The 56290-nt window shown below is 60.3% G+C and carries 54 protein-coding genes and 7 pseudogenes (2 of these 61 running past the window's edge); 23 read left to right on the top strand and 38 right to left on the bottom strand.

The window, feature by feature from the left end:
- On the bottom strand, positions 1-105 hold the 5' portion of the coding sequence (locus tag ACVW1C_RS24905) for a hypothetical protein (RefSeq protein ID WP_456760664.1). The gene continues 45 nt to the left of window position 1, outside the view; the window shows 105 of its 150 coding nt (coding positions 1-105); it begins with the start codon at positions 103-105; its stop codon lies off the left edge, out of view.
- A 312-nt stretch (positions 106-417) separates the two neighbouring features.
- Here ACVW1C_RS24905 and ACVW1C_RS24900 point away from each other — a divergent pair, with 312 nt between their 5' ends.
- The 7 genes and pseudogenes from ACVW1C_RS24900 (at position 418) to ACVW1C_RS24870 (ending at position 5835) form a co-directional block, all read left to right on the top strand.
- Entirely contained in the window at positions 418-924 is a 507-nt protein-coding gene (locus ACVW1C_RS24900; protein WP_456760663.1) for a hypothetical protein, read from the top strand.
- Positions 925-1000: 76 nt separating this feature from the next.
- Positions 1001-2084, top strand: a pseudogene (locus ACVW1C_RS24895) (IS5 family transposase).
- 165 nt (positions 2085-2249) lie between these two features.
- Positions 2250-2444 (top strand): hypothetical protein, encoded by a 195-nt coding sequence (locus ACVW1C_RS24890; RefSeq protein ID WP_456760662.1) that lies wholly within the window; start codon positions 2250-2252, stop codon positions 2442-2444.
- Between the two features lie 389 nt (positions 2445-2833).
- Entirely contained in the window at positions 2834-3181 is a 348-nt protein-coding gene (locus ACVW1C_RS24885; RefSeq protein ID WP_456760661.1) for a hypothetical protein, read from the top strand.
- A 784-nt stretch (positions 3182-3965) separates the two neighbouring features.
- Positions 3966-4169, top strand: coding sequence for a hypothetical protein (locus ACVW1C_RS24880; RefSeq protein WP_456760660.1), 204 nt, complete (start codon positions 3966-3968; stop codon positions 4167-4169).
- A gap of 48 nt (positions 4170-4217) precedes the next feature.
- The gene (locus ACVW1C_RS24875; RefSeq protein ID WP_456760659.1) at positions 4218-4415 is read left to right on the top strand and encodes a hypothetical protein; all 198 of its coding nucleotides are present in this window, start codon (positions 4218-4220) and stop codon (positions 4413-4415) included.
- 394 nt (positions 4416-4809) lie between these two features.
- Positions 4810-5835, top strand: a complete 1026-nt coding sequence (locus ACVW1C_RS24870) for an ATP-dependent DNA ligase (RefSeq protein WP_456760658.1) — start codon at positions 4810-4812, stop codon at positions 5833-5835.
- 468 nt (positions 5836-6303) lie between these two features.
- Here ACVW1C_RS24870 and ACVW1C_RS24865 read toward each other — a convergent pair whose 3' ends face one another.
- Positions 6304-7659: an FAD-dependent oxidoreductase gene (locus tag ACVW1C_RS24865; protein ID WP_456760657.1), complete on the bottom strand. Its 1356-nt coding sequence runs from the start codon at positions 7657-7659 to the stop codon at positions 6304-6306.
- The gene (locus ACVW1C_RS24860; RefSeq protein WP_456760656.1) at positions 7578-9083 is read right to left on the bottom strand and encodes an FAD-dependent oxidoreductase; all 1506 of its coding nucleotides are present in this window, start codon (positions 9081-9083) and stop codon (positions 7578-7580) included. Before ACVW1C_RS24860 ends, ACVW1C_RS24865 begins: the two co-directional genes overlap by 82 nt.
- A gap of 192 nt (positions 9084-9275) precedes the next feature.
- On the opposite strand from ACVW1C_RS24860, the gene ACVW1C_RS24855 reads away from it, so the two are divergent.
- The gene (locus tag ACVW1C_RS24855) at positions 9276-9791 is read left to right on the top strand and encodes a YciE/YciF ferroxidase family protein (RefSeq protein ID WP_456760655.1); all 516 of its coding nucleotides are present in this window, start codon (positions 9276-9278) and stop codon (positions 9789-9791) included.
- Positions 9792-9813: 22 nt separating this feature from the next.
- Positions 9814-10383, top strand: a complete 570-nt coding sequence (locus ACVW1C_RS24850) for an inorganic diphosphatase (protein WP_456760654.1) — start codon at positions 9814-9816, stop codon at positions 10381-10383.
- 254 nt (positions 10384-10637) lie between these two features.
- Here ACVW1C_RS24850 and ACVW1C_RS24845 read toward each other — a convergent pair whose 3' ends face one another.
- The 16 genes and pseudogenes from ACVW1C_RS24845 to ACVW1C_RS24770 all read right to left on the bottom strand — a co-directional run bounded on the left by ACVW1C_RS24845 (position 10638) and on the right by ACVW1C_RS24770 (position 22035).
- A complete protein-coding gene (locus ACVW1C_RS24845) occupies positions 10638-11246 on the bottom strand; it encodes a cysteine hydrolase (RefSeq protein ID WP_456760653.1) in 609 nt (202 codons plus the stop codon).
- Between the two features lie 288 nt (positions 11247-11534).
- Positions 11535-11747, bottom strand: a complete 213-nt coding sequence (locus ACVW1C_RS24840) for a hypothetical protein (RefSeq protein WP_456760652.1) — start codon at positions 11745-11747, stop codon at positions 11535-11537.
- Between the two features lie 279 nt (positions 11748-12026).
- On the bottom strand, positions 12027-12185 hold the full coding sequence (locus ACVW1C_RS24835; RefSeq protein ID WP_456760651.1) for a hypothetical protein: 159 nt from the start codon (positions 12183-12185) through the stop codon (positions 12027-12029).
- 259 nt (positions 12186-12444) lie between these two features.
- Positions 12445-13788, bottom strand: a complete 1344-nt coding sequence (locus ACVW1C_RS24830; RefSeq protein WP_456760650.1) for a PQQ-dependent sugar dehydrogenase — start codon at positions 13786-13788, stop codon at positions 12445-12447.
- Positions 13788-14261 carry a DUF2231 domain-containing protein gene (locus tag ACVW1C_RS24825; RefSeq protein WP_456760649.1) on the bottom strand — a complete coding sequence of 158 codons (474 nt, stop codon included), beginning with the start codon at positions 14259-14261 and terminating at the stop codon, positions 13788-13790. The genes ACVW1C_RS24830 and ACVW1C_RS24825 overlap by 1 nt, the downstream gene beginning before the upstream one ends.
- Positions 14262-14579: 318 nt before the next feature.
- Positions 14580-15140: a type 1 glutamine amidotransferase domain-containing protein gene (locus ACVW1C_RS24820; RefSeq protein WP_456760648.1), complete on the bottom strand. Its 561-nt coding sequence runs from the start codon at positions 15138-15140 to the stop codon at positions 14580-14582.
- A 666-nt stretch (positions 15141-15806) separates the two neighbouring features.
- Complete coding sequence (locus tag ACVW1C_RS24815) at positions 15807-16892, bottom strand: YihY/virulence factor BrkB family protein (protein WP_456760647.1); 1086 nt, start codon at positions 16890-16892, stop codon at positions 15807-15809.
- A gap of 8 nt (positions 16893-16900) precedes the next feature.
- Positions 16901-17398: a hypothetical protein gene (locus tag ACVW1C_RS24810; RefSeq protein WP_456760646.1), complete on the bottom strand. Its 498-nt coding sequence runs from the start codon at positions 17396-17398 to the stop codon at positions 16901-16903.
- A gap of 201 nt (positions 17399-17599) precedes the next feature.
- Positions 17600-18043 (bottom strand): hypothetical protein, encoded by a 444-nt coding sequence (locus ACVW1C_RS24805; RefSeq protein WP_456760645.1) that lies wholly within the window; start codon positions 18041-18043, stop codon positions 17600-17602.
- Between the two features lie 4 nt (positions 18044-18047).
- Complete coding sequence (locus ACVW1C_RS24800) at positions 18048-18269, bottom strand: hypothetical protein (RefSeq protein ID WP_456760644.1); 222 nt, start codon at positions 18267-18269, stop codon at positions 18048-18050.
- A gap of 33 nt (positions 18270-18302) precedes the next feature.
- Complete coding sequence (locus ACVW1C_RS24795; protein WP_456760643.1) at positions 18303-19151, bottom strand: hypothetical protein; 849 nt, start codon at positions 19149-19151, stop codon at positions 18303-18305.
- Between the two features lie 397 nt (positions 19152-19548).
- Positions 19549-19728, bottom strand: a complete 180-nt coding sequence (locus ACVW1C_RS24790) for a DUF2934 domain-containing protein (RefSeq protein ID WP_456760642.1) — start codon at positions 19726-19728, stop codon at positions 19549-19551.
- Between the two features lie 2 nt (positions 19729-19730).
- On the bottom strand, positions 19731-19910 hold the full coding sequence (locus ACVW1C_RS24785; RefSeq protein WP_092117711.1) for a DUF3606 domain-containing protein: 180 nt from the start codon (positions 19908-19910) through the stop codon (positions 19731-19733).
- Between the two features lie 286 nt (positions 19911-20196).
- Positions 20197-20628 (bottom strand): annotated as a pseudogene (locus ACVW1C_RS24780) (HAD family hydrolase); the annotation flags it as partial.
- A gap of 280 nt (positions 20629-20908) precedes the next feature.
- A complete protein-coding gene (locus ACVW1C_RS24775; protein ID WP_456760641.1) occupies positions 20909-21766 on the bottom strand; it encodes a CHAD domain-containing protein in 858 nt (285 codons plus the stop codon).
- A complete protein-coding gene (locus ACVW1C_RS24770; protein WP_456763163.1) occupies positions 21751-22035 on the bottom strand; it encodes a CYTH domain-containing protein in 285 nt (94 codons plus the stop codon). The genes ACVW1C_RS24775 and ACVW1C_RS24770 overlap by 16 nt, the downstream gene beginning before the upstream one ends.
- A gap of 233 nt (positions 22036-22268) precedes the next feature.
- Between ACVW1C_RS24770 and ACVW1C_RS24765 the strand changes: the two genes are divergently transcribed.
- From ACVW1C_RS24765 to ACVW1C_RS24755, 3 genes are all read left to right on the top strand, one after another.
- Positions 22269-22571, top strand: coding sequence for a plasmid stabilization protein (locus tag ACVW1C_RS24765; protein ID WP_456760640.1), 303 nt, complete (start codon positions 22269-22271; stop codon positions 22569-22571).
- Between the two features lie 71 nt (positions 22572-22642).
- On the top strand, positions 22643-23089 hold the full coding sequence (locus ACVW1C_RS24760; protein WP_456760639.1) for an SDR family oxidoreductase: 447 nt from the start codon (positions 22643-22645) through the stop codon (positions 23087-23089).
- Positions 23090-23114: 25 nt separating this feature from the next.
- Entirely contained in the window at positions 23115-23522 is a 408-nt protein-coding gene (locus ACVW1C_RS24755) for a globin domain-containing protein (RefSeq protein WP_456760638.1), read from the top strand.
- On the opposite strand, the gene ACVW1C_RS24750 is transcribed toward ACVW1C_RS24755, so the two are convergent.
- Positions 23487-23960 carry a hypothetical protein gene (locus tag ACVW1C_RS24750; RefSeq protein WP_456760637.1) on the bottom strand — a complete coding sequence of 158 codons (474 nt, stop codon included), beginning with the start codon at positions 23958-23960 and terminating at the stop codon, positions 23487-23489. The genes ACVW1C_RS24755 and ACVW1C_RS24750 overlap by 36 nt on opposite strands.
- Before the next feature lie 141 nt (positions 23961-24101).
- On the bottom strand, positions 24102-24365 hold the full coding sequence (locus ACVW1C_RS24745; protein WP_456760636.1) for a response regulator transcription factor: 264 nt from the start codon (positions 24363-24365) through the stop codon (positions 24102-24104).
- Positions 24366-25130: 765 nt separating this feature from the next.
- Between ACVW1C_RS24745 and ACVW1C_RS24740 the strand changes: the two genes are divergently transcribed.
- A complete protein-coding gene (locus ACVW1C_RS24740; RefSeq protein ID WP_456760635.1) occupies positions 25131-25340 on the top strand; it encodes a hypothetical protein in 210 nt (69 codons plus the stop codon).
- A 66-nt stretch (positions 25341-25406) separates the two neighbouring features.
- On the opposite strand, the gene ACVW1C_RS24735 is transcribed toward ACVW1C_RS24740, so the two are convergent.
- The 8 genes from ACVW1C_RS24735 to ACVW1C_RS24700 all read right to left on the bottom strand — a co-directional run bounded on the left by ACVW1C_RS24735 (position 25407) and on the right by ACVW1C_RS24700 (position 36494).
- Positions 25407-26129 carry a hypothetical protein gene (locus ACVW1C_RS24735; protein ID WP_456760634.1) on the bottom strand — a complete coding sequence of 241 codons (723 nt, stop codon included), beginning with the start codon at positions 26127-26129 and terminating at the stop codon, positions 25407-25409.
- 239 nt (positions 26130-26368) lie between these two features.
- Entirely contained in the window at positions 26369-29410 is a 3042-nt protein-coding gene (locus ACVW1C_RS24730; protein WP_456760633.1) for an ATP-binding protein, read from the bottom strand.
- Entirely contained in the window at positions 29407-30084 is a 678-nt protein-coding gene (locus tag ACVW1C_RS24725) for an antibiotic biosynthesis monooxygenase family protein (RefSeq protein WP_456760632.1), read from the bottom strand. Before ACVW1C_RS24725 ends, ACVW1C_RS24730 begins: the two co-directional genes overlap by 4 nt.
- 58 nt (positions 30085-30142) lie before the next feature.
- On the bottom strand, positions 30143-33322 hold the full coding sequence (locus ACVW1C_RS24720; protein ID WP_456760631.1) for an efflux RND transporter permease subunit: 3180 nt from the start codon (positions 33320-33322) through the stop codon (positions 30143-30145).
- Positions 33323-33349: 27 nt separating this feature from the next.
- Positions 33350-33610, bottom strand: a complete 261-nt coding sequence (locus ACVW1C_RS24715; protein WP_456760630.1) for a hypothetical protein — start codon at positions 33608-33610, stop codon at positions 33350-33352.
- Positions 33611-33622: 12 nt separating this feature from the next.
- The gene (locus ACVW1C_RS24710) at positions 33623-34837 is read right to left on the bottom strand and encodes an efflux RND transporter periplasmic adaptor subunit (RefSeq protein ID WP_456760629.1); all 1215 of its coding nucleotides are present in this window, start codon (positions 34835-34837) and stop codon (positions 33623-33625) included.
- Between the two features lie 184 nt (positions 34838-35021).
- Complete coding sequence (locus tag ACVW1C_RS24705; RefSeq protein WP_456760628.1) at positions 35022-35582, bottom strand: helix-turn-helix domain-containing protein; 561 nt, start codon at positions 35580-35582, stop codon at positions 35022-35024.
- Positions 35583-35972: 390 nt separating this feature from the next.
- Positions 35973-36494 carry a TetR/AcrR family transcriptional regulator gene (locus ACVW1C_RS24700; protein ID WP_456760627.1) on the bottom strand — a complete coding sequence of 174 codons (522 nt, stop codon included), beginning with the start codon at positions 36492-36494 and terminating at the stop codon, positions 35973-35975.
- Positions 36495-36907: 413 nt separating this feature from the next.
- Between ACVW1C_RS24700 and ACVW1C_RS24695 the strand changes: the two genes are divergently transcribed.
- From ACVW1C_RS24695 to ACVW1C_RS24675, 5 genes and pseudogenes are all read left to right on the top strand, one after another.
- Entirely contained in the window at positions 36908-37603 is a 696-nt protein-coding gene (locus tag ACVW1C_RS24695; protein ID WP_456760626.1) for an isochorismatase family protein, read from the top strand.
- A gap of 44 nt (positions 37604-37647) precedes the next feature.
- Positions 37648-38517: an SDR family oxidoreductase gene (locus ACVW1C_RS24690; RefSeq protein WP_456760625.1), complete on the top strand. Its 870-nt coding sequence runs from the start codon at positions 37648-37650 to the stop codon at positions 38515-38517.
- Positions 38518-38585: 68 nt separating this feature from the next.
- Positions 38586-39288: pseudogene (locus tag ACVW1C_RS24685) on the top strand (SDR family NAD(P)-dependent oxidoreductase).
- Between the two features lie 130 nt (positions 39289-39418).
- Positions 39419-39928, top strand: a complete 510-nt coding sequence (locus tag ACVW1C_RS24680; RefSeq protein WP_456760624.1) for a DUF4437 domain-containing protein — start codon at positions 39419-39421, stop codon at positions 39926-39928.
- 140 nt (positions 39929-40068) lie between these two features.
- Entirely contained in the window at positions 40069-41049 is a 981-nt protein-coding gene (locus tag ACVW1C_RS24675; protein ID WP_456760623.1) for a zinc-dependent alcohol dehydrogenase family protein, read from the top strand.
- A gap of 63 nt (positions 41050-41112) precedes the next feature.
- Here ACVW1C_RS24675 and ACVW1C_RS24670 read toward each other — a convergent pair whose 3' ends face one another.
- On the bottom strand, positions 41113-41637 hold the full coding sequence (locus ACVW1C_RS24670; protein WP_456760622.1) for a TetR/AcrR family transcriptional regulator: 525 nt from the start codon (positions 41635-41637) through the stop codon (positions 41113-41115).
- Between the two features lie 262 nt (positions 41638-41899).
- Between ACVW1C_RS24670 and ACVW1C_RS24665 the strand changes: the two genes are divergently transcribed.
- On the top strand, positions 41900-43102 hold the full coding sequence (locus tag ACVW1C_RS24665) for an MFS transporter (RefSeq protein ID WP_456760621.1): 1203 nt from the start codon (positions 41900-41902) through the stop codon (positions 43100-43102).
- 25 nt (positions 43103-43127) lie between these two features.
- The gene (locus tag ACVW1C_RS24660) at positions 43128-43874 is read left to right on the top strand and encodes an isocitrate lyase/PEP mutase family protein (protein WP_456760620.1); all 747 of its coding nucleotides are present in this window, start codon (positions 43128-43130) and stop codon (positions 43872-43874) included.
- Positions 43875-44565: 691 nt separating this feature from the next.
- Here ACVW1C_RS24660 and ACVW1C_RS24655 read toward each other — a convergent pair.
- A pseudogene (locus ACVW1C_RS24655) lies at positions 44566-45014 on the bottom strand (ubiquinol-cytochrome c reductase iron-sulfur subunit N-terminal domain-containing protein).
- A 283-nt stretch (positions 45015-45297) separates the two neighbouring features.
- On the opposite strand from ACVW1C_RS24655, the gene ACVW1C_RS24650 reads away from it, so the two are divergent.
- The 3 genes from ACVW1C_RS24650 to ACVW1C_RS24640 all read left to right on the top strand — a co-directional run bounded on the left by ACVW1C_RS24650 (position 45298) and on the right by ACVW1C_RS24640 (position 49107).
- Positions 45298-45510, top strand: coding sequence for a twin-arginine translocase TatA/TatE family subunit (locus ACVW1C_RS24650; RefSeq protein ID WP_456760619.1), 213 nt, complete (start codon positions 45298-45300; stop codon positions 45508-45510).
- Positions 45511-46209: 699 nt separating this feature from the next.
- Positions 46210-48909, top strand: coding sequence for a hopanoid transporter HpnN (gene hpnN, locus ACVW1C_RS24645; protein ID WP_456760618.1), 2700 nt, complete (start codon positions 46210-46212; stop codon positions 48907-48909).
- Between the two features lie 30 nt (positions 48910-48939).
- Positions 48940-49107 (top strand): hypothetical protein, encoded by a 168-nt coding sequence (locus ACVW1C_RS24640; protein WP_456760617.1) that lies wholly within the window; start codon positions 48940-48942, stop codon positions 49105-49107.
- 145 nt (positions 49108-49252) lie between these two features.
- On the opposite strand, the pseudogene ACVW1C_RS24635 reads toward ACVW1C_RS24640, so the two are convergent.
- The 7 genes and pseudogenes from ACVW1C_RS24635 to ACVW1C_RS24605 all read right to left on the bottom strand — a co-directional run.
- Positions 49253-49692 (bottom strand): annotated as a pseudogene (locus ACVW1C_RS24635) (ATP-binding cassette domain-containing protein); the annotation flags it as partial.
- Between the two features lie 13 nt (positions 49693-49705).
- Positions 49706-50386, bottom strand: a pseudogene (locus ACVW1C_RS24630) (chloride channel protein); the annotation flags it as partial.
- A gap of 851 nt (positions 50387-51237) precedes the next feature.
- On the bottom strand, positions 51238-51876 hold the full coding sequence (locus ACVW1C_RS24625; RefSeq protein ID WP_456760616.1) for a PRC-barrel domain-containing protein: 639 nt from the start codon (positions 51874-51876) through the stop codon (positions 51238-51240).
- Positions 51877-52604: 728 nt separating this feature from the next.
- Positions 52605-54398: a glycoside hydrolase family 15 protein gene (locus ACVW1C_RS24620; RefSeq protein WP_456760615.1), complete on the bottom strand. Its 1794-nt coding sequence runs from the start codon at positions 54396-54398 to the stop codon at positions 52605-52607.
- Positions 54382-55440 (bottom strand): SDR family oxidoreductase, encoded by a 1059-nt coding sequence (locus ACVW1C_RS24615; RefSeq protein WP_456763162.1) that lies wholly within the window; start codon positions 55438-55440, stop codon positions 54382-54384. The genes ACVW1C_RS24620 and ACVW1C_RS24615 overlap by 17 nt, the downstream gene beginning before the upstream one ends.
- Positions 55441-55690: 250 nt before the next feature.
- Positions 55691-55968, bottom strand: a pseudogene (locus tag ACVW1C_RS24610) (sensory rhodopsin transducer).
- A gap of 32 nt (positions 55969-56000) precedes the next feature.
- A protein-coding gene (locus tag ACVW1C_RS24605; protein WP_456760614.1) for a PPC domain-containing DNA-binding protein crosses the window boundary here: on the bottom strand, positions 56001-56290 show its 3' portion. 154 nt of this gene lie beyond the right edge of the window; the window shows 290 of its 444 coding nt (coding positions 155-444); the start codon falls outside the window, past its right edge — the gene reads right to left on this strand; its stop codon occupies positions 56001-56003.

The raw sequence follows: 56290 nt of genomic DNA, 5'->3' as shown, positions 1-56290 counted from the left end.
GTGCTTCTCGATATAATTGTTGAACTTCTTATACTGCTCGTTCTGCTGAAAGGTAAAACCTAAGAAATCGTAATCTAGCTCCGTAAGATCAACGTCGTCGGCCATGGCAACTCTCCATATTGTGCATTCGACAACGCGATGGTCCGCCGAGAACTACGCTGAATAGTCGCAAACCAGATACCAACGGTTCGTCCGCTCACGAACACACGACCGTGATAGGTAGCGAAGCGGTTCCACGCCGGGTTGAACCGATTTGAACAAGGGCGAGACATAGATCTTAAGGACGTTGTATCGACCTTCTACGGGGGCCGCATCGTGGCGTGTACGGAACCGGAGATTACGCCTTGGCCCGAACGGGTCCGGCGCACGGGTGAGCTAAAGATATTCCCTGGGCCGAGCTTCACCCCAAGCGTTTGGGTGAATGATCTCGACACAGCGATCACGACGATCAACGAGCTTCTCAAGCAGAACGGCGTCTATCTTGCGTTCAGAAAAGCTGACGGTGCAGCTGGCAGCCTAATCGTGGCCGAAACGTATCCGGGTTCAGGCCTCCATGGCAGCGCCATACAGACCGTCGTCGACTCGCGTAGTGGCCCTTCGATGAATTCAGTGAAGCTGCGAGTGCCTGCAACTCCGAAAGTCGGCCGCGCTGACGCTGGCCAGGCAATGCGGCTCCATATCCTTGTGCATGAACTCGTCCATTGCATTGGACTCTCGAATTGCGCACATAGCAGCGATGACGTTTTCATAGGGACACTAGTCATCGATAGCAGCGGCACGGTCCCACCCCCGAAACTGGGCGGGCACACGATCTCAAGAATTAAGAAGGCGTGGCCAGAGACGTGGGTCAGCGTGCAAGGCGGCGCTTTCGCCAAACAATCGGCCGATGAGCTGAAAAAATCGATGGAAGGAATCAAGCTCTAGCAGTCTGCTGAAGAACTCCTCGCCACGGAGGGGGCTTGATGATTCACTTTATCATCTCGATTCGGTGGAGATGATGATGCGCGGCAGGTTTACGGATCAGGGCGGCCTGTTTTCGTACATTGCGCCGGATAAGCGTGTGCCAGCGAACCATCCGCTGCGGCAGGTTCGGGAACTTGTCCGGGACGTTTTGAGTGATTTGAACCGCAGCCTTGGGAGGCTCTACGCCAGCGAGGGACGCCCTTCGATCCCTCCAGAGCAATTGTTGAGCGCCTTGCTGCTGCAGGTGTTCTACGGCATCCGCTCGGAACGCCAGTTGATGGAGCAACTGGACTACAATCTTTTGTACCGCTGGTTCGTGGGACTGTCGCCGGACGATCCGGTGTGGGACCCGACCACCTTCACCAAGAACCGGGAGCGGCTGCAGAACGGCGATGTGTTCACGAAGTTCATGACCAGGCTTCTGAACCATCCGCAGGTCAAACCGCTGCTGTCGGACGAGCACTTCTCGGTGGATGGAACGCTGATCGAAGCCTGGGCTTCACAGAAGAGCTTTCGCCCCAAGGACGGCAGCGGCGACGATGAGGACGGCGCCAACTTCCACGGCCAGAAGCGCAAGAACGACACCCATGCGAGCACCAGCGATCCGGACAGCAGGCTTTATCGCAAGGCGGCCGGACGGGAGGCCAAGCTTTGCTATATGGGCCACGTCACCATGGAGAATCGGCATGGGCTGGCGGTGGCCGGCAGGGTCACACATGCCGATGGCACCGCCGAACGCCGGGCTTCGGAGACCATGCTGAGGGCGACGCAAAGCCGCAGGCCGCCGTATCACCGCCGGTGAGGACAAGGCGTACGATACCGTCGATCATGTTGCCAATCTTCGCGCCATCGGCGTGACGCCGCATGTGACGCAGAACCAGGCCGTCACCAAAACCGGCAAGACCCGCAACAGCGCCATCGACGAACGAACCACGCGGCATCCGGGATATGGCATGTCGCAATCACGCCGGGCGATGGTCGAGTGCATCTTCGGATGGGGCAAGCAGCACGGCACCATGCGCAAGACCAAACATCGTGGCATCGGCCGCGTCGCCGCCGATTTCCTGCTCAATCTGATCGCCTATAACCTGATCCGCATTCCCAAACTGCTTGCCGCCTAGCCACCCCGCGTCAGGGTACACCCAACACCAGCCTGGAAAACTATAACCAACTCCACCGCGCCGACCCAACAACGGCCGCAACAACAAGAAAGCTCTCCATTTCAAGGTTTTTCAGCAGACTGCTAGTGGCTTTCCCACCCTCGCGGATCGGCGCGATCATTGGGAATGGGATCCAAGTCTCGCGACTACATCATTTCGGGTCGACGGTCAGGCATCTGGCCGAGCGTGCTGCCGATGCTCGACGGGATGCCGACATATTGGCCTGCCAGGCAGTACGCGATCGGCCAGGCCTGGCTTGAGCACCATGAGAGCGGGACGTTCGAGCGGATGCTTCAGGCTGGCGCGGACCTGTTTGCCTGACAGAAGATCGGTCGACCATGCAGCACAAAGACCGGGCCCGGGGAGAGCGCTGAGGCTCATGGGCATCCCACTCCTCATCAGTGCGATACCATATAAGCGCGCTGGTCGCCCCTCGTTCCCGAAAAAGAAACGGCCCAGCGAGGGGACTGTGCTGTCCTACCTAGCCCAGTCAACGGAGCCACTGGTGGCGTCGAGGTCAGCGGATCCGTGGCGCTCATCCCGTTTCTCATGCAGCGCGAGCTGCAATTTGCCCGCGTCTGCGACTTCGGTGAAGCCGGCGCCGGGCCAAAGTCCGGGACGAAGCGGCCAGCGAGCCAAGATAGTCCGCAACCAAACCGGACGTGAGGTGTTTCCAAATCGGGCGATTTTCTAAGAGCTGGGAGAGTCCGATGCTTAGGAAAACCCTGATCACATTAATCGCGGTGATGGCCGTGGGCGCGTTGGCACCGACTGCTGCTTCTGCACGCGGAGGCTTCGGCGGCGGCTTTCATGGCGGCGGTTTCCACGGCGGCTTTGGTGGCGGCGGCGGCTGGCGCGGAAGCGGGTTTGGAGCAGCCGCTCTTGGACTTGGGATAGGTCTCGGCTTGGCCGGTGCCTACGGTTACCCTTACGGCTACCCCTACCCCTCCGACTACGGCTACGGCTATGGTTACCCCTATGGCTACGGCTACCCGTACCGAGCCAGTTATGGCTATTGCGTCGCAACAGCCAGCCAGCATGAATATACTTGCTATTAGCGGTGAGACGGTAGCTCATCCCGTTTGAAGCATTGGTCAACCACGAGCCGAGCACCGGGCGCGACGCTCGCTGGCCGAGCGGCGAAACAATATCAAGAAGACCATTGCCGCGCTTGAACAGCGAATCATCAGCACAGCGGCTCCCGCTTAATACGCGTGCAGGGGGCATTGGCTCTGGACCTAGGAAGGTGATGCAAAATGGCTCAAAGTCTGCACACCTTCGGTGGCCGAAGGGCTATGGCGGAAACGGACTATGCGCTGGGCGAAAGGAGTCGTTCCGGTCCCGACAACAAAAATAGTTCTGCTTGATAACGATGTTCATCGAGAACTAATCCAAAGGTGTAGCGTGGTTGGTCCCTCAGTAAGCGTTCAGGGGACCCCTATGACTACTCTGCTTGCCAAGCTGGAACGATTTCAGAGTCTCGCCGCGGAATGCGATTTGATCGCTGGCCGGGAGGCGGATGGAAGCAGGCGAGAGCTCTACTTGCGCTTGGGGGCGCACTACCGCCAACTAGCCTGCGACATGCGCAGTGTCATTGCGAGCGTCGACGCCGCCGCATGATGGCGTTTAATTCCAGCCTTGACCCGATCGCTTGTTGAGCACGCCGTCAGCCGTCGCGATCGCTAGCGGCTTCTCTCAGCGCTCGATTGGGGCGATCATGGGCACATGCCATGGCGCCGCAAGCCCCGCTCAACTTTCTTCTTCCGCTGCTGGTCCAGCCAATAGGATCAAAAGCCAGCTCTATGCGTTGACCATTATTGAGCCCGCAGAGGAGGTTCAGCAATGGTCGACTTTCGAGAACGGAGGACCGCACCGGCAGGCGTCGAAAGAGAAGCCCGCAAGGTATTCAGGCAGGCGGAAGCGAAAGAAGCTTTGAACGATTACGCAAAAGCGCAAAAGGCATTCCACGAGAATCGTGAAAGGCTAAAGGCCGAGCGCTTGGCTCGAGAGGCCAAGAGCCGCGAGCCGACCGGAAAGGCGCATTAGGAAACCCAGCAGCGCGCGACTCGTAACCCGATGTACAAAGACGCGATCATGGACGAGCTGAGACAGATCGAGCTCGATATGGTCGAAGGCGAAAGGCGGCTCGCAGAGCTTGAGGCCCGTCTAGTTGAATTGAAGAGGTCGAACGAAGACACTACCAAGGTTCGAGCCGAGTTCGATGTGATGCGTAAAAATCAGCTTGACCGGGAGCAGAACCGCCAACGGCTGCTTTCGCTTCTCCACCCCTAACAGAAGGCAATTGTCGATGATTCCTAGAGAACGCCATGACATGCCTTGGATAATCGGAGCTGCCGCTTTGGCTTTCGTCCTAGCGATCGTCACGGGAGGATTGACCTACTTCCATTAACCCGCCGGTCCCCATTCTTGGCGGCGCGTCTACCGAACGAATGATCGAGCCTCGCTTGCGAGACACTGTGCAGGTGAACCGCGGCTTTAGATCGGACAAACGCATTTCGTCCGGCCATCGCGACGCGTCCATCTGGACATTGTGGGAGCACTGATAGTCCTTGCAGAAAATACCGATAAGGAACGCTTCTGGGCAGATTTAGATACTGCCTTGGGGACTTTGCTGGTCCGCATGAGTTGCACCGTCGTTCAGCTCGCTTCGGAGGTCAAATCGAGTATGAATCTGATGGAAGCCGAATCCGTCGCTCAATTGCCGCGCGGAGCAGAGTGGCAATATGAGCCAAAGTGGGACGGATTCCGTTGTCTTTTGATCCGCGAGGGCAGCCGAATTCGCATGCAATCCAAAGGTGGCCGCGACCTTGTTCGCTACTTCCCGGAGATTGCTGCGGCCGCGGCGACCTTATCGCAGAAAACGCTCACGCTGGATGGCGAATTGATCATCGAGCTTGAGGCCGGGTATTCATTCGACGCGTTGCTCCAGCGCATCCACCCGGCCGCGAGCCGGGTTAAGCGCCTTGCCGAGGAGACGCCCGCGACCTTCATGGTTTTTGACCTGCTGCAATCGGGCACGAGAGACCTTGCGGTGCTTTCGCTTATGAAGCGTCGTGCCGCTCTTGAAAAACTTTCGCGACACACTTTCGAGCCAGGCGGCATCATTCGTCTATCACCGGCAAGCCGCAACTATGCGGATGCCAAGGCCTGGCTCAATACCGTGAATGAAGATCATGATGGCGTCGTCGCCAAACGCCTTGATCTTCCCTATCGAGCCGGCGCCAGGGATGGTATGCAGAAAATCAAGCTCCTTCGGTCGGCCGATTGCGTTGTCGGAGGGTTTCGTTACGCCGAGAAGAAGCTGGCCAATCGTAAAGTGGCCGGCTCCTTATTGCTCGGACTTTATAGCAAGGACGGCCTTTTGCACCATGTCGGCTTCACCTCCGGCATCCGATCGTCGGATCGACCGGCTCTCACCGACCGGCTGGAGAAAATTGTAACGCCGCAGAGCTTCACCGGCACGACGCCCGGCGGCCCAAGCCGGTGGACGACAAAGCGATCCCGCGAATGGAAAGCCGTTCGACCGACTTACGTCGTCGAAGTGTCCTACGATCACGTATCGGGCGACCGTTTTCGGCACGGCACGAAGATCATCCGATGGCGTCCCGATAAGAAGCCGTCGCAGTGCCGCCTGGATCAACTTCGGCAAGCGGCAACCAGGCGGCCTTTGAAAACTGTTAGCGGCGCTTGAGAAAGGCTGACGTGGACGGCGATGGTCGCGGGCGCTTTTCATAGATGTCGTGGCCGGGACATTGTGGCGACGTCACGGCCTTGCCTCATTCACAATTGGAAGTTTTCAAGATTATCCGCCCTTACACCCGGCTTCGCTGGCTTTTCGCGGTCATTGGCGAAGTTGCCCGGATTGCCCGACGAACTTCCGCGCTGCTGGCCGGCTTGCTTTGCGCGTTGCGCCTGCTGCCCCGACTGCCCGTGGCTGTGCTCGCCACCTTTCTTGCCCGTTGCCTATGCGCGCTATGGATCGTTCGCGAAATCTCGGCGCCATCGAAGACGCCATGGCGAAAGTGAAAAGAAGTGTCGGAAGGCGTGCGGGAGATTCTCGAAGAGAGTCAACCCCCGGGGCCAAGCGCTCGGCTTTCTCCGCGAGGCTCCGCTTGCCTCATGCTCTCGCTTTCATGCTTGGCTGCCTTGTCGCCCGCCGCTAGTCGGAAATATCACGGTCGATTGCAAAGTCATCGAGCAGGGGCGACGATCCTCCCGAGAGAAGCGAGCCGATCAGCTCCGCGGCTAGGAAGCTGAAGGTAATTCCGTTACCGCCATAGCCAAAGGCCGCAATGATATTCTTGCAGCCGGGCACTGCGCCGATGAGGGGCAGCCCGTCGAGGGTGGCGTCGAAGGCTCCTGACCAGGCGAATGCTACGCGGCTGGAGGCGCGCGGCCAGAGAGCTCTCAGGCGTTCCTTCAGTACCCTCGCCTTTGCCGGGGTCGCAGCATCGCGGGCGCCAGATTGAATCAGCCCATGATCATCCTCACCGCCGAAGATGATGCGGCCATCGAATGTGGTGCGGGCATAATGGTAGTTCTGGGTTGCTTCCCAGATGAGCGCCTGCTCCGGCCATAGATTATCCCCCTGCGGGGCAGTTGCGATCGCCCAACTGGAGGCCGGTTGTTGGACCGTGGATCGCACGATGTCCGGCATGACATAACCTGTCGCCAGCACCACATGCTGCGCTTCGATCGAGAACCCGTCTTCAAGGCCGACGGTCACGGTCGAGGCGGTGTCGTCATATGCGACCGCGTTGGCCCTCAGAAGGCGGGCGCCGCGCTTGAGTGACAGATCGAGCAGGCCGCGCGTGAGCAGAACGGGATCTGCGTCGGCTGCGTCACTTGACAGGATGGCGCCGGGCCGGACGAGCGTGAAGCGTTGCAGAAGTTCGGCATGGTCCAGTAGGAGGGACGGCAGATCAGTGCGGCTTCTGAGGCCATATTCGTCCTGAATGAGCTTCGGGCTCTCATCGGCCGCAAGATAGAGCGAGAGACGCGGCCGCATGTGACACGCGATTCCATAGTGCGCAATCAACGCCCGCAACCCCCGAGCGGCCTGGTGACTGGCGCGATAGGAGCGGACTGCCTTCTCGAAACCGTAAAGCTGTGTGAGTTGGAAAAGCGGACGGTCGATTTCCCAAAGCAGCATTGCGGTGCTGGCGACCGTGCTGCCGAGGCTTGGAATCTCGCGATCGATGATGATGACCTGCCGACCCTGCCGGGTCAGGCGCTCAGCCACCAGGGCACCGGTGATACCAGCGCCTATGACCAGGACTTCGCAGCGAAAGCTGTCGGGAATCGGCTCGATGGACGGTGGCGGGAGAACCGCCCATGGTGTGCGGGCGCTGCGCAGGTCGTCCTGTTCGATATCTTCGTCTTTGAAGATGGAAAAGCTCCCGAAAATAGGTGAAGTGATCTCGTCACGCAGGCTTATCGTTGAACGGGTCGCAAGGCCGAAACGGCCGGCGCATTGATCGGCTGGCCATTGGGCGCGAAGATCGAGCCGTGGCATGGACAGTCCCAGCAGGTCTCGAAGCTGTTCCAGTGCAGATGGCAGCCGATATGGGTGCAGCTTGCCGAATGCAAATGCAGCTCGCCCGATTTGTCCCTGTAGGCAGCGATCTTCTCAAGACCACGACGCAGGATGGCGCCCTCACCCGGCTTAAGCTCCTCAAGCGAGGCGATTTCACCCGGCGCCACATACTCGGCGAGGTTTTGCAGGATCGTCATGTTCTCGCGCAGGAAATTCCGTGCCGCTGCGAGAGGTTTGCGATCCGGCGCATAGACGGACCTCCAGGGGTGATCCTCGCCGAGAATGAGGGATGAGTTCAGCACCGCGCCCATCACACCATGGGTGAGCCCCTGACCGGAGTCGCCCATTCCGAGGTATATGCGCTCGCTGCCGGGCTCGCGGCCGATGAAGCCCGCATAATCAATGGTATCGAGTACCTGTCCCGACCAGCGGTGCGTGACGCTGCCAAGGGCCGGGATCAATTCACGCGCCCAACTCTCCAGCCGGGCAAAGCGCTGGTCGGCGTCATTCGCCTCGCCGCTTTTGTGGTCTTCGCCGCCGACAAGAACGAAATCATGATCGTCCGGACCCGCTTGCAGCCGCACATAGTGGTAGGGATCCTCGGTGTCCCAGTAGAGCCCGTCCGGAAGTTCACCCCGCGCGATCGCAAAAGCGACCACGTAAGTGCGATAGGGAGCGACCTTGGAATGCAGCTCGAAGCGGTCGGCAATCGAGGCGTTGGTCGCGATCACGGCGTGACCCGCGGTGATCTGCCCGTGTGGGGTTCGCAGCGTAACGCCGCCGTCCCGTTCGGCAACTTCTTCGACCGGACTGTTGGCGAAGAAGCGAACACCGTTTGTTTCGCAGACTGCGGCAATTCCGGCAAGATATTTGAGGGGATGGATTTTTGCCTGGCGCGGATAGTGAAGCACGTGGCGTTTCTCACAGCCTTTGAGCGGCACGCCGACCAGCCGATGGACCGGCGCGCCAACTTCCTGCACCGCTTCCAGTTCCTGGTCGATGATGTCGGCGGGCATGCCGTTGCCCTGAAACAGGTACCCATCCAGTCGCATAAAATCGCAGGCAATCTTCTCGCTTGCTTGAATCTGCTCGATCCGATCGACCGCGGCGGCCTGACTTTCGTAGAATAGCTTGGCGATTTCGGCGCCGCGCAGTTTCTTGAATTCGGCCATCAGATCGTCGCAGAGCGGCGCAAGGTGCGCCGAAGTCCGCGCTGTCATGCCGCGGCCGATACCCTTGCGATCGATGACGATGACCGACTGGCCGCGCTTGGAGAGTTCATAGGCGGTCGAAAGCCCAGCGATTCCGGAGCCGACGACGGCTACATCGCAATGCCCATCGCCTTTGAGCTCAGCCGCCTCTGGAAGTATCTCCGTGTCCATCCATAGCGAGGTACTGACCATCATGATCTCCGCGCAATATGGCAAAACGCCCGCTCGGTGCCGCAGTTCCTCCTGCGACGGGAAACGGCCTCCGCGCGCCTTCGCAAGGATGGTCAGAACGGCGACCCGACAGTTGCGGCCGCTGCGGCAAAGGCTGCGAGGAACAAAGTCCAATCCGCGCCGTTCCATCGGTTTGAATCAAGGAGTGAGGTCATGGGACTATTCACAAAAGACATCAAGACGATGGATGATCTTCTGCTGCACGGTCTGCAGTACATCTATTATGCCGAACAGCAGATCCTCAAGGCGCTACCGAAAATGATCGACAAGGCCACCAACCGGGATTTGGTCGCGGGCCTCAAGGGCCATCTCGAAGAAACGAACAAGCAGGTCGAGCGTCTCGAGAAGGCCTTTCAGAAACTGGGCAAGTCGGCGAGCGGCACGCAATGTCCCGCCATCGACGGCATCATCAAGGAAGCGGATGAGACGGCCGGCGAGATCGAAGACAAGACGGTACTCGATGCGGCGATCGTCGCCAATGCGCAGGCTGTCGAACATTACGAGATATGCCGCTACGGCACGCTGATCGCTTGGGCGGAAGAGCTCGGCCACGACGATATCGCGCGTTTCCTGACCACGAACCTGAACGAGGAGAAGGCGGCCAACACCAAGCTCAACACGGTTGCGCTGCGCAAGGGCGTCAACAAGAAGGGCTCCACCGCCGCCTGATCGCCGCCCACGGGTCTGGCGCATGAACTCGCGAGGCCCGTACCCATTTGTCGACGCCGAGATCGACGGTCGCGCCATGACCAATCTGACAAAACTACCAAGCTGGGCCGACGACGACAACATCTTCGCCGTTGTCGAGACGCCGCGCGGAAGCTCGTGCAAGCTCGATTTCGATCCCAAGCTCGGTGTTTTTGCCCTGGCGAAGCCGCTAATGGCGGGTCTGACCTATCCTTACGACTGGGGCTTCATCCCCTCGACCAAGGCCGAGGACGGCGATCCGCTGGATGTGCTGATCCTGCATGACGCGCAGACCTATCCGGGCGTCGTGCTGCGCTGTCGCCCGGTCGGAATTCTCGAAGTCGAACAAACGCGCAAGGACAAGACGGAGCGAAATGACCGCGTGTTTGCCGTGCCTGACCGGTCACCGCTCGAAACGGATATCAAGGATATCCGCAATCTGCCCTCCCGTGCGCGCGACGATCTCGAACAGTTCTTTCGAGCGACGAATGCGCTGGAAAATAAGGAACTGAAATTTCTCGGGTGGCACGGTCCGAACCGTGCGGCCAAGACCATCAAGCGTCTGGCCCGCTAGTCGGCCCGGTCTTAATGCACATGGCCTCATGGTTTAGGGTTCGTCCGCACCCTTTGCTTCCTGGGAAGCGCAGCCCGCCGCTCATAGTCGGCAGCCCTCGAAGCGGCTTCTCAATCATTGATGGAGGCAGCCAAACGTCCACACCTCGACGCTTCCGCAATCAAGCGGTATATTCGTTCGGCATTTCTTCTTAACAATCGGGCAGCGGCTGAGTTTCCCGACGAAAGCTACGCCGGAAAGAACTTGACCGGTTGTCAATCGTCGCCGCTCCAGCTCGCAAGGATGCTGGCAACTGGAGCCACCTCGATCTGCAAGCTGAATCGCTTGGTGTAGAGATTGATAAGCGCATCATGACTTTCATCGGACGAGCTGCAGAGCGCGTCCTCAGCGAGAATGACACGGTAGCCGATATCGACCGCAGCCAATACCGTTGCGAGCACACAGACATCGGTCTCACCGCCGGACATGATCAGCGTGTCCACCTGATGCTCATCCAGAAAGGCCTGCAGCCGCCCATTGGTGAACGCGCAGTAAGTCTGGCGGTCGAATACTGTGGCGGGCGGCACAAAGCGTGTCAGGGCCGGCATCAGCTCAAGCAACGCCGGATCGACCTGGTCGCGCGTCACGCATTCCCATTTCTCATAATAGGCTTTCCAGACGCCGCGCGCCTCGGACTTATTGCGGACCGGAATGAAGCGCGTGAAGACAGTACGTTGCGGCGCGGGTGCGATCAGCCTGACTGCCTCGGGCAGCGCACGCTCCAACCAGGGCGTTGCCCATGGGGCGCATGGCGCGAACAACCCTTGCATGTCGACACAGAGATGGACGGCACGCGGACCGGGGGGTGCAAGTAGCTGCCCCATGACTAGCCCGATCTTTCCTGACGACCAAATCCCGTCAGCCGTCTTATGACGCGCTCCACAGCGGCTCCGATCGCCAGACCCGCAAGCACATCATTTGCCCGGTGAACCGGCCGGAGCACGCGTGTTGATACAAGAACGGCACTGATGCATGCAAGATTGCGGTTGATGGATTTTGATCGCCGGGGGTCGTGACGCTCACTGTCATGGCGCTGCTCTGGCGAGCCAATTCTGTCGGCTCCGACTGGTCAGCCGGCTTACCGAGCGCGCCGGATTCCGGCTCGGGCAACATTAGCTTGGCCGCTTGGTCAGGGCCGCCTCGCCCTCCTCGCGACCGGGCACGCTGACATGGACCTCGTGCCCCATCCTGATCGCCAGAGCCGCGGCAGCTGCCGCCGACTCGAACGCCGCCTCTTTGGTGGCGTATCCGCCATTGACGTTGCCATCATGCAGGACGCCCCATTCTTCGCCGGCGGCGACCACCGCATATTGAGCCAATCCCATCATGTCCTCCTAAGTCAGGAAAGCGCTGTGTCATGTCTCATTCCGCTCGAGTCTCTCGCGGACAACCTCGTCGCCGGCCTGGACTGACCGCCTGTTGCGGAAATGATGTGCACCACTGCGAAAATCAGCGCGGTCAGCAGCACAAACGCTGCGAGGCCGTAGATGATTTCCAGACCCATATCCATAGGTCACTCCGGATATTGCCGAACGTCCGATTGAGGACGCCGCCTGTTCGGCGAACGCCGCGATCATAGACCGGTGGCCGTTGGTTTGCCGCTGTCATTGCGAGTTCGATTCATGCCATTTTTCAAGGTCCGGCTTTTCGTCTTTGGAGCGTTGCTCCTTCTCGGGATTGCCTTTCCAAGGCTTATCGGTTTGCGCATGCGAACCCCAGTCGCTCGAGCGCCCGGAATCCTGCGTCACGGGTTTCTTGTTCATGACGATCTCCTCAAGATTGATGACGATCTCTCAAAAGGAGAAGCCCCGACATTCGGATGCGTTCCTAAACCTTCCGTTCAGGGCCACCCACGACCGGGTCGGCGATCATCATCACGAATACGTCCAGGTCGATCCTGACGTTGATCGACAGTTCCCCGCCTCTGTATTTTCGCTTCCCTTAACTCTTCGTCGAGCGGATCGAGACTGTCAGCCGATACGATTCGACAATCGAGGTTCGCCGCGACCGTGGAGCGAGCCCTCAGGGCTGACCCGAGCCGGTCACGCGCCACACGGTGTTGCCGACGTCGTCGGCAATTAACAGGGCGCCGGATTTGTCGACCGCCAATCCCACCGGCCGGCCGCGGGACTTCTCATCTTCATTGAGAAAGCCTGTTACGACGTCCTGGGCCTGTCCATTCGGATGGCCAACTGCGAACGGCACATAGACAACCTTGTAGCCATTGAGGCGCGGTCGGTTCCAACTGCCGTGCTCCCCGATGAAGGCACCGCCGCGATAGGCCGATGGCAGGCTGGCTCCGGCCGAGAAAGCAAGCCCGAGCGGCGCGACATGCGAGCTCAACGCATAATCCGGTGCAATTGCCTTCGATACGAGATCCGGTCGCTGCGGCTGTACCCTCGGATCGACATTCTGACCGAAATAGCTATAGGGCCACCCGTAAAAGCCACCGTCCTTGACCGACGTCAGGTAGTCTGGCACGAGATTCGGACCGATCTCGTCGCGCTCGTTGACAACAGCCCACAACTGGTGGCTTTGCGGCTCGAATGTCAGACCATTCGGATTTCGGAGCCCGCTGGCAAATACCCGCCACCGACCCGTAGTGCGCTCGACCTCGAGGATCGCCGCGCGGTTCTTCTCCGCCTCGATACCATTCTCGGTGATGTTGCTGTTGGAGCCGACACCGACATAGAGCAGCGCGCCGTCCGGGCTTGCCACCAGGCTCTTCGTCCAATGATGGTCGATCGGTCCGCCCGGCAGCTGAATCAGAGTCTGACCCGGCTCGGTGATCTTGGTGTCGTCCTCGTGATACGGATAGCGGACGATCGCGTCGGTATTAGCGATATAGAGATCGTTGCCGACCAAAGCGACGCCGAACGGCGAGTGCAGGTGATCGAGGAAAACGCTCTGCATCTCCGGCTTGCCGTCACCATTGGCGTCGCGCAGCAGCGTGATGCGATTGCTTTCCCCGGTGTCACCGCCGGACGTCGCCCATGACTCCACCCATTTCATGATGAAGTCCTTCGGCCGCTTGATCGGCTCGGTCCCTGGTGCCTTGGATTCGACCACCAGGATGTCGCCGTTGGGGAGGACGTAGAGCGACCGGGGATGTTGCAGGCCGGTAGCGAGCGCGTTGATCTGCAGGTCGTCCGGCACTTTGGGCTTCTCGCCCTGCTTCCAGCCAACAACCGAAGCGACATGCATCGGCGGCACCAGATATTGCTGCAGCGCCGGCAGGTCGGGCCGCGCCCCGATCTGGGTTTTCGGGTCGGGGGCCGTCTCCCTGCTGCAGCCAGCAAGTCCCAGCCCGGCCGTCAGCGCTCCAACCAGTGCGATGCGAGTTGCGTTTGTCGGATCAAATCGCATCAGTCCGCCACTCCGACCCGATACCGATAGACCATGGCCCAGCCGAGCCAGCCCGTGAACAGCATGACGAGGACCGTCAGCGCCGACAGCACCAGACCGGTCGGCACCACCGACGTCCAAGCGTCGCGACTGTGGATCAAGACGTCAAACAGCGCGAGCAGCATCACCACGACGTTGCCGAGCATGTGCAACCAGGCAAAAGGCAGCCCGCGGATCAGGCGATTGCCCTGGAAGTCGATCAGGCCGGCGATTGCGGCAAGACCGCCCATGATCAGTCCCGCGAACAACAACCAGGCCGAGAAATTCGCCCACATCATTCCGGCCGTGCGCCAGTAGGCAATGTCGGTCACCAACGTGCCGACGAAGCAGGCGATCGGAAATGGCACCAGCATCGGATGGAGGGGATGCATGCCAATTTTTGCCGTAGAGGCGGGATTGATAGAGCGCGTGGTGACAGTCACGACCTCGTGCATTTGCGCACCTCCGAAAAAAGCCCAACGGCGCGCTCAGAGCGATGTTCCTAAAGTGTGTGGGGCCTCGTCCCGGCACACATTCTCATCTACGTTTTGATAAGATAGATGCGAGCGCGTCGGCTGTCAGAAGCGGGCTGTCAAGCCGCCGTCCGGCACATCTCCGCGCCTGCCATCATCAAGCGGAAATGTGCCGGCCCAACGTGCTTGCCGCGGGTGACGGGGCAATGGTTCATCGCCATGGCAAGGTAGGCCTTGGAATAGGAAGTGCGAGCCTCGGCGCATCGGGTCATCTCATCCGAGAACGCCATGACTGCCACCTCACGCCGCGCTGCGTTGTGTATGCCGGCCTTCTCTCACCTCCTCGATGATCTTAGCGCTGAAGGCCTCAAGATCTCCAGGATTTCGAGAAGTCACGACGCCCTGGTCGACGACGACCTCGGCGTCCTCCCAGATTGCGCCGGCATTCGCCACGTCGGACTTGATCGACTTGTAGGAGGTCATCTTGCGGCCCCTGGCAATCCCGGTCTCGATCAACAGCCAGGGCGCATGACAGACCGCCGCGACGATCTTCTTCGCATCGAAGATATCCTTGATGAACTTCAGCGCCTTGGGTTCGACACGCAGCAGGTCTGGATTGATCTGTCCGCCCGGGAGGACGACCGCGTCGTAATCTGAGGCTGCCGCTTGATCCAACGTTTTGTCGACATTGACCGGACGTCCCCAATCCTTCTTGTCCCATCCCCTGATCTCGCCCGCGGCGATCGACACGATTTCGACCGTGGCGCCGGCCTTTTTCAGGCGATCGCGCGGCACTTCGAGCTCCGACTGTTCAAAGCCATGCGTTGCGAGGATAGCAATTTTCTTGCTATTCAAATTCATGAGTTGCTCCGTTTGCGTTCTTCACCGGTCCATGATCAACGCGAAGCGGCACAGCTATCTGACGTCCTGCGATGGGGGCTTAATGCCTGCGCCAGCAACCGTCGCAAGCAGCGAAGCCCGTCAACGGTCAGCCTGATTTCTCTCACCTCGCCCTTCGCGACCTCCGCCTCGAGAAACGTCTCAAGCTCGGGAAGCGCACAATCGAACCTGTCTGCAATGCCCATTAGCTCGCAGGTTTTCCTGATGCGCTCGATCGGTCTTTCCAGCACGTTGACCTGAACCATTTGGCTCAAGCGCACGTGCTGTTATTGGTTCCTATGTACATCGCAACTTACGCGGTTGAAAAATAGCATCCACCTCGGCATCATGCGGCGGTCACGTGCGTTCATGGAACATGCGCCATCGCCAGGCAAAAGCGTCCGCCGCCCTTCCGGCATGGTTGCGCGATCGTTGAACGGCACAGGGCTTATCAATCTCGGGCAAGGCGCGGTCCCTACCGTCCAGGGCGTTGGCGCGTCGCCCGGCCCCGCACTTGGCGGCCGCATCGCACAATGGATCGGCTACGGCCCAGCCTTCTTGGTGCTCGGCGGACCGGGACTCCTGTCGGTTGCGATCTGGATCGCTTTCCGGTCAATCGCGCGGCGGTACTAGACAGCCAGCGTCTTGCTATGACGCCCTGCCAACCGTATCCGCCATCCTTGCGCCCCGCGCCCCGAGGGGCCTGCCGCGACCCTCGGTCGAATCGATAGCGGTCTGATGCTCGATCTCCGAATTCAATTCTGCGCCGCACAGCACGATGATAGCGGACATCCACATCCAGGTCATCAGGCCAATGGCCGCGCCGAGCGAGCCATAGGTTGCGCTGTAATTTCCAAAGTTTGCAAGATACCAGGAGAGCAGCGCGGAACCGATCAACCATAGGAGAGCCGCCGCGACGGCACCGACGCTGAGCCATTGCCAGCGCGGCTCGGCCCGGCTGGGGCCATAGCGGTAAAGCACCGCAAGCGCCGTTAGAAGTAGGAGCACCGAGATCGGCCACCGTCCGAACCGGACGATAAGCTCGGCCCGTGTGCCCAGGCCAAACTGCTGCAGCAGAAGGGGCACGACGACCACAGCTCCGACCATCAGCATGATCGAGATCAGAGCTGCGACGGTGAATGAGAGGGACATCAGATTGAGCTTGAGGAAGCCACGCTTCTCCTTCTCCTCGTAGACGACGTTGAGCGCATCGAAGATCGCCTTCATGCCGGCATTCGCGCTCCAGATCGCAACCAGCAGACCGAGCACAAAGGTCAGGCCGAGCGTCGAGGTGCCCTTCGCCAGCACGCGGGCGATCTGGTCCTGGACAATCGCGAATGAACCTTCCGGTAGCATCAGCGCGAGGCTTTGCAGATTGGACGAGATCGTCGACGGATCGGCGAACAGGCCGTAACTCGAGACCAACGCGGTGATGGCCGGGAAGACCGCCAGCAGACCGTAGAACACGACGCCGGCGGCGGTCGCCAGCAGCCGGTCCTCGTCGATCTGCTGATAGGTTCGCACCAGAATATCTTTCCACCCCGCGGCTGGAATCTGAAGCGGCGTCTCAGCCAGCCGTCCACGATCCTGTGCTTCTGCCAATGCGGGCTTGATGCCCTGCTCGCGCTCGACCGGCGCCTCCCACCGCGAGATATGTCGATAGATCGCGAGGGTTGCCAGAGCCGTCGCACCGGCAAGCATCAGGTCGTTTAGCCAACTGGAGCGCTGTGCCATCGCCAGCCCTAAATGCCGTCGCGCCGCCGCTTGAAGCGCGATGCGGCAAACCAGCCAACGAGCATGATTGCAGCGCCGGCGGCCAGCACCTGGGTCGTTGGGTCGACGCTTGCCCCCGATCCCAACCGGGAGGTAGCGATCAGCCGCGCCGCGATGGGCACTGCGATGGCACGCTTGAGCATGTCGGACTGCCGGCTGGGGCGCGGCACCGCCGGCGCTGGGCGGGCGAGCAGAATACGACCCGCCAGCAGCCCCACAAGCCCGAGCAGCAGAAAGGCGCCTCCGACCACCGCGTATGCGATCCAGATGTCGTAGCGCATCTCAAGGGCGTGAAAAGCCGCGCCAATCCCGATCCCGATCGCAATCAAGAGCGAGACCGCGCCGAACAGCATGACTCCGTACGCCACCGCGTAGCCGGTCACCAAGCGTCCGATCCAACGTCGCAAGTCCCCGAGATAGGAGCGGAAGATCAGGCTCAGCGAAGACGATCGGGTGTGGGCGCCCATGGCGATATCCAATGCAAGTCGGCATCCGACAACCCGGCAGGATCATCGACGTTCCCTACCCCGCGGCTTGAGACGGCTCCGGCCGGGCGATGCCGGAATCGGTGAGCATGGCAGTGACGAGGTCCATGAGCCGCTGCTTGACGGCGTCGGCGTCGCCCGACTATCACGTTCCCGCCACGTGGCCGGTCGCCAACCGAGTGCCTAGCTGATCGGAGCGAGATGCGTGCGCGGCGGCAGGGAACTTGAGAACGGCCTGGCAACCATGAGGGCCGCGCGCTCGTCGGTTTCGAGCGCGATCTTCTGGGCAAGCATCACGTCGCCCGGCACCAGACAACCGACCGGCCGAAAGCACCAGCCGACCACAATGCGGCCTGTGTCGTCTATTTCATAGACGTTGGTCGATGTCCCGTAGCAAATTCGATATCGCTTGCCCGACTCCGAGCCGACGACGTCGAAGCGGTTGCATTTTTCGAACTGCGAGCGCTGCTCGGGCGACAACCATGCGGACATCAGCGCCAGCCCGCGCGCCTCGTTTCGTTCGTGGGCCTGCCAGCGCTCCCAAATCGCGGACAGCGTCGCACCCAGCGTACCGACGGCGCGCCGCAATGCGGACAGTAGAGGTACGGTGCGCAGACGGGCCGTCATGGCCTTATCCGCCGACCAGCCTTGGATAGAACAAGGTTTCCTCGGCGGTCGGATCCAGCGCCCGGACGAGCGCGGCTTCGCCGTGCGATCTCCGCACTGCGGCGGTGTAGCCATCCGAGCTCAGTTCGGCGAAGCGCGCGTTCGCCCAGGCGAGCTGCTCGCTGTCACTCGGGTCGAAATAATGGCGAGTGTCGCCGGTGTGGTCCATGGTTAAGATCGTTGCCATCTCTGTCTTCCTCAAGCACGTTCAATCAACGACTCAAACGATCGGTACGGCGGTGGTTGGCCGACTTCCCATCCACTCCGGCAGTGGTGCGCCATCGCGGTGGCGACCTCCCGCGCAGGCAGCAACCCAAGCGGCGATCGCGCCGCACAGCAGCGCCGCCGCAACAGAGAATGCCAGAATCACCGAACTGCGCCGCGACCGCTGGATTGCGGTTCTGGCATCGCCAATGACGCTGTCGACGCGCCTTTCGGCGTCGGCAGCCGGCAGCCCGGTCGCCGCCGCAACCTGCTGGATCAGATAGCTGTGATCTTCGGTGCTCACGCCGCTGTGGCCAGAGCTAGTCAATAGAATGCGGCCCGCCTCAGCCCGTTCGTAACCGATGTCAATATTGGCCGGACGTCGTGGCGACCGGTACAGACGGTCAAGCTCGGCACTCAGCAACGGCTCCGCGGCCGTGGCCGACGGCCGATTCTGGATCGTCGGACGCGCGGCCGATAGTCCGACCAGCGCGACGACCGCCGCGCCCACGATGACGGCGAGCGCCCAGGCGATCAGACCATGAAGCCCGTCGCTGCTTTCGATCACGTCGGCCGGCGTCGCGCCGACCACCTGCTGCGCGCGGCCGGCAATATAGCCGCCGACGCCGAAGCTCACCAGCGCCTGCAGGACCAAGTACAGCCCCGACAGCAACGCAAGCGCAGACGATGCATCGCGCCATGAAGGTGAACTCGAGCTAACGCCCAAGCCGGTTGCAGCGCCGAAGCTGATCAAGATCAGCGACAGAGCAGCTGCGGCGACCGCACCCCCGAAGACCGGGCTCCACTGCAGACGCAAGCCGCCCTTGTTGTCGACGACGTCGGCAACACTTTGGTGACTGTCCATGATGTACCTACCGCAATCCAAAGAACGACAGCACAGCAAGGATGACTACGATCAGTCCCACCAGATAAATCAACTGGTTCATGCAAGCCTCCTCCGCTCAATCGTCCTGACAATCTGGCCAGGAAGCCAAAGTTCCTATGCGAACCAGCGAGCCCGATGCGGGGTAAACACTCGCGAGCGGATGGTAACTCCGCAGAAGCTGGAACAGGCACAGCTGTTGGTGGAGAACGATCCTGTTGCTGACGAGGAAGACGGCCATATTCCTCGTTAGGGCTATCGAGTCGCGAGACGTCGCGAATGCGAACCTCAGACCAATTGGAAACCGGCCATCTCGCCTGAAGCGCCATGACGGTTCGCTACCCAACCCAAGCGGTTCAAAATTGGACGGGTGAATTGATCACCCCGGAAGCGTGCCCCTGTTGGGTTGGTCGATCTCCGTCGGTGCGTCAGGGCTCTCGCTTTCTGCATTTAACTCGACTTCCGCCGCGTGCCAGAATTCGGTGTCACGGCCTTCTGGCTTCCCAGCTCTCTCCCAGAGCAGGTGCGCGTAGTCTCGTATCTGCTGTTCGCTCGCCATGCCTACTCCTTGATGCCCAACTCCTTGCGCACCGTCGCTGCAGAATTACCGACCTTGTCGACGGCCTTCTGAAGCTCTTCCTTCGACACGCCAAGCGCATGAGTCCAGTATTTGACCTCAAACGGCTCGTGCATGTTGATCTTCGACCGGTCCGGCTGTTCTTTTTTGGTCAGATTGTCCATCGGCCCTTCGCTATTTCACACGGCGCATTCGGGACGGCTTTGGTCACGCAAATACCTCACGGACTCGGTCGCGACGACGTTTTCTTCGCCCGCTTTCCCGCGATGAACTCGGTGACAGGCTGCCTAACTTCGCTTCTCCGCGGTCAAATCAGCCATCCTGCTCCGGCTGCTCCGTCGGGAAGACCGACCAACGCGGCCTAGTAACCTTTGTTCCTCGCGTCCAGGCGCGCCCCGCCGATTTCGCGCTCCGCTTCGCTCCCGAAGCGCGTAGGCGTGCCGTCGAAGCCCGCCTATACTCGACCTGATCGCGCGTCACGACCGAGGCTCGTTCCGGATCGACGCCCAACGAAGCAAGATTGACGGCAGCGGTTTCCATTCGACCACTGGTCGCGATCGCCCACGGAATTCCAGCTTCCGACAACCATCGCAAAAGGTCCCGCGCGTCCGGCAGGCGGACCTGGCTTGCCTGGTGCTGGTAAGAGGCCGCATGCGCGCGCCGTAGGCGGTCGATGCGCTCCGCGCTGATCTCGATGCCGATCTCCCGGAGGAGTTGATTGGTGAAGAGGCCGCCGCTCATGCCGATCTTGCGATGGATGCGTCAGACCGATAGTTCGTTTCCTTCGGAATCGAGTGCATGCTTCCAGGCCAGCACGCGCTGATAGACGCTGTCGACCAGCGTACCGTCGAGATCGAACAGGACGACTGGCTCGATGCGCATGCGAACTCTTCGTCACAGACTCAACGATACGCAATCAAGGTGCTGGCCTTTGGCCGAATGGAATGTAGGCTTCAGTCCTCGCCTTGCCGTTGCGATCGGTGAAGCGCACCTTTCCGACGCAGGGCGGGAAGCTTCAGAGGGGCCGCAAATGTCGTCGGATCAACTTCGCTCGCGCTGTGAAACATCTGCGAGAGGCCGCACGGGTTCCCGGTCAACTGCGCCTAACAAGGCTCGCTGCGCAAACAGCGCAGCCGGCCGATTTCTCTGGACGCCGCCTTCATCAAACCCCTTGCCGCCTCGCGCTCGCGACCAACCACAAATTCCCCCGATTGGCGCGAGGGGCGTTCAGCGCAGCGTTCGTCCCCATCTCGCGATGCGCCATGAAGTCATTCAAGGAGCCAAGGGCCGATTGAATTCTCTTGAGCCGGTCGGAGAGCCCTGCGAGTTCCTTGTGATCGCTATGGGCGTAAAGGCTCTTGAAGAACTCGACTGCATAACGGATCTTCTTGATTCTTATGCGTAGCTTGTGGCGTTGCGTCGGATCGAGTTCCTGCAAGCGCTTGCCTTGCTTGCGTGCCTTCCTGATGCGCCGGTCGAGCAGTGCTGCCGCATAGGGACCAATCAATCGCTTGTCGTGGGCTGACGCGCTGCTGGTCGCGATCCAATCGAGCACATCGAGCAAAAGACGACGAAACCGGGCGGACGCGACCGCCCGTCCAGCGCGCTTGAAGGCCGCAAGCCGATGAGCGGCAAACTTCTTCTCGATAGCGCGAGAGCCGCCTTTTGGCACGTTCTCATGCGCGACGGGATGAACGCGCTCTTTCAAGAATACGTCGATCTCACGAGCTGGCGCGAGCTCGCGGGTGAGCCATTTAAGCTCAGCCTTAATCCGCGCGGTGTTCGCTCGCGGAAGCACATCGTTGAAGAGCGAGATGGCGGCGCGCGTTCGCCGCAAGCCTACGCGCATCTGATGGATTGCCTCCGAATCCAGTACACGCATCGCATCCGCATTGCATGCAAAATGCCGGAGCGTCGCAGACGCAACAATGCGGAAGGCTCCGTTTGGCGCTAACTCACGATCAAGCCGAACGGCACGACGAATCGAGGTGCGAAAGACCGGCTTCAGCTTCCGGGACAAGTGCTTAGCGCTGAAATCATCGAGCGGCGTACCTTCCGCCTTGGCAATGTCTGGCTTGAGGCGATCGACCTCGGCCTCCCATTCGCACGCGTGAAGTTTCCTGAAGCAGTGGACTTTACCGTTTGCACAAACTTGTTGTCGACCTGGCGCACCCTCAGCGTGAGGCCACTCCGCTTGAGCTTGCGCTTGTTCGTATCAAAATACGTCGAAACAAGATCTTGCTGGGACCAATTCGCGCGCCGCACACCGGGGACGCCGCCCTTCGTCATGGCCGATAGCCCGCGGGGCGAGGCTTGGAACTTCAATTCAGTCTCGACGCTCATTGCCGATTCGAAAAGACGCGATCACGGAAAGGTTCCCGCCGTCGCGGCGGGAGGTCTTTTTGGATGTGACTGCGCAGTTGGGATTTGGCACGGCGACCGCACCACAAACTTGTCGTCAGGACTGGAACAGACGAGCCTTCCCGGTTTTGAACCGAATATTTCAATCGAGGGAGGACCCCATGCCTCGCGGCGACAAGTCCAGCTACACTGAAAAGCAAAAGCGCCAGGCCGAGCACATCGAGGAAGGCTACGAGCACCGCGGCGTTCCGGAGAAGGAGGCCGAGCGGCGCGCTTGGGCGACCGTGAACAGGGAGACCCACGGCGGCAAGAGAAGCGGCTCCGGCCGCGGAACGGAAGAAGATCATTCGCCGTCGAAGAAAGGTGGCCGTCTCGGCGGCGCCGCCTCGGCCAAGCGGCCCGCTGCGGATCGGTCGCGATCAGCCAAGAAGGCGGCGCGGACCAGAAAGCGGCGCGCTGCCTGAAGACGCGTAATCGGCTGCCGCTTCTCGGCGCGAGAATGGCTCTCGTTGCCACGGATCGACGGGAGCCCTCTGTGGACGAAAGGTTCCAGGAAAAGGTCATCATCATTACCGGCGCGGCGTCCGGCATCGGCGAAGCAACAGCTCGCTTGTTCGCGGCCGAGGGCGCCAAGGTCGCGTTGGTCGACCGCAACAAGGACGCCCTCGAAAAGGTAGCCAAGAGCCTGCCGGCCGACCGGACGATGGCCCATGCCGCCGACGTGTCGGATTCCAGGGCTGTAGACGCAATGGTCACTGCAGTAGTCGGTCACTTCGGCCGGCTAGACATCATCCTGAACAACGCGGGCGTCCATGAAGGCGGCGACCCGGCCCCCATTAGCGACGACAGATGGCGAAAAGTCCTGTCGACCGATGTCGGCGGCGTGTTCTACGGCGCCGCGCGGCCCTACCCCATCTTGAGAGCCGCTTCGCCGTTAATTACGCATTCGATAGAAGCGCGGCTCATGCTGCGTACGGCGTGATCGCGCACGACAGGAGGAGGAGATCGTGAATGCGACTCAGCAGGAACTTGTCCAGACTACGTTCGCCAGGCTGGCGGTGATGCCAGAAGTCACCGGGGCGCTATTCTATGAGCGGCTATTCGTCACCAATTCGAGTTTCCGCTCGCTGTTCGAAAACGACATGCGCATTCAGGGCATCAAGCTGATGGCCATGCTTGCCATGGTCGTCTACAATTTGCCTAAGCCGCGTCAGGTTTCGCCCGCGATCCATGATCTTGCCATCCGTCATGTCAAGTACGGCGTTAAGTCCGCCTACTACGACGCGACGCGGGAAGCGCTGCTCTGGACCCTGGAACAGGCACTTGCAGAAGATCTCACGCCCGATGTTCGTGAGGCGTGGACGGTCTGCTACGATGAACTAGCCGGCGAGATGAAGGCGGCGGCCGGCGTCTGACCTACGATCTCGCGCTTGGCGATCCGACACGAACCCATTTATAATTTGGTCGCTTTCCACATCTTGCGAGACGGAGATTATGGAGATCGCGATCAGCCGATGCTCCCAGGCATGAAGCAGCGCGCCCTCGGGTGGACCATCTAGGTTGTAAGGCCAGACCATCGTGCGGCCAGCGCGGTTCGGACCATCCACGACAGCGCCGTTCGGAACATCAACCCACTCACCGTCAATGCGTACGCGATACTGACCATCCTTAGCTTCCCAATCGGCGTCATCAACGCGCTTCGCATCGCTACCATCACAGCAGGGCCCTTTGCCGCTGCGCAAGCTCTCATACCAACTGTTCAACTCAGGGTGCTGATAATCGTGGGCGCGGGCGCGACCGAGCGCGATGACAGCGAGTACAACAAGCGTTACATGCCACATGTGATTGTTCATCCCACACCTAATCCCGGAATCTCTCTCTGCAATCAGGAAATTCGTCCATCCGCATCTCCTCGCTCTTGCCGCCAACGTAATCGGCGCCGGCGCTGAATAGCTTAATCAAGCCGCCAACCGCGCGAACGGGGCCACCTCTGTTCAGATGGAATTGCCTGAACGATAAGAAATCACTTTGGAGACGAAATCAGTCGGTTCCGAGGGTAGCAGCCCCATTGAGGACGCCTTCAATGCAGCCGCCGCTCTTGTGGAGCACTCAAGCTTACGAAAAACGCTCTCGACATGGGTGCGCACAGTACTTGGGCTGAGGTCCAGGTCCCGTGCCACCTCCTTATTGCTAGCGCCGAGGCTCCACGTGCTTGCTAGCGCCGAGGCTCCACGTGCGTCTACTTCTTTCCGCTCCATGCCGCGGCCCAAGAGCATAACAAGTCCGAAGACGAAAAGCCTGCCGGTCCGGATACGGGTGAGAGGCTCAATCTCTTCGGCAAGCGGATTGAAACACTAGCCCTACAAAGGGGCCTTTTCGACGGCTATTTCGAGCGCTAGGCTTCCGCTAGCCTCAGCACGCGGAACAACTGGTTTTGGCGGAGACCCCGATGCGCTTGGTGACTAGGGATTTGCAGGAAGCAATTGCGGCTGTTAGCGAGGTGTAGGGGTGCCGAACACAGCGCGACTTTCGACAACAACTCAGAATCGCCCGAGCGCCTTGAAAAAACTCCCCAGACTAAACGGAGATTTTAGTCTGGGGCAATTTGTCCGTTGTGAAAATCGATGACGTTTGAATGAGATAGATGGCGCGCTCGGAACGATTCGAACGTCCGACCCTCAGATTCGTGGTTTGAGTGGTGATTGTGCACCGGAAGTTCCTAATGGGCCATGTGAGCGCGGGAACGGCAGGCTACTAGCTTGCCAACAGCGCTTCCGGTCTGTCCTATTTGCACTCCACAGCGCGCAGGAGTTAGCGGCGGCATCAGAGATGCCTTTTGTTTGGCAGCGTAGGCGATATAGATCAACGCGTCCCGGACAACTGGGAAGTTCATCGGCCACCACAAAAGCGGCGCCTTCTTGGTAAGCCCGCGTCGACACCAAGGTCGCGCCATGGAGATGCCCATCTCGCTCTGCAGGGCTTCATCCGATTGTGGCGGAGATCATCGAACACATGCAGGAACCATGGTTGACAACGATTACGACAACCGGCGCCGGCTCGTCGAGTTCAAGGACGGTTGCCGCTATGGCAGATTCGGAAAGACTAAGGCTTATGAGTTGATCGCGCATGAGAGGATCAGGGCCTACAAGATGGGAGGCAAGACCATGATCGACCTTGACAGCGTGGACGAATATCACGCTTCCCTGCCGAGGGTCGAAACGAGAGCAAGCTAGGCCGCCGATCTGCGCAGCGAGACGGCGGGCGGACCATAGCGCATGCTGTCGCAGGCGCACGACAAATCACTCGGACCGGCAACTAAGGTCGAAAATTTCGATATCGAGCACCGGCGGCTTCGTTGGACCAGTCTCTGGCCCGACGGGCCTCAAACGCCGCAACGTCGGAATGATGTAGCCGGAGAAATTCTGGTAAGCACTTACAAATTGCGATACCGGCCTTCCTCCGAGTTCCAGCGCGTCATAGTCCACGCGAACCAAAAGTCCTTCCGAATCAAAAAATAACTTCTGTTGAAGGGGATAGATTGACGCCGCTTCGGAAAACTCGACATACATCAGGCGAAGAGGCTGTAAGCCACCGTTCACGAGCGGTGGATCGCCCTCGCGTATCGACGCCGCTGTTTCCAGAAAGTACGGCATAGCTACGAGGGTCCACACGGAATATCCGCAGAACTGAGCGAGATCCAGGACATCCCAGGATCCATTCGAAGCACGATTCGTCCAATCCTCGAAAGAACGTCGCTCGGCCTGGATTACTTGCCCATTCTCGTTTTCGATACCGACTTGGCTCAAATCACAGAAGAGACGATCATTACTGGCATCGAAGCCCACAATACGGACCGAACGCTCGCGGATGTCAGCCTCGATCACCACTTCCTTCAACGAGTTTTCTCGATGTTTTTGTTCTATAAGCAAACCGCTCATCGTCATGTGAACGGTAAACCCACGCAGGTTGCGCCATCGGTCGGAGCCGCCGGACGCCGACAAGACCTGCTCTAGCAGGCTCATTCCACTCCTCCCTTTCGCGGCACTCAAGAGCGGATAACCAACGTGGGAGGCCTGGTCGCGCTTCAAGCCTTTCAAGGTCATCGTGACCCTACTGTGACGGCCTGAAGAGTCGCCTTCAAGCGAGGCACCCATCACCTTTACAACTCTTTGCGAATCTTCACGGACGTCTCTGACGCAACTTTTCATCCTGCCCCGTTCGGACCCGGCGGCGCACCCGCGAATGTCAAACAAGGTGAGGCTTATCGCTGCGCAGTCGGATCGCTCCCGCCAGCAGCTCCCTTTTTCGCTCTTTTGGCCAGCAACGACCGTGCGAGCGTAAGGTCCGGGGTCGAGCGCGCGTCGAGGAAGCGATCACACACCTCCCCGAGGAGCGCACGGTCAAACCCGCCGCCGTTCCGCTCCCCAAGGCAAGTCATGTCGATAGCAGCGCGGAGTTCGAAGGCAAGCGACGAGTGAGTACGGGCCAACTCCAATGATTTTGCGAGGCTGTCTACCGCGTCCGCATATCTTGCTCTGCCAAGGCCAGCGAGCGCGAGTCCTCTCACTCGAAGGACTTCCGGCGTGTACCAAGAACCTCCCCCCTCGGCGTCTTGCTTGAGGACGGAATCGACGATCGCCAGGGCTTCGCTATTCTCTCCGCCAGCCACAAGGCCCTCGGCCAGACCTGTAGCAACCGTGATCCCCATCAGTTGATGACGATGGCCGCGGAGCAGATCTAGGCCCTCCCGCATGCACGCGATCCCTCTGCTTTGATCGCCGTCCGCCGTTAACAGCCGCCCCGCCAATCCCCGAGCCGCGGCAAGGAATGGGATCAGCGAATACTTTTCGCTTTGGGCTTGCAGGTCGTCTATGATCTGCCACGCGATATTGTGATCCCCCGCCCAGTGGAAGACCCATGCCGAAAACATCAACGACATGCAAAGGGTGACCGGATGATCTAGCTTCCGGGCTTGGTTCACGGCTTCTTGCGCCACCGAAACGGCTTTTGACGCGCGACCTCGAAGCCAGTAGACGCGGGCAAGCGTACCGAGACTGCGGGTATAGTTGTCGTATCCGTATTGCAGCAGCTTTGGGTCTTGAGCGCTTCCGAAACTGCCATATGCAGCCTCACTGTGAATTTGCGCCTTCGCTTGATCGCCAGCCAGATGGTAAGCCGCACCGAGCATCGCCTCCGACAACGACAAGTATTCGGGGTTACCAAGCTTTTCCGCGGCAGAATGAAAATTTGACGCCTGCGTCAAAGCGCTTTGAAAGTCGCCAACTCGGGCCGAGAAAAGCTGGAGACCGCTGAGAATCCGGAGCTTGTAGCTTGTGTCGTTGACGGCCTCCGACAAATCGAGGGCCTTCATCAAAGAACTATGTGTTGCCGACTTCTCTCCGTCAGTGAACATGCGCGACAGCGCGAGTGCCGTCCAGAGCTCCAATGCGTACCGGCTTGGCTGGGTCTCGGCCCCGACGATAGCGACTCCTCGTTCGGCCCATTCGCGACACTCTATCAACAAGGACATATCGAGGAACAGGCGAGTAGCGCTCGCGGCGATCCGGAGTTTGTCGACAGACGCTTCGTCCGATGAAAACGCGAATTCGAGTGCTGTCCTTATGTTCGAAACGGCTTCCTCCCGATCAACGTCATAGACTGACGATGAGTGGGTTCGGGAAGAGAGTTTTTCGATGCGATCGCAATAATAATCGGCGTGGCGAACGGCGATTTCGTGGGCCTCTCCACTTTCGATCAAATGATGACGCAGCCGCGCGCGCGTGGTGTCGAGCAGGCGATACCGCAGATCGGAGCCGTTCACGACCACCGCTATCAACGATTTTGCCACTAGCGCAGAGAATTCCTCGAGCAAGCCGTTCGCAGTGGCGGCATTCGCATCGATGACGACGCGTCGGGCCGCCTCGAACGAGAACGGCCCCGTGAAGACCGACAGACGCCGGAGGACCACACGCTCGTTCTCCGCAAGAAGCCTATAGCTCCAGTCGATCGTTGCGCTAAGGGTTCTATGCCTCGGGACAGCCGTCCGTTTCCCCGAAAGGTGTACGGCCATATCGCTGTCCAATAGGCTGGCGATGCCTGTGATTCCGAAGGTGTCGACACGCCCGGCGACGAGTTCCAAGGCAAGCGCGATACCATCCAGCCGGCGGCATATGGCGGCGATCGTCGGAACGTCCGACTCGGCGATGTCCGGTGCCACTCCACGTGTGCTTAGTCGCCCGACAAAGAGGCGAGCGGCAGGGTACTCAAGCAGCTCGGTGGCGGTCATGCCCGAAACATCCGGGGGGCATTCAAGGGGCTGCAGGCGGTGAACGCATTCGCCATCCGCCCTCAAGGATTCGCGGCTCGTCGCCAAAAGGTGGACGTCCGGGCAGCGCCGCAAGATTGCTTCGGCAAGTCCCGCCGCGGCTTCGGCGACGTGCTCGCAACCGTCGAGGACGATTAGGGTCCGCTTCCGGCTTAGCGCTGCCAACAGAGACTCGAGCAGATCACTCGACTTCGTGGAAACATTGGTCGATGACGCGACCGCAAACGCCACAGACTGCGGATCGCCGAGCAAACCTAGATCGACGAAGCAGACGCCATCCGCGAAGGTGTCGGAAAGCGAATGCGCTACCGATATTGCAGTTGTCGTCTTGCCGACGCCGCCGGACCCAACGATCGACACGAAGCGCTGTGCAATCAGTTGGGATGCGATCGCCTTGATCGCGCTTTCTCGGCCGACGATTTCAGCCGGCATGACGGGCAACCGAGAACGGAACGGTTCGCTGTTGACCGAAACGGGCGCGGCTGCCATCGCGGTCACCGCAAATGCGAAGCAGTAACCTCGCCCTGACACATTGGTGATATATTTTACGTTCGACCCATCCCCTTCGAGTGCCTTCCTCAAGGCACTGACGTGCACCCGCAAGCTGCTTTCGTCCACGTGCACGCCGGGCCAAACGCGATCGAAAAGCTCTCTTTTTGTAATTACCTGCTTCGGGCGCTCGAGCAATGCGAGCAGAATATCAAAGGCGCGTGCCCCGAGAGCGACTGCGACGCCATCTTTCTCCAACTTGCGCTGGCTTGGTATCAGTCTAAAAGGACCGAAGGTGACGGCTTCAGCGTCGAAGTTCCCATTCGCCGGTGGTTGCCGCAACTCGCCGCTGTTCATCATGAGCGGTGAATTATCAGATAAATGGCGGTTCCTCGAACCGTCACGCAATTGTGTTCTGGTCGGTCGCTTAGTGGAGACGATCGTTCCGAAACGGCAAGTGGGCGCGTTCGGTGGGGTCGGGCGCGTCATGCACCGTGTCGGGAAGCTTCCGGATAGTATTGGGGAGCTTCCCTACGATCGAACATGCCGTAGTCCCGGGCCACGCGGACCTGCCGCAAACGCCCGTCCGACGGGAGTTTTGCCGATGCGGCGAAGGCGGCGGCGGCGTCTTTCGACTTCCACAGCATCATCAGGACGGCGTTGCCCGGCGTGAGAACGGCATCGAAGACCTCCCACTTAAGCAAGCCGCCGGCATCGGGATTCAGGGCGAGGTGATCGGCAATCGCCGGTTCGTCCGATGTTTCGATGGAGCCGTTTGGCCATTTTGCGTCGACGAACGTGACCGTAGTTCCTTCGCCGATCTCGGTTTCGTCGAGACGTTGCTCGGCGATCCTGTGCCCGGCGGGCACATGGGTGTCCCGCGTGATCTCCCCAACCCGGAGATGATAATCGAGCAGAATCGTCGACCGTCCCCTCTCTTGTGCGAGATGGTGCCGCTGTGCGGTCCGCCATCGCACGACGGATTTCTCGTCCCGCCATCCGGAGAGCGACAGGAGCCAGCCCGGCCGGGTGAGGCTCTTGTAGCGGACGTTCTCGATGAAGCCGTCGATCTGCTCCAACTCCGGCCGCAGCATTTTGGCGACACCCAGGTAGCCGTCCCACTGGTCCGGTTTGGGATGAACTTCGAAGATCACTGAGAACATCGTCGTTTCCTCTTGGTTTCTCGCTCCGCCGCCGGGAGCGTCCAACGGGCGGGTATCGTCAGATCGGCTTTCCGGAACGATCCTGAGCAGCCCCCGATTTGGCACCTGCCTTACCCCCAGAGCCGAAATTGCGGATGAAGGTATAGAAGGCCGGAGTGAACATTAGGCCGAAGATCGTGACGCCGATCATTCCGGCGAAGACGGCGGTGCCTATGGACTGGCGCATCTCGGATCCGGCGCCGGTGGCGACCGCGAGGGGGAAGACGCCGAGAATGAACGCGGCTGAAGTCATGAGGATCGGGCGGAGCCGGATGCGGGCCGCTTCGGTCGCGGCCTGTTCGGCGGTGTCGCCGTCATGGTCCTGCCGCTGCCTGGCGAACTCCACGATCAGGATCGCGTTCTTCGCGGCCAGGCCTACCAGGACGACGAAGCCGATCTGAGCGAGGATGTCGATCGGCATGCCTCGGAAGGCCAAACCCGTCGCCGATGCCAGCAGACACATCGGCACGATCAGCACGATGGCCAGCGGCATCTTCCAGCTTTCGTACTGTGCGGCCAAAACCAGGAAGGCGAAGAGAGCCGACGCGGCGAAGATCACGATCGTCGGAATGCCCTGCTTTTCCTGCTGACGGGAAAGCTCGGTCCACTCCATCGCGAAGCCAGCCGGCAGCACCTCCTTTGCGAGAGCCTCCATCCGCGCAGCGGCGGTGCCGGAGGCAACGCCCGGAGCCGCGGTGCCCAAAACGTCTGCCGCTGGATAAAGGTTGTAGCGCGGCTGGCGATAGGGCGCAGTTTCGTCCATGAAGTCGGCCACCGATCCGATCGGCACCATCGAGCCGCTCGCGTTGCGCGACTTGAGCCGGCCGATGTCCGCAGGCGTTTTGCGGAAGGCTTCGTCGGCCTGGGCGAGCACTTCGTAGGTGCGTCCGAGATAGTTGAAGTCGTTCACGTACCGCGAGCCGAGGTAGAGCTGGAGGGTGGAAAACACGTCTTCCGGCTTGAGGCCTACTTTCTCCGCCTTTTCGCGGTCGATGTCGGCGAAGAGAGAGGGGGCTCCCGCGTTGTAGAGCGTGAAGACGCCGGCGAATGCAGGATCCTTGTTGGCTGCGGCGACCAGCGTGTTGGTGGCATCCGCCAGCTGCTGCGCCGTGTGGTCGCCCCGGTCTTCGACCATCAGCTTGAAGCCGCCGGCGGAGCCCAACCCTTGCACGGGGGGCGGGTTCACCACGATCACTACCGCGTCCTTGATGCCGGCCAATGCGGCGCGGACTTTCGGCAGCATGGTCGCGGCGTTGACGCCTGGGATGTGGTGTCCGTACAGCGACGGCAGACCGTAGAAGATGGTTCCGACGTTGGGTGCGATGGTCGACGTGGTGACGTCGAGGCCGGCCACCGGAGAGGTATGTGTGGGACCCGGCACCTCCTTCAGGATGATGTCGTTGACTTCGCGTACCACCGCGTCCGTCCTCTGAAGGCTGGAGCCCGGCGGGAGGAAGATGATGACGGCTTGATAGCCGATATCCTGGCTCGGGATGAAGCCGGTCGGCATCCGCGACATCTGGAAGCCCGTCAGGCCGATCAGAGCGAGATAGACGACGCCGACGATGGCGCTCGCCCTGATGATGCGGCCCGTCACCCGTCCGTAGCTCGAAGACGCCCACTCGAAGCCGGCATTGAAGCGCCCGAACGCGGCCTGCACCAGACGCCCGATCCCGCGCGGCTTGGCGTGTGCGTTGTGGCTCTTCAGCAGCACCGCGCACAGTGCCGGGCTCAGCGTGAGCGAAACGATGACGGATATGATTGTCGATGCGGCGATGGTCGCGGCGAACTGCGTGAAGAACAGACCGGAAATGCCGCTGATGAAGGCGGAGGGAATGAAGACCGCACAAAGGGTCAGCGCGATTGCTATGAGGGCGGCGGAGACCTCGTCCATGGTCTTATGGGCGGCTTCGCGCGGCGACATGCCCATCGCCATGTTCCGCTCGACGTTCTCGACGACCACGATGGCGTCGTCGACCACGATGCCGACTGCCAGAATCAAGCCGAACATCGACAGGTTGTTGATGGAGATCCCGAAAAGCGCGAGGACCGTGAAACAGCCGATCAGTGAGACGGGAATGGCCACTACCGGGATGATCGTGGCACGCCATGTCTGCAGGAATAGGAAGACCACCCCGATCACCAGGGCGATGGCGATGAAGATCGTCTTGACTACCTCGTCGATCGACTGGCTCACGAAGGTGGTCGGATCGTAGATACGGATGTAGTCAAGGCCCGGGGGGAAGCTCTTCTTGAGCTCGGCCATCTTGTCCCAGATCGCGTGCTCGACCTGTACGACGTTGGCGCCCGGCGTGGCCTTGGGAAACCAGGGCGTGGACGGATACTTGTCCGCATAGGCGATCGACCCGTAGTCCGCCGAGCCGAGTTCGACGCGGCCGATGTCGTGGATCCGGGTCACGCGCCCCTGGCTGTCCGACTTGACGATGATGTTGCCGAACTGCTCGGGTGTGGTGAGCCGGCCGAGCGCCCTAACGTTGATCTGATAGGCGGCGTCGGTGGTGAGCGGAGGCGCGTTGAGCACGCCGGCCGAGACCTGGGCGTTCTGGGTGCGCAAGGAGGTCAGAACGTCGTCGGCGCTGATGCCGTCGGCAGCCGCCTTGTCCGGATCGATCCAGATTCGCATCGCGTAGTCGCGTTGGCCGAATATCTGGAAATCTGACACGCCTGGCAGGCGTGCGATCTCGTCGCGGATCTTGAGCATATAATTGGACATGTATTCGGGGCTGCGGGAGCCGTCCGGCGAATACACGTGGACGCCGAGCAGGAGCGCATCGATCGTCTTCTTGACCTGGACGCCCTGTGCCTGGACCTCCTGCGGCAGGCGCGACAGCGTGTCCTGGACACGGTTTTGCGTCAGGACCAGGTCCGTGTTCGGGTCAGAGCCGATCTTGAAGACGACGGAGATCGCGAGCGCGCCGTTTCCGGTGGACTGGCTCGAAATGTAGTCCATGTTCTCAACGCCGTTGATCGCCTGTTCAAGCGGGGTCGCGACGGTGCGGGCCACCACGTCGGCCGACGCGCCGGGATAGACGGTGGTGATCTGGATGGTCGGCGGGACGATGTCCGGATATTGCGCCACCGGAAGCAGGAAAGCGGCGGCGGCGCCGAACACGGTCAGGAAGATGCTGATGACGGCTGCGAACCGCGGGTGCTCGATGAAAAAATGTGAGAGTTTCATGGCGGTTCAGCCTTGTCCGTGAAGCGGTTATTTCGAGCGGTTCGTGGTGTTTCGGGAGCGCTCGGAAAGAGCAGTGACGTTCACACGAACGCCACTTGTTGTGTTGAAACGCGACCATTCCGTCCCGGCGCGCGGTGGTTGCGCGCCAGGCGCCGTTCGATCGGAAGCCGTCCCTCGCAGCATCCTCGCGAGGGCGGCGACATCGACGCCATCCGCCTGCATCAATCCTTCGGTCAGGCTGTCCCCCAGCAGGTCGTCGATCGTCGGTTCGTCGAAGCAGACGCTCATGGCTGACCTCCTTCAGTTGGCGGCCAAATGGTTCGACTTGGTCTCGGTCATCACCTTGGCGCCAGCCTTGGCCTTCGGAATGCCCTCGACGATGACGCGATCGGAAGACGTCAAGCCCGAGCTGATCACGCGCAGTCCGTCCCGCAGTTCGCCAAGCTGGACCTTCTTCGGCGTGACGACGCCGTCGGCGCCAACTGTCAGGACGACGTGATCGGACTGGTCCGGCAGCACAGCGGCATCGGGGACGAGCAAAGAGGGCGCGGGCTTCGAGATCGCGACGCGAACCCTGGCGAATGCGCCCGGTGTCAGCAGGCCGTCGACGTTCTTGACGGTTGCGCGAGCATGAATCGTTCCGCTCGACCGGTCGAGCGTGTTGTCGACGAAATCGAGCGTGCCACCGCGATCGAAGTCGCCGCCGTTGACGGACACCTCAACCTTCTCGGCCAGGGGTCCCTGCTGTTGTGTGCGCTCCCGCTGGAAGGCGGCGTAGTCGGACTCGCTCATGTCGAAGTTGAGATAGACGTTGCCGACCGAGACGATCGTGGCGAGCAAGGTGGTCGGGCTGGTCGATGCCCGGCTGCCGGCCACCAAGTTGCCGATCGAGACGAGGTGGCTACCGATGCGGCCGTTGAAGGGGGCCACGACGCGCGAATGATCGAGGTCGAACTGCGCATCGCGAACCGCCGCCTCCGCGGCATCGAGAGCGGCCTGCGCGGCAAGCTTCTGGGCCAGGCGCTGGTCGGCGTTCTCGATCGTTCCGAAGCCGCTCTGCTTTAAGGTGTCGGCGCGGCCCAGTTGCTGGATCGCGAGTTGAAGCTGCGCGCGAGCCGTCTCCACCTGTGCCTTCGCCTGGTCAAGCTTGATCTGATATGGGGTCGGGTCGATCTCGAAGAGCACGTCGCCTTCGTGGACGATGTCGCCGTCCTTGAAGCTGATCTTGGTCAACGTGCCGCCGACCTGGGGGCGCAGTTCGACCTGCTGCACCGCCGAGAACTGACCCAAGAATTGCAGCCGCTTCTCGAGGCTGCGCTCCGCGGGATTGCTGACGGTCACCGTCGGCGCTGTCGGCGCCGCCGCCTTGGCTGAAGGGGCGAGATATCCGGGCCCGAAGACGACGCCCGCGCCGAAGATGCCCAATGCTGCGACGGTGGCGAGCCAGACCTTGATGTGGGCCTTGCGGGAGGAGCGGGGTTCGACGACTTGCGTTTCGACTGCGACTTCAGACATGATCGTCTCCGTTGTCTATCTACCAGTAGATGCACGAACGATAACCGCAAGCTCCGTCCCCGTCAACGTCTATCTATCGATAGACAGAAAAAAGTTTAACTGTCTGCAAGCTACTGATGTGGTTGAGTTCTCGGTCGCCGGAGCGGCCCCACGGGCCGACGCACGCCTCTCATCACGTTCCGTATCAAGCGGCCCTGATCGCCAAATCACTTCTAATCCCGTGCGGGTTTTTGCTCGCCTCTGCCATGCTGCGGCAGCGCCACGCCCGCGGCGGCGTACCGACGAATCTGTTGAATATCCGCGTGAGATGCGATTGGTCGGCCAACCCGCATTCCAGAGCGATCTGGGCGATGGAGCCGCGCGTCGTGGTGAGAAGATGCTTGGCCAGTCCGATTCTCGACACCAGCACAAAATCGGAAAACGGCATCCCTTCGCTTGCCTTGAAGGCTCGCGAAAAATAGCTCGGGCTCAGGTTGACTATTCGGGCGACGGTCCCGATCCGCAGACGCGTGTGGAGGTTCTCGCCGATGTACTTCCGGGCCCGCAGGAGTTGCCAGTCTGCCAGGTGACCGTTCTTGCCGCAGGTTTGCCGCTGGTGGCCAACGAGCCTGCAAGCGTCCTCGATCCGGCGCCGAGCTCCCGGCAAGTCCCGGTCCAGAAGGTTCAAGGCCTCTTCGAGCAAAGCGGTCGCAGCGACTTGCCTCGTTCGTTCATTGGTCTGGATCGCGGAAAGCGTGGTGGACATCCTCCAACCTCTCGAATGTCGGTTGCGGGTCGAGGATGACGCTTTGCCGGCGCGGAGCCAGTTGTGATGCGTGAACGTTCGTTAAGTTTCGCTATGGTTTTGGTACGGATCGCTTTTTCGGGCCTTGCAGCCGTCGGTGGGCGCCTCGTAGTCGCTGAGGGGCCTAGCCATCGATAGCGCGACATCCCGTCCTCGGTTTCGCGAGGGCATGATGTCGGCAGAAACGAAGCATATTGCGGCGCACGCTGCGAAAGCCCCAGATGTCAGCTTTCCGTGCACCGCGATTCGGAGAGGCGCTTCCGACGACGAATCCGCACACCCGCCTTGGCCGGCAGTTCCTATGCACGCGGGGAGCCCCGGAGCCAGACACAAGCCGCGCTTCAACGAGGTTCAGACACCGGATTGAGACCGGTAGACCTTGATGGTTGCGAGATCGTACGTCGCGATGTCGTCCAAAGCCGTCGACACGACCATCCCCCCGGTGATGGTCGCCAGCAGCTCGGCTGCCTCGTCCGGAACGAGACCGCCGCCGATCAGCTTGTCCAGGCACATCTGGAAGAAGCGCTTGACCTCCGCAGCGACCTCCTCCGGCAAGCCCAGTGAGCCGGCTCCCAGCACGGTTACGGGGCACATGCGCTCGGCTGAACGGACGGTACCCCTGAACGCGTCCGTCAATACCTCTTGGGGGTGGGCACCGCCGGCAAGTCCTCTATCGAATTTCATGCCGAGGCGGTCCGCATATCTGTGCACGACCGCGGCAGCGAGCTTCTCTTTCGTGGGGAAATGATAGTGCACGCTCGAACTCTTGATGCCAACGTCGTCCGCGATTTCCCGGAAGCTAAAGCCGTTGAAGCCGCCGCCGCGCATCCGAAGCTCGGCCGCGTCCATGATGGACTCTGCGATGGTGCTCATGGCACACTCCAATCTATCTTTCGATAGGTAGATATATATGGTTCCCGGCATCGTCGCAAGCGTTTTGTCTATCAACCGATAGAGACCGCAAGGAACACCTTCCGGCGATGTGGACGTGCGCGTTAGCGCGGTCATTGCACGGTTCGTGACGGCTTGGCCGTTCAAATCGGGCGTCGCGAGACAAGAACCTTGTGACGTCCCGAGCTTCAATCCACTCCCAAGATGAAGCGATGGAAGACAATCAACAAGCTTCGGTGGCGATGGCATTGAACCCTCGCCCCGGCGCCGGCCACGACTGAAGCAGGGCCGGGTTTTCTTTCTATCGGTAGATAGTCGTCGCGCACGAGTTCCTCAATCTATCTGGCGACAGATAGACAATTGGGCTCGTCGTTTTTACCCCTCGGAGGATCAAGATGCTCGAGTTCACCCATCGCAATCCGGAAATGAAGCTCGGCGAGAAGAGGCGCGTCGCTCTCGTCCTCGCCGACATTCAGAACGAATTCCTCGAAGAGAAGGAGTCGGGGACCTACTACGCGCTGATCGAGGATGCGCTGAAGAAGCGCGACGTCGTCGGTAACTTGGAGAGGCTCCTCAAGACTGCGCAGGAGCTCGGCTACTTCATCGTCCACTCGCCGCACTGGTACTACCCGACGGACCGGCAATGGACGGTGCCGCCCGGAGCGATCGGTCACTATCTCGGCGGCATCGGCTTTTGCGGCCGCAAAGATCCGGTCGATCTCGAGGGCTTCGAGGGCTCGAGGGCGGACTACTACGAACCGTTCAAGAAGTACCTGCTGGACGGGCACACCTGCAACACGTCGCCGCACAAGGTGTTCGGGTGCGAATCGAACGACGTGATCAAGCAGCTGCGCATGCGCCGTGTCGAACAAGTGATCATGGCGGGCCCCGTCGCGAACATCTGTCTCGAGTCGCACATGCGCGACGTCATCGAGGCAGGCTTCGAGGTCGCGATGATCCGCGATGCGGTGGCCGCCGGCGTGAACGAGGAAGGCGACGGCTACGCGGCGGCGATGGTGAACTACCGCTTCATGGCGAATGCGGTCTGGACGACCGACGAAGCCGTGCAGCGCATGAAGGCCGTGGCCTGATCCCGAATCCTGCGAAATCGAAAAGCTGAAGAGAAAGAACGACCATGTCTGACACCATCCTCATCACCGGAACATCGAACGGTTTCGGCAAAGACCTGGCAAACACGCTGGCCGCGTGCGGTCATCGCGTATTCGCGACCATGCGGGATATGAACGGGCGCAATCGCGAAGTGGCGAAAGAACTGCAGGCGAAGGGCATCGAGACCCTCGAGCTCGACGTCACGAACAACGCGAGTGTCGATGCGGCGGTGAAGACGCTGTTCGGCAAGACCGACGGCAAGCTGGACGTACTCGTCAACAACGCGGGCATCGCCTCGGGAGGTCTCGCAGAGACCTTCACTCCGGAGCAGGTGCGCGAGATGTTCGAGGTGAACGTGTTCGGCATCCAGCGCATGATCCGGGCCGTCGTGCCGCAGATGCAGGCAAACAAATCCGGTATGATCGTGAACGTCGGTTCGATCCTGGGCCGGCTGACGTTGCCCTTCTACGGTCTCTACGGCGCCTCCAAGCACGCCGTGGAAGCCCTGACCGAGGGCTACCGTTACGAACTTTCGCAACTCGGCATCGAAGTCGTGCTGGTGCAGCCTGGTCCGTTCCCGACGAACTTGTGGGCGGCGCTTCAGAAGCCCTCCGATCCCGGTCGGGCGGACAAGTACGGTGAGGTCGCCGCTCTTCCCGGCAAGTTCGTCGAATTCCTCGGCGGCGTGTTCGCCGGCCCCGACGCTCCGAATCCGCACGACACGGCGGAGACGATCGCCCAACTGGTCGGAACGCCTCGCGGCAAGCGTCCCGAACGCTTGGTCGTCGGCCTGGCGTTCGGCGCCGATGCGGTCAACTCCGCAATCCATCCGATCCAGGAGCAGGTGATCGCCGGCATCGGCCTGGATCATCTCAAGAAGCTGAAGGTCGCTTGACGACGTTCGAGGTGGATCCGAGCAAGCTCCGCTCGCGGCGGGCTCCGCTCCAACAAGGCGAGTGACATATGGAACGCAAAGTCGTCGTGGTGACCGGCGCATCGCAGGGACTCGGCGAGGCCTTCGTCAAGGCCTATCGGGAACGAGGTTGGCGCGCGGTCGGAAATTCCCGATCGATCGCGCCTTCGGGCGACCCCGACTACGTCACGGTCGCCGGCGATGTCGGCGAGCCGGAGATCGCCAGGAAAGTCGTCTGGAACGCGCTCGAACGCTTCGGCCGCGTCGACACGCTGATCAACAACGCGGGCATCTGGCGCCCCGGTCCGATCGAGGGCATCTCCGAGGATCTCTACCGACGCGTGATGTCGACCAACCTCGACAGCATGTTCTTCGCAACGCAGGCCGCGGTGCCTGCGATGAAGAAGCAGGGCGGAGGTCACATCGTCCAGATCTCGACGAGCCTCGTCGAGCATGCGCTTCAGACCGTGCCGGCCGTTCTTGCCTCGCTGACGAAGGGTGCCGGCGTCGCCGCTACCCGAGGCCTCGCGATGGAGCTCGCTTCCAGCAACATCCGCGTCAACACCATCGCTCGGTATCGTCATCACGCCGCTTCACGATGGATCGAACCCGGAGGATCTGAAGTCCTTCTCGCCGCTCAACTGCAACGGCAAGATCGAGGATGTCGTGCGGGCCATCAACTACCTCGAGGATGCCGACTACGTGACCGGCGAGATCCACTACGTCGATGGTGGTCGGACTGCGGGCCATTGATCCTCAGCGCACGCACCGCTTGTCGTTGCGCAAGTCCGTCTTGGAACCTTCTCTCGTCAACTTCCGCCTCTCTTGCCACCCGAGCCCTGACTGCAATTTCGCGACCCCACCACCCAAAGGAGATATCGTCATGACAAACACATTCGTTCGAAGCGCGCTGCTCGTCGTCGCCACTACCGCCTCGCTTTTCGGCGCCCCTGCCTTGGCTTCCGCGCAGACTGCAAGCCACGCGAAACTACCGGAGGCGACCAAGTCGCTCGAAATCCCGTTCGAAGATATGACCTTCGCGGATTCTGGATTTGCCTCCTATGGGCCCCGCCGTACTGATGATCATTCCAACAGGGACATCCTGGTCTCGGACGCTTACGGTAAGGTCGCCTCGGGAGCTCACGCCACGATCACGAAGTTTCCGAAGGGCTTCAAGAGCGCGCTGCACACCCACACGGGTGATTACTATGCGGTCGTGATTTCCGGCGTCATGGCGAACTACCGCCCCGGCGGTGAGATGAAACATCTGAGCGCCGGTTCATATTGGTTCCAGAAGGGAGGTGAACCCCATATCACCGAGTGCTTCTCGGAGAACTGCACCGTCGTCCTCGTCCAGGACGTTGCCTTCGATGCGCAGATTTTGAGCAAGTAAGCGGCGCCAAGGCTTGGCAGTGTTTTTATCGCCAGGCCTGTTGATCCCGATGCGGGAGCAACGTCCCGTCTCCCCGTGCGCATCGCCGGCGACATCAAGATAGCCAACCGGTTGGGCTTCAGTTCTCGAGGAGGTTTGTCATGAAAGGTCTTCAACTTACCGGCTACGGAGCTCCCGCCGATGTGCTGAAGCTCGTCGAACTTCCCGACCCGTCTCCTCCGGGGGCGGACGAGATCATCATCGACGTGGAAGCTTCGCCGATCGAGCCGACCGACCAGTACATCATCGCCGGCATCTACGGCGAATTACCACCGTTGCCGCACTTCGTCGGCTGCACGGGCGTAGGTCGTGTCATGGCGGTCGGTCGAAACGTCAAGCATCTGAAGGTCGGGGGCCGGACGCTGGTTCCGATCAACGGCAATGCATGGGTGAGCCGGCTCAAGACCAACGCATCATGGCTTCGTCCCCTGCCGGAAGGCGACGTCAATCAGTTGTCTATGCTCGGCATGAATCCGGTGACCGCGCTCCTGCTGCTGACCGACTTCGTGACGCTGGAGCCTGGCGACTGGCTGATCTCGACCGCGACGAACTCCGCCGTCGGCCGGGCGGTCATCGCGATTGCTAAGGCGCGGGGCTATCACACCGTCAATCTCGTTCGCCGCGTCGAGCTGATCGACGAATTGAAGGCACTCGGTGGCGACGTCGTAATGGTTGACGGTCCCGATCTTCCGGCACGCATCGCAAAGGCGACAGGGAGATCGAAGTTTCCGCTCGTGCTCGATGGTGTCGGTGGCGCGACGACGCAGCGACTGCTCGACTGCCTCGGTCTCTACGGCAAGCTGGTCATCTGGAGCGGCATGGGCGGCGAGCCGTCACCGATCAACAACGTTCCGATCATATTCAATGGCCAATCGCTCCACGGCTTTTGGATCATGAACTGGTTGAAGGTTGCCGGAAACATCGAGCGTCTGGGCGCCATCTACGACGAATTGGCGCCGCTCGTCGCTTCGGGTGCCATCGCCTTGCCGATTGTCGGCGAGTTCGGCCTCGACCAGTACGTCGAGGCACTCGCCCTCGCCTCGAAGCTTCGAGGAAAGGTGATTTTTCGTGCCAATCGTTGAGCCATGCACGGGGCCGGGATGTTAGCTTCCAATGTTTCAGCCACCCCAGGCCGGCCGCTACGATCAGGCCGCGCTCTTTTCCTCGAGCCGGAATGCCATGGTCGCCCGATCGTACTCGGCGCTGTCACGCAGCGCATTGGCGACGACCAGCGCGCCGATGATGGTGGACAGGAATTCGGTGGCGTCGTCCGCGGACATGCCCTGGGCGAGCATCTTGTCCTGGCACATCTTGAAGAACCGCTTCACTTCGGCAGCGACGGGCTTCGGCAGATCCTGCGAGGACGCGCCGAGGATCGTGCATGGACACATGTGGGCTTTCGAGAACGCCGTTCCGCGGAACGCCTTGGCCCAGACGCGTTTCGGATTCGGATCCTTCGCGAACTCCCTATCGATATTTCCGGAGGTGCGATCGGCCCAACGGCGGACGACCTCGGCAGCGAGGTCTTCCTTCGTGGGAAAGTGGTAGTGGACGCTCGAGCTCTTGATGCCGACGTCCTCGGCGATCTCCCGGAAGCTGAACCCACCGAAGCCGCCGGCCTGAATCCGCTTTTCGGCCGCGTCCAAGATCGCCGTCTTCATGTCGCTCATGTGGTTCGCTCCAGCGTCTACCTTTCGATAGATAGTTCAACCGACGCCGGATTGCAAGTCGGTTTCCGGAGCCAAAGCTGCGCTGCAGCAGAATACGGGTATCATTAATTATCCATCTATCGATAGATAGAGGTTGACAGGACCGGAGCGAGCGATCTAGACGTGATCTATCTATCACCAGATAGATAAGTCGGGCGGCCCGGTGGCCTTCTCGATCTGGATCCCGCCGCACCCCGGCGCTCGAACCCGCAGGAGCTTCGCCATGGACCGCCGCCTTCTCATTCTGGCATTGGGCATGTTCGCCCTCGGAACCGATAGTTTCGTCGTCGCGGGCGTGCTGCCCGAGATCTCGCAGTCTTTCCAGGTGAGCGTGGGCGCCGCTGGGCAACTCACTACCGTCTATGCCATCGCCTACGCGCTGCTGTCGCCGACGGCTGCGGCCGTCTTCGCGCATGTCGAGCGCAAGAAACTGATGCTCTCCGGTCTCGGGATCTTCATTCTCGCCAACCTTGCGACCGCTTGGGCGCCTAACTTCGCTTTCGCACTCGTCGCCCGCGCACTTGCGGGGCTGGGAGCCGCCATCTACGCGCCGACCGCCACGGGGTCCGGCGCGAGCCTGATGCCGCCGGAAAAGCGGGGCTTCGCGCTGTCCATCGTGATCGCCGGCCTCACCTTCTCGACGGCGCTGGGTTCGCCGATCGGCACCCTCATCGGCGGACTGGCCGACTGGCGCTGGACGATGGTGTTCGTCTCGGCGATCAGCGTCGTCGCGGCTCTCGGCATCACGGTGTCGCTCAAGGACATTCCAACGCCGCCGTCAATCTCGCTGAAGCAGCGCCTGGCGCCGTTCGCGGACCACCGCATCGGGCTGACGCTCCTGACCACGTTCTTCTTCCAGGCAGGCAATTTCGCGCTCTACACCTATTTTGCGGTCATCTTCGGGCGCGTCACGCACGGCGATACGCTGATCCTCGGTCTGCTGCTGGTGCTGTGGGGCGTTTCGGGGACGATCATGAACCTCGTCGGTGGCCGTCTGGTCGATACGATCGGCACGCGGAAGGTTCTCATCGTGATGTTGATCGCGCTGATCAGCGTCACGGCGACGCTGTCCTGGACAAGCGCCGCCCTCATCACCGCCGTTGTCGCAGTCGTGATCCACGGTGCAACAAGCTGGGGCCAGCTCGCGGCGCAGCAGCATCGACTAGTGTCCATCATGCCGACCGCTGTCCCGATCGTGCTCGGCCTCAATACGTCGGCAACCTACCTCGGTGTCGCCTCCGCAGGCGTTATCGGCGGCGTCAGCCTGACCGTATTCGGCGCGCAGAGCATCGGATGGATCAGCATGGCTCTCTACGTCGGCGCGTTGATCGTCGCAGAAATCACCCATCGCGTGATTGCGGCGGGATCTTCTTCGAAAGGCAATGCCGATCGCGGCGATGCGGCGGCATTAGCCACGACCCGATAACCAACCTCAGAAAAGGAGAGACAAGATGAGTCAGATCGAAAAAGCGAAAGAATTCGCCGCGCTCCACGTCAGGGGAAGGCCGATCATCCTGTACAACGCTTGGGATGCAGGCAGCGCGAAAGCGATCGCCGATGCAGGGGCAAAGGCAATCGCGACGAGTAGCTGGGCGGTGGCGGCAGCGCAAGGGTTTAAGGACGGCGAAGATATTTCCCTTGCTCTGGTCGAACGGGTCGCCGGGCGAATCGTCGCGACCGTGGACAAGCCGGTCACGATCGACTTCGAAGGTGGTTACAGCGATGACGACGCGACGTTGGCATCGAACATAACAAGACTTCTCGATCTCGGGATCGTAGGGATCAACTTCGAGGACCGGGTGGTCAAGGGAGAGGGTCTTTATGCCGCCGATCGACAGGCGAGCCGCATCGCCGCAATTCGCGCCGCTGCCGACCGGAAGGGCATTCCTCTTTTCATCAACGCCCGCACGGACGTCTTCCTCGGAAATGGCGACGACGTGGGCGAGGCCTTGCGAAGGGGTAAGGCCTACGCCTCGGCCGGCGCGTCCGGCTTCTTCATCCCGGGTTTGGCCGCTCCGGACCAGATCCGCCGGATCGTCGCGGAAGTGCCGATCCCGGTGAACGTCATGGTTATGGAAGGCGTGCCCTCAAACGACGAACTCGCACGGTTGGGCGTCGCTCGCATAAGTTATGGCCCCATTCCGTACGCGGAATCCATGAGTGCGCTCCGAGACAAGGCAGGCAAGTTGTTTTCCTGACAGTTGCGGTTGGAGGATGCCAGAGTGTTTTTCGGCGGCGGAGCTGGCCTTGCAAAAAGCCGGACAGCGTAGGCGCCAACCGAGGGAAAAGGGACCCGCGCGGTCAAAGGTCGTCGTGCAGCCCCACGTAGCGAACGGAGTGTCGATCGTTGTGGCATTGGGGATGGGCTTCCCGGGTTCGATTCCGATCGGGGCGATTGTAGAGCCCGTAACCGCACAGGCTTGCCCGTTGGAAGAAGCCTACTTTTTATTTTTGTCGGCGAGTACCGCGCGTCGTCTTGCTGGTACTTCTGCTGGTATCGGCGCCAATTGACGGATAAAATTGCCTTAAACTCAGATGGTTACGGGAATAGGCGACTGCCGGCCAGGGGCACCACGGAAAAAACTACAATGATAACAATGACTTAAGTAAGCGGTTCGATTCCGGTTTTCTCGGGACAATTATCGCGACGCATTGAAAATACAAGCAAAAGCCCGCTCCAGCCGCTCGCTTTGCTGGTATGGCCCAAGCCAAGTGCACCGCGGCGAATTTCGGTATTCCGAACGAGCGGAAGTGAGCAGGCCCGCGAGGACCATGGCGCGAGCGCCAGCCCGAACGGGCGGTGCAGTCAGCTACAGCTGAGGTGCCGAAACAGAATAGCGCCTCGCGAGTTCAGGCGGCTTGTTGGCTAAACAGCATGGCTGTTGGCGGTCACATCTGGGCTATGGAATCGAATTCCCAAGTCGTGTCAGGCGGATTTTCCCCGATGCGGATGGTGCTATCGGTCAGGCGATAGGGCGGCACCGGAAGATTGTAAGGCGCCGGCACACCATTAAAGACCCAGCCGGCAAGATCATATTTCGAGCCGTGACAGGGGCAGAACAGACGAGAGAGAAGATTTGCATTCTGCAGCATCTGGAGTGCGCTGGCAGGACGATTGATGATGAAGACCGGCCGTGACCGCCAGCGAGCACCACCGCCTGCTGACCCGGCTGCAGCTTGCTTGCGTCGAAATCGACCGGACCTCCTGCGGCCAGCGTAGATGCGTCGGGCTCCATCTGGGAGATCATCAGGATGATTGAAGCAATTGCGCCGACGCCCGCGACGGCGCCGGTAGCGATGAAGAGAAAGTCACGACGAGTTACTGATGATGTCCGCATTTGCTGCTCCGCAGCCGCCCACTGTCGTACCGCGTCAGCGTGCCGGAAGATCGCTTCTCTAATGTTATTTTCCTGTTAGGGATCGCGAAAGCTGCAAGCAGCTGAGCCCGCCCGAAATTTAATCCTCGCAAGCGTTGCAGCGCCTGCCTCGGGACTTAAGTAGACAATGTGGAAGCAGAAAGCCGTCGAAAGGGAGATGCGCGCGGAGCGTATTCATTGGCCCCTCGGCGGATTCAGGGCTGTTGTCACGTTCGCTCGCTTCCCAAGTTAGGACTGTTTCATCATGGGTGCGGAAAGCCTTTGGCATTGGATCATCGTGATTTCCGTGGTGCTTCTTCTTTTCGGTAGAGGCAAACTCCCGCAGCTCATGGGAGACGTTGCGAATGGCATGAAGTCATTCAAGAAGGCGATGGCGGAGGAGGACGAGCAGGGCAGTCCTTCTGGAACTGAGGACGAGTCACGACCACCGGTGCAGCAGGCTCCGCCTCAAACATAGAATGTAACCGTGGCAACCCCCCTTCCCTTTTTTAAGGCGGCATGGTCCCACGCGAATTAAACTTGATCGCCGTCTAACGAAATGGTCGGCTATCGCGCGAAAGCACTTCCGCGAAAGCGCCGGTGCTGGTCCAAGTGCGAGAAGATTGTTTCTCGCGACGCCAAGCAACTATGTATGATCGAGTTCAGGCGTTCGGATCGGCTCGGCGTCAATGATCGTCACGTGGCTGTGGGGACGGTCTTCGCGCCCCATCTGCGCGGCAGGCAATCGCAATACAGTCGCTGGCTGCCCTGAGTGGAGATCGGTGAGAAGAACGATCCGGCCATTCGGAAACTCCAAAGCGTCATGGTGCGCCGCCACATGCCGGCGTTGATCTGGCGGAAGCGGGCGAGACGTCCGCAGGGCTAGCGCCTCTGGAAAAGACCAAAGAACGGTCGGCGCCATTTGACGTCGTCTTCAAACGCGATTTCCGTACCCGGAAGAAGGCAGACAGCTACGTTCGGCGCGTCTGCCGCCGCGAAGCCCCGGGTGGTCGTGTCCGGAAAGGACGCCGTTATCAGATTGTCGCTGGCTTTGGCCGATCGCGACAGGACGGAATGAAGGCTGTAATCACAATGGATGCCTCGCTCTCAGATGCCGGAAGACTGCGCTGCAACGGCCAAACATGTGCGAGTGAATCTTGTTCCTAATGGAAGTTTCATGTCGCTGCTCCGAACAATCGGGCGCTTCCACGCGTTGTCCATTGTTCCCTCGCTCTCACATGTGCTTGAGCAGTCGGCAATGATCCGTTCAGGTGTCGTCAGAATCGTCGCCTTCTGTGCCCGATTTCACTGGGCTGTGATCGTCGTTGGTGTGATCCTGATGGTGGGTGCGGCCATCTTCGACGTGACGCGCTTCTCGATCAACACAGACGTGGATAGGTTGATCTCGCGGAATTTGCCATGGCACGCGCGCCAGGTCGCCTTAACGAACGCGTTCCCACAGAAGGGAATTTCGGCGGTCGTGACGGCGCCGACGCCGGAAGATGCGGAGCAGGCAACGGACGAGCTTGCGCAGAGCCTGAAGAAGAATCCCAGTCTGTTTCCAAAGGTGGTGCAGCCCGACAGCGGAGCTTTCTTCGACCGCGACCAGTTCCTGTTGGCTTCGCAATCAGACGTCAAGCGCTCGATCGGCGGGCTGACACAAGCTGAGCCGATCCTCAATCAGCTCTCACGCGATTCCAGTCTTCGTGGCGTAATGAACATCCTGTCGTTCGCGGCAGGCGAAGTGCGACAGGGCCGGCTGAAGCTCGCTCAGTTGAAGTGGCCGTTAACACTTGCAAGCGAAACCCTCAACGACGTGCTGTCCGGGAAACCGGCAGCTTTCTCATGGAAAGAACTGCTGCAGGGTCGCCGCTCATCCGCAGAGGAGCGGCGGCATTTTCTGGAAATTCAGCCGCAGCTCGACTTTACCAAGCTGCAGCCCGGATCGGCCGCAGATAAGGGTATTCACCGAGCCGCGGCGCAACTGGATCTTCAGCAAAAATATGGCGCGACGGTCAGGCTGACGGGCCAGATCCCGATGGACGACCAGCAGTTCTCGGTGATACGCGCCAGTGCGTTGCGGGACACGTTGACGGCCGTATTGGGGGTTTTGATCGCCCTGTGGCTAGCGTTGCGATCCTGGAAGATGATTGTCGCGGTTTTCTTCAGCCTGATCGTGGGACTTGCGGCCACTGCGGCGCTTGGCCTGGTCATGGTTGGCTCGTTCAATCTGATCTCGATCGCCTTTTTTGTGCTTTTTGTGGGCCTGGGCGTCGACTTCGGAATCCAGTTCAGCGTCCGATATCGCGCCGAACGCCACGAGAAGGGGGAATTGTATACGGCACTGAAGAGCGCAGCGAAAAAGGCCGGCAATCCCCTCGCCCTGGCCGCTGCTGCCACGGCGGTCGGCTTCCTCGCCTTCATGCCGACGAGCTACAGCGGCCTTTCGGAGCTGGGACTGATCGCGGGTTGCGGTATGTTGATCGCGTTTGCTTGCAGCATCACGCTGGTGCCAGCGATGCTCGCGCTGCTCAACCCCCCGGGTGAAGCGGCACCAGTTGGGTTCAAGTTTCTTGGACCTCTGGATGATTTTCTCCAGCGCCACCGTATCGCTGTTATTGCTGCAACCATCGGCGCGGTTGCCGCAGCCTCTCCACTACTGCTGCATCTTCCATTCGACTTTAATCCAGTCAATTTGCAGAGCCCAAGCTCGCCCGCGGTCATCACCTATCGCCAATTGCAAAAAGATCCCGAAACTAGCGCAAGCGACGCCGAAATATTGGTACCATCCATCGAGCAGGCTGACGCGATCGCGAAGCGCCTGGAGGGGCTCCCCGAGGTATCCCGCACGATCACAGTCAACAATTATATTCCCGGCGATCAAGACGCGAAGATCGCAGAGTTGAAATCGGTGTCCGGCAAGTTGCGTGCTGCACTTGAGTCCGGCAATAACCCCGCGCCGAATGACGAGCAGACGGTGGCTGCCATCAGGAATGCGGCGAAGGCTTTATCCGAAGCTGCCGGCACCGAGCAAGGTTTGGCCGCCGACTCCGCACGCAACGTGTCAACCTTGCTGACGCGCCTCGCCGACGCAAAGCCCGATACGCGACAGAAAGCCGAAGCTGCCGTGATTTCGCCGCTGCATTTTGACCTCGACCAGTTGCGGCAGAGCCTGTCACCGCAACCGATCAGTTTGAAGAACCTGCCGCCCGACCTGTTGCGCGATTGGGTGCTGCCCGGCGGCAGAGCACGCGTTGAAGCGCTGCCAAAGGGTGATCCGAACGACTCCGGCACGCTGGACCGTTTCGCCTCCGCCGTACTCAAGGCCGCACCCGCGGCCACCGGACCGGCCGTTACCTATTACGAGGGCGGGAGAACGGTCACGAGAGCCTTTGTCGAAGCAGGCATCTTTGCGCTCGTGGCAATCTCGATACTGCTATTCGTTGCGCTGAGACGGATTGTAGATGTATTGCTTACGCTCGTTCCGTTACTACTCGCCGGCGCGGTCACCCTTGAGATCTGCGTTCTCGACGGGCTAGCCTTGAATTTCGCCAACATCATTGCCCTGCCATTGCTGCTGGGCCTCGGCGTCGCGTTCAAGATCTACTATATCATGGCGTGGCGAGGCGGAAAGACCGGCCTTCTGCAGTCAGCCCTAACCCGGGCCGTGATCTTCAGCGCGATGACGAACGCTGTCGCATTTGGAACCATGTGGGCTTCGAACTATCCCGGCATGTCCAGCATGGGACAATTGATGGCCTTGGCGTTGCTTTGCACGATGGGCGCGGCGGTGCTGTTTCAGCCCGTCCTGATGGGGCCACCTCGTCAAGTGCGAGAGTTCGAGGTGCAGCCCGACCTGTCTCAGGCGGCTGAGTGAACGCTTCGTCAACAATAAAGGGAGGTCGCGATGCTCTATTGGATCGCTTACGGAATCCCAACTATCCTGTTGCTGATCGCGCTGATCTACGCCGTCAACCGTGCGGGATGGTTCAGCCCTCGCGAGGAGCGTCAGCTTAATGCGAATACGAGAATGGCGCAGGAGCGCGACGATCCAGAAAAGCGCGAAATGCTCTGAACGACCCTGCATTGCCTGCACCGAGTGAGTTGGCAGGCTGCCGATCGGAAATAATTCGCAGAGAGGTGCAAGATCGGCCTTTGATCAAGCCATACGCGCGCCAAGTATTCCTTTCAGTCATTCCAGTCAACGGCGGCTTTCAAATCTAGAGATAGCCAACGCCTTTCTCCCGGGCGAAATTGACGGCACTACCCTGCCACGTTATGCGCCCGCGGTCCAAAACGTAGACGCGATCCGCATGCGGAAGCGCGAACTTCACATTCTGCTCGCCAAGCACGAGCGTCAGCGGTGTGGTTCTCCGAAGCTTGTCGAGCGCCTCCGAGAGCTGTTCGATCACGACGGGTGCGAGTCCAAGCGTCGGCTCGTCGAGAATCAGGAGCTTTGGACGAATCATCAGCGCTCTGCCGATCGCGAGCATCTGTTGCTGTCCGCCGACAGCGTTCGGGCAGCCTGAGTCTGCCTGGACGCCAGGATCGGGAATAGTCCGAATACCGTGTCGAGCTGGCCCTTGCGAGCGCTCGGCCCCAGCAGGTGACCACCGATATCCAGATTTTCTCTCACCGTCATCGTGCCGAACAGTTCGCGCACAAGCCGCCACGCCGCAGAGCAGACCAAGCAGGACAAACGCAATCGCCTCCTGCAAATTGAATGAGGCGACCATGGGAAACTGGATGTCTGGAACAGCAAAGGCGGGATCCGGACCGATCAAGATTCTCCCGATTGTGGTCGCAGCGCCAGTAGCAACAACGACCGGAAGAAACGTACGGTTTGAGACCTCCGGCAGGAGAATTTCTAGTGCGAACAGCACGCCGCCAAGCGGTGTATTGAATGTCGCAGCTATTCCGGCGCCTGCGCCCGCGGATAGTAACGTGATCTTCTGGGCGGTCGATATGCCGAGAAACTGAGAAAAGGCAGAGCCGAACGCAGAGCCGATCTGAATAATAGGACCTTCTCGTCCGACTGCCGCGCCGCTGCCGATCGAAATAGCCGAAGCCAAGGCCTTGATCACGGCGACAGTTCCGCGAATTTTGCCCCGTGCATAGAATATCGCATCCATCACTTCCGGCACGCCATGCCCCTTTGCCTCGGGGGCAAAGCGTCTAACGAGAAACACAACGCTCAGACCGCCGATGATCGGCGACAGCAGGACGAAATCTCCAAACCGGCTCGGGCCTTCGCTGATGTTTGCGTTGTAGACGAAGCTGAGGGTGCCGTTATAGGACGCATTGTGGACAAAGGCGATCAACGCGCGGAAAACTACCGCCCCGACACCCGTCATAGCGCCGATGACCAGGGCAAGTCCGCAGAGCACAAGAAGGCTGACCCTTCTTTCCTCTGAAACCGGGCGCCGTCCGATAACAGAGAGAGCTGGAGTGTTAAGAGAAAACGGCGCAGTCATTCGCATCGGGAACCGATGAACATTCAGGCTTAATGATTGGCCAAACCTTCGGTTCCTGCAATTGGCGCCCGTTAACTCAAAAATTGTGTGCGACCGCGGTTTCTCCGCGAGTGTTCGGGCAAGCCCTCTAGCCGAGGCGAAGCACGTCTATCCGCGCTGTCGTCTTACGCGAGAGAAGCAGCCGTCGTAAGGAAACTGTGACCAATATCAACGGCGCACCTGGCAACACCTCGATAGGCCCTCTAGCGACTAAAGCGAACCCGCCGCGCAGATGTTTGAGGGATAGCGCTGCGAGATCATCTCAAGTTCGGCCGCTCTATCGAGATCGAGATGCGGTAAGCAGCATTACCCGCGCCTCCCTTCGCGCGTCGACATGTGATGATGACATGACCGACATGGAATTCCACCCTCCGAGCGTATTTCTTCGCCATAGCCTGCGCGAACGTTCGAAGACCAGCCTTCGCTAGTTGAACGCGCCATAGTTCGGCGCGTCGCGAAGATGGCAGCCGAGGAAATTGCGGTCCCCTCATTCGAGCGCCGCAATCCCGCCCGCCTGCCCGTGACCGCCGATCTGGGCTCCAACCGGACAGTTCTCCAGTGCCTTGCCATCAAATTGACCGCCTGGCTCTCCCGCTTTCGCGGTTGAAGGAGACCGGTGCCTGGGATTGCCGGACACCGGGTCATTTCAGCGATAGCGACGTCAGCGAGGGCGAACGCGCTGGGCCAACTGCTTACGTCTTATTGGCCCATCGACCGGAATACTTGAATTCAGGTGCAGCTTTCAGTTGGTCTGCCGTCGCGTTCATAGCCGCATGCCACTTGTTATCCTTGTAAGTGACGTTCACGGCCTCTGGATTTACCGCGACATAGTGTTCGCCCATTCCGAGAAAGCCGCCAACCGATACGATGTAGGCCGAGGTGCGGCCGTTCGGGTTGAGCGCGATGTCCTTGATGGTGCCGATGTCCTTATTTTCCTTGTTGTAGATGTCGAGCCCGACGACCTTGGAGCTGAGGTCATCATTGGAAGGTACGGTTACGTAGGCGTCCGAACTGGTGTTTGAACCGACCGTGTCTGAGCTCGTATCCCTTCCATTCCGCGCCGAGTTGTCGTTAATGGCCGTCAACTCGGAGAAGCTATCGGGACTGATAGACATCAGGACAGGGTCGCCATTCTTGTCCTTGGCTCGGACCACGAACGATGTCGGAGCAACGCGGATATCGGTATATCCGGACTTCTGCAACATCTGGGTCAGCTCATACCGCATCTTGCCGGTGTTCTGGTTGGTTTGGCTTGCATTGTTATCGGAAGCGGCCCAAGCGGCTGAACTAAGCGCGATGACAGCCGTTGTCGCGAGCAAAATTGCACGCATTGTCATTCTCCTTTAGATTTCTTCCTGCCCTTTGGAGAAGCAACCGGCGCCGCAAACGAACGTTGCATGAAATTCTGAACAGATTTCATAGCCCATTAGCCGATATGGCGCGGAATCGGCGACGCAATTGCAAAGCGCAAGTGCATTTCGGATTGGCGCCGTTCACTCCAGATCTCTTTTAATATGTACTCGCCGCCGTCAGGTCATCTTCCCTCGCCAAGGCCAATCGATAAAGTCAGCACAAATAGAGTGCCCGCCACATGATGACAGGTTGCATCGCCAAACGAGGGCCGTGATAGAGCCAGCTATCGCTGATTTACGGCAGCTGCGCACCGCAATCGCGTGTTTGAAGTTTGCGGGCAGAGGCAGAGAGGCGTAGACGGCCATCGCGATGCCCGCCCAGTACAGCCGAAGCGACCCTGAAGGCCGCTGACCGTCGTCTCTCGCCATCCGTTCAACGCTTACGAATGCGGTCTCCCCGACGACTCATCGCGGCGGGCGTTAGTCGAGCCCTCGCCGAACGTTGCGGGCAACTCATTCCGATTGTTATGTCCAGTGTGGCTCGCCGCCTTCGACCTGTCGCCGCGGAAACTGAGCGCAGACGCCAAGGAACAATCAACAGCACTCTTCAACCTTCGCGGCAAGCGCGCTCATGCCCCGCCTGTCGAATTGAGTGACGGTTGGCCCTGGCAATACTCCCACGGCCATCACTCCGTTTTGCTCTTCTTTCACCGCGCCGAGCGTCGGTGCGCCGCTCCGTTTTTATTGATAAGATTATGTGCCGTGTTGATCAACGCGAGGTGGGAGAATGCTTGTGGAAAGTTTCCCAATTGCTTGTGTTCGATCGGGTCGTATTCTTCGGCCAGAAGACCGACGTCATTGCGCAACGACAGCAGCTTTTCGAACAGCGCCCGCGCCTCCTCCAGTCTGCCCTGCAGGACGTAATTATCCGCAAGCCAAAAGCTGCAAGCCAGGAACACGCCCTCGCCCGGAGGCAATCCGTCGGCGCCTTCGCTGGTATGATAGCGCTGTACCAGACCTTCCTGGATCAGACTTTTTTCGATAGCAGCTACGGTACCGCGGATACGTGGGTCGGAAGCCGGCAGAAAGCCGACCATGGCGATCAGGAGCAAGCTAGCGTCGAGCGATTTCGATCCGTAGGACTGCACGAAACTGTTCTGCGCGGGATCGAACCCTTTTTCGCAGACTTGGCTATGAATCGCCTCGCGGAGCTCACGCCAATGTGCAACCGGTCCCTCGAGTCCAAATTCCTCGACTGAACGGATCATCCGGTCAAACGCAACCCACGCCATCACCTTAGAGTGGGTGAAATGCCTGCGGCCGCCGCGAACCTCCCAGATGCCATCGTCCGGCTGATCCCAGATAGTTTCGAGATGCTCAAGCAGCCCGCATTCCAGCGTCCAGCTCGCCTTGCTGCCATGCAGCCCGGCTTTTCTTGCAACAAAGAGCGCGTCTAAAAGCTCGCCATGGACATCGAGCTGGATCTGTTTCGCCGCGGCGTTCCCTACCCGTACGGGAGACGAGGCTTCGTAGCCTTTCAGCGTGCAAACCTCATATTCCTCAAGCCGCCGCTCACCGCCAACGCCGTACATGATTTGCAGGTCCTTGGCGCTGCCGGCAACCGCCCGCAGCAGCCACGAGCGCCAAGCCCTAGCCTCCTCGACAAAACCCGCGCCGAGCAGCGCATAGAGCGTGAAGGTGGCGTCTCTCAGCCAGCAATACCGGTAGTCCCAATTGCGGCTTCCTCCAATTTTTTCCGGCAAGGAGGTGGTCCCTGCTGCAACGATGCCGCCAGTCTCGCGATGCGACAGCGATTTCAGGACCAACAGTGACCGCATCACCGCGTCGGACCACTCGGGGCATGGTTGGCGACGCTTCGACCATTTTTTCCAAAACGATTCCGCCGTTGCCAAGGCTTCGTCAACGTGACGGATTTCCGGTACGGCACGATAGGATCTCGACCAGGTCAGCATGAAACCAATTTGCTCGCCTGCCTCGATCTTGAATTTTCCGACGGTGCGAAAATCCCGCCCGCGCAGCGGCGTTTCGGCGGCGAGCACTAGCCTGTCAGGCCCCGCGGTGATCTCGCGCCGGCCATCGTCCCGCCGCAACACCCAGGGAAGCACCGAGCCGTATTCAAACCGCACGATCAGCTCGGTATGCATCTCGACCTGACCGCGAAGACCCTTGACGATCCGGACCAGGTCCGACGCGCCCTCACGCCGCGTCATGAAATCAATCACGCAAACGGCGCCATCCGGCGTTTCGAACGTCGTTTCTAGAATCATCGTGTCGCCCCGATAGCACCTTGCGACCTGCGACGACGTCGCTGTCGGCGCCAGCAGCCAGCGGCCGTTTTGGGCATCGCCCAGCAGCGCGGCAAAGCAGGCGGCGCTGTCGAACCGGGGAAAGCCCAGCCAGTCGATCGAGCCATCCCGGCCAACCAGCGCCATCGTCTCGCAATTACCTATCGCGGCGTAGTCCTCAATAGGGTTCGCCATGGCCCCTCTGACGCGGCGGGCGATAACGTGCCGGCCTGCGGCGCCGCGCCGATGCCGCGGTCAACATGCCCGTCGCAAACAACAGGATGGCGCCAATCATCAGGGGCCCGACGCGAACGAGCGGGCCGCTCGTCACCAACGCCTGGTCCTTGGCTTCCTCATCAAATCGGCCGCGGGTCCGATGCAGCCCAGGAACAGGCGCGAGCAAATTGTCTTTACGGTCGGCGGAAACCGGCTGCGACGTCTCCTGCCCACCGAATGCCGCCCTTGCGAGATAATGGTCGAGGAACGCCGGCAACACCATATTGCCCAAGATGACCTTGAGTGTGCTCAGCCCGATCCAGTATTCGCGTTTGTGATTGCGAACCGCATCGAACACCGCGCCTGCGATGACTTCGGGTTCAACCACGGGCGCGACCGGCCGGGGCTGGAAGGGCATGCGGGTTCTCGCCCAGTCGAATTGCGGGGTATTGACCGCGGGCAATTCCATGATGGTCAGCTCGATTGCGCTGCGGTCGTGAATCAGTTCGGTTCGCAGCGAATTGGTAAAGCCGCGGATCGCGTGCTTGGCGCCGCAATAGGCGGATTGCAACGGAATGCCCCGATACGCCAGCGCCGAGCCGATCTGGATGATCTTGCCGTGGTTGCGGGGACGCATGTGACGCAGCGCCGCCAAAGTGCCGTGGACCTGGCCGAGATAAGTCACCTCGGTCACTCGGCGAAATTCCTCGGGCGTCATCTGCCACACCGGCGCAAACACCGTGACCATGGCGTCATTGATCCAGACATCAACCGGCCCAAGGGCATTCTCGATCTGATCCGCGGCAACAAACACAGCGTCGGCGTCGGCAACGTCTGCCGCCGCGACGAAACCGCTACCGCCAAGTTCCCCGACTTCCTGTTTGACTTCTTCGAGTGCACCGGCATCGCGCGCGATCAATCCGATCCGCCAGCCGGCGCGGGCAAAGCGGTGCGCGATAGCGCGGCCTACGCCGGCCGATGCGCCGGTAATAGCCACGATCCCGGGAGGAGCTGTCTGTATTAAACTCATGGTGTTACATCGGAGGTGCCGAGCAGGAGGACGCGTCAGCGGGCTTGTTCATAGAACTAAGCCGATCCAGCGCATTCCGTTCCGAAAGTTCGTACCGGCATGCATTACAAGGACGAAAGAATTATTGTCCCCGTCAATGACTGCCTCTTGTGCTCGCCGACGCTTCCGAAGGCTGACACCGTCCTATGCACCCTCTGAATATGCGACCGTCGAGAGCATAGCCATTCCAGGCTGACGCGAATCAAGACGTGCGTTGAATAATGATCGGCTCGGTCGATTCAATGAGAGAGGCATAGCTGGTATCACGGGGCACCGGGGCCGGATCTCTCAAGTCGTCGATCGCATATGAAGCTTTGACCCGACTTTGAGACGATACGGTCCGACTGGATTCCAGTCGTTGAAAAACAAGGTGATCGTTATGTCAGCTTCGCGATCGCCGGTATTGAGAAGACAAGCCGCTTCGTGCGATACGAGGTCATGCGCGTCACTAACGCTGCTGCTTGGAATGTGGCCCTCCAAAATTGCTGACTCTGCGGCCAAATGCCTTCATGTCACTTATCCGCTCTTATGAGTGCCAGACCCGACTCCGGGTCGGTGGCTTTATGCAGATGCGCTGGACTTTCTGTCAGAATAATCTCAAGGGTTGGCCGCACGTGACCCTTGCCCAGATGCCCCGCCATGGCGCTCCCGTCGCGCCTTCCCACCACAAGGTGAACGTGCAACGCCGGCTTCCCGGATGGTGAAGCTGCGACGTCGCCAATCATCGAGGCAACCTCGACTTGTTCGTTGATGGGATTGTCCAGGTACTTCTTCGTTTCCCAATCAAAATATTTCAGGACAA

The organism is Bradyrhizobium sp. USDA 4011 (genome assembly GCF_054063415.1).
This window is presented reverse-complemented; position numbering and strand designations above follow the sequence as displayed.

Bases quoted from the DNA above. Each gene is read 5' to 3' on its own strand.
- ACVW1C_RS24890 (WP_456760662.1), top strand. From the start codon at position 2,250: ATGGGATCCAAGTCTCGCGACTACATCATTTCGGGTCGACGGTCAGGC.
- ACVW1C_RS24885 (WP_456760661.1), top strand. From the start codon at position 2,834: ATGCTTAGGAAAACCCTGATCACATTAATCGCGGTGATGGCCGTGGGC.
- ACVW1C_RS24880 (WP_456760660.1), top strand. From the start codon at position 3,966: ATGGTCGACTTTCGAGAACGGAGGACCGCACCGGCAGGCGTCGAAAGA.
- ACVW1C_RS24875 (WP_456760659.1), top strand. From the start codon at position 4,218: ATGGACGAGCTGAGACAGATCGAGCTCGATATGGTCGAAGGCGAAAGG.
- ACVW1C_RS24870 (WP_456760658.1), top strand. From the start codon at position 4,810: ATGAATCTGATGGAAGCCGAATCCGTCGCTCAATTGCCGCGCGGAGCA.
- ACVW1C_RS24865 (WP_456760657.1), bottom strand. From the start codon at position 7,659: ATGCCACGGCTCGATCTTCGCGCCCAATGGCCAGCCGATCAATGCGCC.
- ACVW1C_RS24860 (WP_456760656.1), bottom strand. From the start codon at position 9,083: ATGGTCAGTACCTCGCTATGGATGGACACGGAGATACTTCCAGAGGCG.
- ACVW1C_RS24855 (WP_456760655.1), top strand. From the start codon at position 9,276: ATGGGACTATTCACAAAAGACATCAAGACGATGGATGATCTTCTGCTG.
- ACVW1C_RS24850 (WP_456760654.1), top strand. From the start codon at position 9,814: ATGAACTCGCGAGGCCCGTACCCATTTGTCGACGCCGAGATCGACGGT.
- ACVW1C_RS24845 (WP_456760653.1), bottom strand. From the start codon at position 11,246: ATGGGGCAGCTACTTGCACCCCCCGGTCCGCGTGCCGTCCATCTCTGT.
- ACVW1C_RS24840 (WP_456760652.1), bottom strand. From the start codon at position 11,747: ATGGGATTGGCTCAATATGCGGTGGTCGCCGCCGGCGAAGAATGGGGC.
- ACVW1C_RS24835 (WP_456760651.1), bottom strand. From the start codon at position 12,185: ATGAACAAGAAACCCGTGACGCAGGATTCCGGGCGCTCGAGCGACTGG.
- ACVW1C_RS24830 (WP_456760650.1), bottom strand. From the start codon at position 13,788: ATGCGATTTGATCCGACAAACGCAACTCGCATCGCACTGGTTGGAGCG.
- ACVW1C_RS24825 (WP_456760649.1), bottom strand. From the start codon at position 14,261: ATGCACGAGGTCGTGACTGTCACCACGCGCTCTATCAATCCCGCCTCT.
- ACVW1C_RS24820 (WP_456760648.1), bottom strand. From the start codon at position 15,140: ATGAATTTGAATAGCAAGAAAATTGCTATCCTCGCAACGCATGGCTTT.
- ACVW1C_RS24815 (WP_456760647.1), bottom strand. From the start codon at position 16,892: ATGGCACAGCGCTCCAGTTGGCTAAACGACCTGATGCTTGCCGGTGCG.
- ACVW1C_RS24810 (WP_456760646.1), bottom strand. From the start codon at position 17,398: ATGGGCGCCCACACCCGATCGTCTTCGCTGAGCCTGATCTTCCGCTCC.
- ACVW1C_RS24805 (WP_456760645.1), bottom strand. From the start codon at position 18,043: ATGACGGCCCGTCTGCGCACCGTACCTCTACTGTCCGCATTGCGGCGC.
- ACVW1C_RS24800 (WP_456760644.1), bottom strand. From the start codon at position 18,269: ATGGCAACGATCTTAACCATGGACCACACCGGCGACACTCGCCATTAT.
- ACVW1C_RS24795 (WP_456760643.1), bottom strand. From the start codon at position 19,151: ATGGACAGTCACCAAAGTGTTGCCGACGTCGTCGACAACAAGGGCGGC.
- ACVW1C_RS24790 (WP_456760642.1), bottom strand. From the start codon at position 19,728: ATGGCGAGCGAACAGCAGATACGAGACTACGCGCACCTGCTCTGGGAG.
- ACVW1C_RS24785 (WP_092117711.1), bottom strand. From the start codon at position 19,910: ATGGACAATCTGACCAAAAAAGAACAGCCGGACCGGTCGAAGATCAAC.
- ACVW1C_RS24770 (WP_456763163.1), bottom strand. From the start codon at position 22,035: ATGACGAAGGGCGGCGTCCCCGGTGTGCGGCGCGCGAATTGGTCCCAG.
- ACVW1C_RS24765 (WP_456760640.1), top strand. From the start codon at position 22,269: ATGCCTCGCGGCGACAAGTCCAGCTACACTGAAAAGCAAAAGCGCCAG.
- ACVW1C_RS24750 (WP_456760637.1), bottom strand. From the start codon at position 23,960: ATGAACAATCACATGTGGCATGTAACGCTTGTTGTACTCGCTGTCATC.
- ACVW1C_RS24745 (WP_456760636.1), bottom strand. From the start codon at position 24,365: ATGGAGCGGAAAGAAGTAGACGCACGTGGAGCCTCGGCGCTAGCAAGC.
- ACVW1C_RS24740 (WP_456760635.1), top strand. From the start codon at position 25,131: ATGGTTGACAACGATTACGACAACCGGCGCCGGCTCGTCGAGTTCAAG.
- ACVW1C_RS24735 (WP_456760634.1), bottom strand. From the start codon at position 26,129: ATGAGCCTGCTAGAGCAGGTCTTGTCGGCGTCCGGCGGCTCCGACCGA.
- ACVW1C_RS24730 (WP_456760633.1), bottom strand. From the start codon at position 29,410: ATGACGCGCCCGACCCCACCGAACGCGCCCACTTGCCGTTTCGGAACG.
- ACVW1C_RS24725 (WP_456760632.1), bottom strand. From the start codon at position 30,084: ATGTTCTCAGTGATCTTCGAAGTTCATCCCAAACCGGACCAGTGGGAC.
- ACVW1C_RS24720 (WP_456760631.1), bottom strand. From the start codon at position 33,322: ATGAAACTCTCACATTTTTTCATCGAGCACCCGCGGTTCGCAGCCGTC.
- ACVW1C_RS24715 (WP_456760630.1), bottom strand. From the start codon at position 33,610: ATGAGCGTCTGCTTCGACGAACCGACGATCGACGACCTGCTGGGGGAC.
- ACVW1C_RS24710 (WP_456760629.1), bottom strand. From the start codon at position 34,837: ATGTCTGAAGTCGCAGTCGAAACGCAAGTCGTCGAACCCCGCTCCTCC.
- ACVW1C_RS24705 (WP_456760628.1), bottom strand. From the start codon at position 35,582: ATGTCCACCACGCTTTCCGCGATCCAGACCAATGAACGAACGAGGCAA.
- ACVW1C_RS24700 (WP_456760627.1), bottom strand. From the start codon at position 36,494: ATGAGCACCATCGCAGAGTCCATCATGGACGCGGCCGAGCTTCGGATG.
- ACVW1C_RS24695 (WP_456760626.1), top strand. From the start codon at position 36,908: ATGCTCGAGTTCACCCATCGCAATCCGGAAATGAAGCTCGGCGAGAAG.
- ACVW1C_RS24690 (WP_456760625.1), top strand. From the start codon at position 37,648: ATGTCTGACACCATCCTCATCACCGGAACATCGAACGGTTTCGGCAAA.
- ACVW1C_RS24680 (WP_456760624.1), top strand. From the start codon at position 39,419: ATGACAAACACATTCGTTCGAAGCGCGCTGCTCGTCGTCGCCACTACC.
- ACVW1C_RS24675 (WP_456760623.1), top strand. From the start codon at position 40,069: ATGAAAGGTCTTCAACTTACCGGCTACGGAGCTCCCGCCGATGTGCTG.
- ACVW1C_RS24670 (WP_456760622.1), bottom strand. From the start codon at position 41,637: ATGAGCGACATGAAGACGGCGATCTTGGACGCGGCCGAAAAGCGGATT.
- ACVW1C_RS24665 (WP_456760621.1), top strand. From the start codon at position 41,900: ATGGACCGCCGCCTTCTCATTCTGGCATTGGGCATGTTCGCCCTCGGA.
- ACVW1C_RS24660 (WP_456760620.1), top strand. From the start codon at position 43,128: ATGAGTCAGATCGAAAAAGCGAAAGAATTCGCCGCGCTCCACGTCAGG.
- ACVW1C_RS24650 (WP_456760619.1), top strand. From the start codon at position 45,298: ATGGGTGCGGAAAGCCTTTGGCATTGGATCATCGTGATTTCCGTGGTG.
- hpnN (WP_456760618.1), top strand. From the start codon at position 46,210: ATGTCGCTGCTCCGAACAATCGGGCGCTTCCACGCGTTGTCCATTGTT.
- ACVW1C_RS24640 (WP_456760617.1), top strand. From the start codon at position 48,940: ATGCTCTATTGGATCGCTTACGGAATCCCAACTATCCTGTTGCTGATC.
- ACVW1C_RS24625 (WP_456760616.1), bottom strand. From the start codon at position 51,876: ATGCGTGCAATTTTGCTCGCGACAACGGCTGTCATCGCGCTTAGTTCA.
- ACVW1C_RS24620 (WP_456760615.1), bottom strand. From the start codon at position 54,398: ATGGCGAACCCTATTGAGGACTACGCCGCGATAGGTAATTGCGAGACG.